Source organism: Gordonia sp. UBA7860 (genome assembly GCF_002500165.1).
GTDB lineage: Bacteria > Actinomycetota > Actinomycetes > Mycobacteriales > Mycobacteriaceae > Gordonia > Gordonia sputi.
Window position 1 is genome coordinate 25,182 of record NZ_DLSO01000003.1, and the last position, 44,682, is coordinate 69,863.

Genomic DNA, 44,682 nt, shown 5'->3' on the forward strand with positions numbered 1-44,682 from the left:
CGCTGGGCACTTCTCGCGGCGTGTGTCGCGACCATCGGCGCCACGCTGGCGTACTACCTGCACATCACGTCGACCGGCACGAGCGTCGCGCGCGCCACTAACGTGTTCCTGCCGCACAACGTCTACGCATTCATCGCGATCATCATGATGTTGTACTGCCTGGGCACCATCTGGCAGCGGCGTCGAACACCGGGGTCGGTCCCCGACAAGATCCTCCGCACGGCGTCGGACAGATCGTTCGGTATCTACCTCGCGCATCCCCTCGCGCTGAGCGCACTGCTGCCCACCATCGCACCGGCGTCGTGGCCCGGTGTTCCGCGCGTGGTCTTTGCCTACGCTGCCACCGTTGCGGCAACCATCTTCGTGGTCGAGGTGCTTCGACGCAGCCCCATCAGTCTGATCACCACCGGTCGTAATCGCCTCGATTGGCGATCGCAGAATGTCGGCCGATCGCTGGCCGTCGCGGCGGTGGCGATCGTCGGCGGAGTGATCGCCTCAGAGGTGTTCAACGTCTGGGCCGGCTACCTCTTCGCCGCGATCGGAGCGCTGCTCGCCCTCTCGGAGTTGATCGTCGCGTGGCATCAGTGGCGCGACCGCGACGACGAGTTCACCGAACAGCCGGTCTGAAAAAACCAGCGTGCACGAAAAAGCCCCGACGACATCGTCGGGGCTTTTTTACCGGTGTCTGATGTAGATCAGAGAGCGGTCACGTTGGTGGCCTGAAGTCCTTTGGCGCCCTGTTCGACGTCGAACTCGACGCGCTGCTGCTCCTCGAGGCTGCGGAAGCCGCTGCCCGTGATGGCGGAGTAGTGAACGAACACGTCCTGGCTCTGGTCATCGGGAGCAATGAAGCCGAAGCCCTTCTCGCCGTTGAACCATTTGACGGTGCCCTGAGTCATGCAATTTCTCTTCCTGTTTTGCTGAGCCGTCAGTTCGACGACCCGACTTCTAGTGTGTCACACATTGGGGCCTGTCCACGATCCGATGTCCACAAGGACACGAATCCCTCCAAGCGAATGACATTCCGCCGGGTGAATCGGCACATCACACCGAGACCGATAGGGCGTTGATCGTGACCGTCTGCGACGCAACGCCGCCGTGGCCGTCGTCGACCGTGATGACGAAGCTGTCGGGGGTGCTCGCGCCCGGAACGCCGGGTGCGTAGGTCCACGCGCCAGTCATCGGATCGATGACCACCGCGCCGTGGGCCGGCTGGCCACTGACCGAATAGGCCAGTGTGTCTCCGTCAGCGTCCGAGCCGCGCGCTGTTCCGGTCACGACGCCCGTCGGGATCACACTCACGGTGTCATCGGAGTTGGCGGTGTACAGACGCGTGCCGTCCGGGGTGAGCGCGACGTCGTACGGCTTCGCGCTCACCGCGTACGTCCCGAGGACCTGCTTGTAGGTCGGGCTCTGCGGATCGACGTCGATGGCAACGACGTCGTCGAGGGTGGTCGCATACAACGTGTTGCCGTCGGGGCTCATCGTCAGGCCGCCGGGCTCACCTGGAACGGCGATACTCGCAACGACGGCGCCCTTGGTGGGACTCGCCGGATCGAGGTCGATCACGTTCACCACCTTGTTCGCAAGCGTCTCGCCGACGTAGGCATATTTGCCGTCGGAGTTCACCGTGCCACCGAAGCGATCGCCGCCTGCCCTCCCCACCACAACACAGCACCGATCCCCGCACCCGCCACCGCCGCCGTTACCCTGCGAGTCGAACCGCTAGATCTCGTCTGGGTCATCGTGTTGCCAGACGATTCCAACTACTGCGAACACTGGAAAGCCCCATCATTTGGGGACACAATTGCCGTATCGGAGGCGGCTATTTCGGCGGATTCCGACGCGGCATAGGAAGCCAGCCGTCCTCGACAGCTCTTTTGTAGAGGTCCGTCTTCGTCGGAGCGTCGCGATGTACCTCGCGGTATTTGCTACGAATGCGCTCGATGTATTTGTTGACAGTGTCCGGAGAGAGCCCCATGACACGAGCGACGTGAGCCCCGGAGCCGCCCGATGCGTACAGTTCCAACACTTCTCTCAGTCGCGTGGGAAGGTCGACGAATTGCGGGTCCGAGTCGAGCGCCGCAGCCCAATCCATCGATACGACGGTAGACCCCGACGCTGCCGTACGGACAGCCGCGCACACCTCGGTCTTCGTTGCGTTCTTGCGGACGACGCCGAGAGTCCCTGCACCAGCCGCATCCCGGACCAGATACGGTTCGTCTCCCGAGGTGTAGACGAGTGTCGATACCCCCGCTTCCGACAGCTCGGCGATATTGCCCGCGGGCGTCGACCCGTCACCGAGCCTGAGATCGAGGACGACCAGGTCGAGTGGAAGGCCCATGTCAGGAGAGTCGGATGTGAGCTGAGCCAGGAGGTCTCCGACGGTGTGCGCGCCGACCACCAAGCGCAGGTCATCGGTGTCCGCGAAGAAGCCCCGTAGGCCTTCGATCACCGAATCGTGATCGTCGATGACGCCAATTCGCCGCAACACGATGCGGCTCTCGGATTCTTCCGAATTCACCATGGGATAGTCCTTCTTCCAGAAAGTGGTCGGAATACTCTCTCTACAAGACAGCATGAGCGCTGAGGGGAATAATGCGGGCGGTGAACGCGCGGCGATTCCCCCGACCATATCGGTCGGTGTCCGAGTCCCGTCGGATTGATGCGGGGCGGCTGCCGAAGAATGCTGCGCTCCGATCGCCTACCCCGGAGTCCGCTGTCTCTCGAACAGCCGTCTCTCGAACCCTCCGCTACTACGGGTTGTTTGCGGGTGCGGCCTACTGCGTGTTCATTCCGTTCCTGATTCCCGCAATAGCGCAAGCACACTCGATATCGGCGTGGTGGTGGACTCCGACGGCGTTGATCTGTGCGGCACTTCCAGGCGTCCTCGTCGGAGTTCATTGTTTGGTTTCGTCCAATCCACTCCGGCTCCGACGGTGGGCCGCTCTCGGAGCGCTCGGTGTGCTCGTGGCGGAACTCCTCTGGTGGCCTGCGTGGAACGGCACGCCGCTCGACGATGCCACCGTCTACTGGCTCGGGCCCTTCGTGGTGTTGGGCACGATCTGCGCGATGATCGCGTGGAAGCCCGCTCCGGCAGCTCTGTATCTGATCGTGTGCGCGGTCACCATCAAGGTCACCGGCAATGTGACCCAAGGGGTTTCGTCGCCGGCGACGATGATCACCGACGCCGCGTGCAGTGCGGCATTCGCCATCGTGCCGTTCGCACTCGGCGTGTCCGGGCTGAGCATTGCGGCCACACTCGACCGCAACTCCGCCGCCGAAATCGCCCTCGCCGAGCAGACCGCTGCGACCCGTGCGCGGTTGGCCGAACGCGCGCTCGCGCGGGCGATCACCCACGACGAGATCATGTCCACTCTGCTCGAGGCCTCGCGAGACCCGGAGTCGCCCGAACTCCCCTCTCGTGCAACCGCAACGCTGGTCGCACTGGATGACGCTCTGCGTGAGACAACATCGGGCCTCAACCCCGAACCCGCCGGGGTCGTTGGCAGGCTCAGCGAGGCCGCACAGCACAACGATCCGGGCATGACCGTGAGCAGCGACGTGCGCACATCCGCCGGATCGACGTATCCACAATCGGCCGTGGACGCGCTGGTGGGCGCGACCGCGGAGGCCGCTCGCAACTGCTTTCGGCACGTTCCGCCCGAGTGCACCCGGTTCTGCCGAATACTCGTGGAGGATCATGGGATCGAGGTCACCATCGGCGATGACGGACCCGGCTTCGACCGCTTGACGGTACCGCGTGAGCGACTCGGACTCGCGATGTCCGTCGAGGAACGGTTGCGTCGGGTCGGCGGTGAGGCGGCTGTCGATTCGGTTCCCGGCAGGGGCACCACCTTGGCACTCGGCTGGCACAGACCGGCCGAGCCTGTCCGTGTCGACGACCCCGACCCCCTCCGCCTGCGCTCATCCACCGCTCGGGTGCTCGCTGCGACGATCATCGTCGTACTCGCTGTGGCTGCTGCCCTCAATCCAGGTTCCGTCACCTGGTGGGCCCCGGTGGCGAACATCGCCATGATGGCGGTCGCGGTAGCGTTTCTGGTCGGTGGCGCAACAGACCTCCTGCGGCCACTGCCGGGACTCTTCGTCGCCGCGGTGCCCGCGCTCATGTGCACCACCTACCTGTTCACACTCGCCGACACCACGCAAACGATCCCGCTGTGGGTCACCGGCCCTCCGGCACTGATGGCGGCGTTGCTCGCGATGAGGGGACGCCCGGCCGCTGCGATTCTCGGCTTCGCCGTCGCCTTGGCCGTTTCGGGTCTGTGGTCGTACACCGCGACGGGCAACGCACTTCCCGGGATACTGCTGATCGGCCCGTCCGGCGGCTTCGTCGCGATCGGCATCGTGTTTGCGCGGGTCAATCGGACGCTGGCGCGAGATCTGACAGACAGTCGACGACGCACCGCGGATGCTGCGGGCACTGTCGCCGCGACACGCGCGGCCGCCCAGGAACGCGCTCGACAACTCGAACCGGTGACCGCGCTCGCCCGGCCTCTCCTGCTGCGACTCTGCAGCGGCGGGTACATCGACGACGCGACCCGAACCGAATGCGGTCTCACTGAGGCGCGACTACGAGATCTGTTGCGTTCGAGGGCATTGTGCACTCCGGACATCAACGACGCGGTCGACGCTGCCCGACGTCGGGGTATCACGGTCAGCCTGCTCGACGACCGCGGACTCGACCGCCCCGACAGTGACGCCCCGGATCCCCTCGACAAGTCAACGCGTGAACTGATCATCGACACGCTCCGCCGAGCCGCGGACGGTGCGGTCCGGATACGTGCGCTGCCGCAGCACCGAACATTTGCTGTCAGCGTGGTCGCCGAGGCCGACGACCGATGCGAGTGGATCGGGGTCGGCACCGACGGCCGCGTCCGCACTACGGTCACCGAGATGGGGGTTACCGACCGGGGATTCATGGAATCACCGAGGTGACGGAAAGTCCTTCTCGGTGACCGTCGTGGGCGGTGGCGTCCACCGTCGTCGAGATGTCCCCTGTCGTCGGAATGTCCCCTGTCGTCGGAATGTGACAGTCGGATGCAGACGCTGCCCCGATCGCGGCCCCCTCCCCAGAGCACCCGAGCTCGGCAGACAACAGCGCCGGCAACAGTCACACGAACCTGCACCCACGAGATCTCCATCCACGATGACATCGCACGACGATGACGGTTTGGCCCCGACCTGACCCCGGCGACCGAGGCCATGAAGAAACCTTAGGGCGACCCCGTCATCTGCACATGCCCCAACTTTCTGGGCCATCGGCTCTCTGGGCAATCGGCTCTCTGGGCAATCGGCTTTCAGGGGAAGGGACGTAGGTCAGGCGACCGGACCGCCGAGAGATGCGACGACGAGGTCGGCGACGCCCGCCTTGCCACGCGTCGTCGGGTGATACGGAATCGGTGGAGCGAACCCCCGCAGCCACGGCTCCGCAGAACACACGGTGTGGTCGGCTCCGGCGACGGACGCCTGGACCAGGTCGACGCCGGTCTCGTGTGCCGCCAGCGCCGTGGCGCCCGCGAGCCTGTCGAAGATCCGCACCGTCTGCGCGACCTGTTCAGGCGTGAGTGGCAGCAGATCGCACGCCGCCTCGCCTGCGACGGTGAGTGGCGGATAGTCGACGATGACCACTCGCGCACGTGGGGCACGCAGCTTGATCTCGAGAACCGTCTGGATCAGCTTGCGCTGAACCTTCGCGTAGTCGGCGTCCGTGGGTTCCGCGGCAATCCGATGCCCGGTGTGACAACTCCTGGCGGCCGGCCCCAACGCTTTGTCGACGCCGCTCGCGACGTTGTTGCAGCTCATCGCGAGTAGTCGGCCGATGTAGTCGATGTCGTTTCCGCCGCTGGTGATGGTCACGAGTGCGGTGTTGCGGGTCACGGCGTCGATCTGCTTGTGCTCGAGGAATCGTTGCGGCTTGTCGACGATGTTCTCTGTCGTCGCGCCCGAACACGTCACGTCAACCAACCGCAGGCGCATCGCCCTGGCCACCCGATTGGGGTAATTGTCCGGGCTGCGGAAGCAGACGTTCAGTCGCGTCGGTACGGCGTCGGGGCCTGCGGCATAGGAACTTCCGAGTGCCACGTACGCGGGTGGCGTCTCAGCGGAGGCGCGGACGGCAGGCTTGATCGTCGGTCCCTGGGACATGCTGTCTCCGCCACCGACACCTGGCACGACCACTGCGGCAGCAGCGAGAAGCGCACCCGCGGCAATACCCACACGGCGGAACAGGCGTCGAGACACGACTGCGATCTTCCCATACTCCTCGCGCAGACCACCGCGACCACACCCGTCGACCGTCATGACGGAGGGCACAACTCGACGCGGCGGGCCCCTTGTCAGCTGTTACGGAACTCCGGCGTGCGCTTGGCCACGAATGCCGCCATGCCCTCGGTCTGGTCGTCGGTGGCGAACGTCGAGTAGAACAAGCCGCGTTCGGCGCGCACGCCCTCGGTCAGCGTGGTCTCGAAGGCACGGTTCACCGCATCCTTGGCGAGTCCCGCAGCGATCGACGACGTGCCCGCGATCGTCGCGGCGACCTCTTTCGCGGTCGCAAGGCATTCAGCGGCGGGCACGACGCGGGAGACGAGTCCGGCGCGCTCGGCCTCGTCGACCTTCATCTGGCGACCCGTGAGGATCAGATCCATCGCCTTGGCCTTGCCGACGGCGCGCGTCAGGCGTTGCGAACCGCCGATACCGGGGATGACCCCCAGGGTGATCTCCGGTTGCCCGAACACCGCGTTGTCGCCTGCAATGAGAATGTCGCAGAGCATTGCGAGTTCGCAGCCACCGCCGAGTGCATAGCCGGTCACCGCGGCGATGGTCGGGGTGCGCAGCCGCGACAGGTTGTCCCAGGCACCGAAGAACGACTCGCTGACCACTTCACTGAAGGTCTTGTCGGCCATCTCCTTGATGTCGGCGCCTGCCGCGAAAGCGCGCTCGGAACCGGTGATGACAATGGCGCCGATCTCCGGATCAGCGTCGAATTGCTCTGCTGCAGAGACGACTTCGTTCATCAGCGTGGTGTTCAGCGCGTTGAGCGCTTTCGGTCGGTTCAGTGTGATCACACCGACTCCGTCGGCACTGGTGACGATGATCGTCTCGTGGTCAGACATTCGATTCCTCCTGGACCGTTGTGGTGTCGAGCGAAAGTTCATACCGTGCGGGCAGCGGGGCGAACACGGCGTCGAGCGACGCGGCCGCCGACGCATGATCGGAGGTCCACGCCGGGGTGCGATCCTTGTCGATCACCTGGGCGCGAATCCCCTCAGCCATGTCGGGGTGCTGCAGGAAGCGCAGCGAGACACGGTACTCACGACGCAGCGTCGCCGCGAGGTCAGAGTCCCTGTGGCGCAGCGCGTACAGGGTTGCGGCCAGAGACGCCGGACTCTTCGATGCGATCCGATCCGCGGCGCGATCGGCCGACTCGAGGCCGACTGCCCGGCACCTCTCGATGATCTCCGACACGGTGTCGGCCGCGAAAGCCTCGCGTATCCAGTCTCTTTCGGAGTCGAGCACCGATGCCGGCGGAGTTGCCGCGTACCGAGCCACCGCGGCGTCGACGCCGTCGGAGACGATCACGTCGCGGAAGGCGTCGAGATTCTCGGCCGGGACGTAGTGATCGGCGAGGCCCATGACGATCGCGTCGGCACCGGACAGCGTTTCGCCGGTCAGCGCCGCGAAGGTGCCGAGTTCGTCTGGCACACCGGAAAGGAGAAAAGTCCCGCCGACGTCGGGAACGAAGCCGATACCGACCTCCGGCATGCCCAGACGAGTCCTATCGGTCACGACGCGGGTGTTGCCATGCGCGGAAATCCCGACACCGCCGCCCATCACGATCCCATCCATGATCGCGACATACGGCTTGGGATAGGTCGAGATGTCGAGGTTGAGGCGGTATTCGTCGGCCCAGAAGCGACCCGACGGGCTTTCCGCGGCTGCGGCATCATCTCCCCCACCCGCCGAGAGTTTCGACGCGTCGCGATGGATGGCCGCGATGTCGCCTCCCGCACAGAGCCCGCGTTCACCCGCGCCTGCGACGACGATGGCGTCGATGGCAGGGTTGTCGGCCCACTCGCGCAGCGCACCGTGGAGCGCGCGGGCCATGTGGTGATCGAGCGCGTTGATCGCCTTGGGCCTGTTGAGCGTCACGCTCCCGATCCGTCCGACCACCTCGACGAGAACCGTCGACTCATCCGTCATGTGTGCCACTCCTCCACTGCCGTCCGTCGAGCGTCCACATCAGATACTTGCACATCCTAGTATCGTCGGCGTCGGGAGGGTGATCTCGACAAGCTCGATCAGCGGACGCGGACTCGACCAGCCGGTGTGGCAGCAGAGACTGTCACGGCACGCGGTGTCCGGCAGCGCGGAACAGTTCATACCACTCCCGACGGGTGAGCGGAATGTCGGAACCCTCCGACGCGGCGACGACGCGGGCGGGGGTGGTGGTGGTGCCGAGTATCACCTGCATCTGGGCGGGATGTCGAATGATCCAGGCCGTGGCGATCGCGATCGGTGCGACGTCGTATTTGTCTGCGAGCGCATGGATCACGGCATTGAGTTCCGGGTAGCGGTCGGATCCGAGGAAGACGCCGTCGAAGAATGTCGCCTGGAACGGCGACCATGCCTGGAGGGTGATGTCGTTGAGTCGGCAGTAGTCGAGGACGCCTCCGCCGTCGAGAGTCTGCGCCTGCTCCTCGCCCGCCATATTCGCTGCAACGCCCTGCGCAATGATCGGCGCGTGGGTGATCGACAGTTGTAGCTGATTGGCGACAATCGGTTGTGTCACAGACCTTTTCAGCAGTTCGATCTGGCGTGGCGTGTGATTGGAGACCCCGAAGTGGCGGACCTTGCCCGCCTGCGCAAGGTCGTCGAAGGCGCGCGCCACCTCGTCGGGGTCGACGAGGGCATCGGGTCGGTGCAGGAGCAGGATGTCGAGGTGGTCGGTGTCGAGTGCCCGCAGCGACCCGTCGACGGCCCCGACGATGTGGTCGTACGAGAAGTCGTAATAGGGACCGTCTTTGACGATGCCTGCCTTCGACTGGATCGTGATCTGCTCACGCTCCGACGGCGAGAACCGCAGTGCCTCCGCGAACCGTTGTTCACATCCGTGCGCGGGAGCTGTTCCGTAGATGTCGGCGTGGTCGAAGAAGTCGATGCCTGCGTCGCGGGCTGCCGCGACGAGCTCGCGGATCTCGTCGTCGGAGCGATCCTGGATACGCATCATCCCGAGGACGACGTTGGGCACGGTGACATCGGTGGCGCCGAGCGCGATTCGTTTCATCCCGCCGATGGTAGGCGCCACCGAGTCAGCGGCTGCGTGTGCGCACTAGGCGCCGTAGCTGGCGTCGACGTATCCGTCGCCGTTGGTGTCGTAGTTGGCGGTATCGAGGTAGCCGTCGCCGGTCGTGTCGGTGTACTGCGTGTCGACGTACCCATCGCCATTGGTGTCGTAGTTCTCGACATCGGCGTAACCGTCACCGGTCGTGTCGGCGTACTGCGTGTCGACGTACCCATCGCCATTGGTGTCGGTGTCCTGCACGTCTGCGTAGCCGTCGCCATTGGTGTCGGTGTACCGCACGTCTGCGTAGCCGTCGCCATTGGTGTCCTGGAGTTCGACGTCGGCGTAACCGTCACCGTCGGTGTCGGTGAGCTGAACGTCCACGTAGCCGTCGCCGTTGGTGTCGTAGCTTGCAGTCGCCATGATCATGGTCCTTTCGAGGAGTGGATCTCCGGTGGTCGTCAACGCTTTCTGCGTTGTCATTACATTGGATGCGGCCACGGCACTGACATGTTCCCCCGCATCGAGATTTTTTTCGACGACTCACCCACAGACACGCAAAGAGCCCGGCACCAGGTGCGGTGCCGGGCTCTTTGCTACCGACTATCTGATCGGATCGCGGGATCAGCTCGCGTCGCTCTTGCCCTCGCCTGCCTTTGTCAGCTCGACGGGAGCGTCGGGCAGCTCGCGAGGCTTCTCCGAGCCGACGAAGGTGAACTTCGCGTCCTCGCCTTCGCCTTCACCATCCCAGTTCTCGACGTCGATCAGCACGATCTGGCCCGGCTCGACCTCGCCGAACAGGATCTTCTCCGAAAGCTGATCCTCGATCTCACGCTGAATGGTGCGACGCAGCGGGCGCGCACCGAGCACCGGATCGAACCCACGCTTGGCCAGCAGCGACTTGGCCTTGTCCGTGACCTCGATGGCCATGTCCTTGTTGCGCAGTGCGGTCTCGACGCGTGCCAGCATCAGGTCGACCATCTGGATGATCTCGTCCTGGGTGAGCTGGTGGAACACGACGATGTCGTCGATGCGGTTGAGGAACTCCGGCCGGAAGTGCTTCTTGAGCTCGTCGTTGACCTTCTGCTTCATCCGCTCGTACTGCGAGCCGTCGGAGCCGGTCTTCGAGAACCCCAGGCCGACTGCCTTCGAGATGTCGGAGGTACCGAGGTTCGAGGTGAAGATCAGCACCGTGTTCTTGAAGTCGACGGTGCGACCCTGGCCGTCGGTGAGACGCCCGTCCTCGAGGACCTGCAACAGGGTGTTGTAGATCTCCGAGTGGGCCTTCTCGATCTCGTCGAACAGAACCACCGAGAACGGCTTGCGGCGCACCTTCTCGGTGAGCTGGCCGCCCTCTTCGTAGCCGACGTATCCGGGAGGCGCACCGAACAGGCGCGACGCGGTGAAGCGGTCGTGGAACTCGCCCATGTCGATCTGGATCAGTGCGTCGTCCTCGCCGAACAAGAAGTTGGCGAGCGCCTTGGAGAGCTCGGTCTTACCGACACCGGACGGGCCGGCGAAGATGAACGAGCCCGACGGGCGCTTCGGGTCCTTCAACCCGGCGCGGGTACGACGGATCGCCTTCGACACGGCCTTGACCGCGTCTTCCTGGCCGATGATGCGCTTGTGCAGCTCCTCCTCCATGCGGAGCAGACGCGTGGTCTCCTCCTCGGTGAGCTTGAACACCGGGATGCCGGTCCAGTTACCGAGAACCTCGGCGATCTGCTCGTCGTCGACCTCGGCCACGACGTCCATATCGCCACTGCGCCACTGCTTTTCACGCTCGGCGCGCTCGTTGACGAGTTGCTTCTCCTTGTCGCGCAGGCTCGCGGCCTTCTCGAAGTCCTGCGCGTCGATCGCGCTTTCCTTCTCCTTGCGCGCGTCGGCGATGCGCTCGTCGAACTCGCGCAGATCTGGCGGTGCGGTCATCCGGCGGATGCGCATGCGCGCGCCCGCCTCGTCGATGAGGTCGATCGCCTTGTCGGGCAGGAAGCGGTCGTTGATGTACCGATCAGCCAGGGTTGCCGCAGCGACGAGAGCTCCGTCGGTGATGGACACGCGGTGGTGCGTCTCGTAGCGGTCGCGCAGACCCTTCAGGATCTCGATGGTGTGCTCCACCGACGGCTCGCCGACCTGCACCGGCTGGAAGCGACGCTCGAGTGCAGCGTCCTTCTCGATGTACTTGCGGTACTCGTCGAGCGTGGTGGCACCGATGGTCTGCAGCTCGCCACGGGCCAGCTTCGGCTTGAGGATGCTCGCCGCGTCGATCGCGCCCTCTGCGGCACCCGCACCGACCAGCGTGTGCAGCTCGTCGATGAACAGGATGATGTCGCCGCGGGTGTTGATCTCCTTGAGCACCTTCTTGAGGCGCTCCTCGAAGTCGCCGCGGTAACGGCTGCCTGCGACAAGCGAACCGAGGTCGAGCGTGTAGAGCTGCTTGTCCTTGAGCGTCTCGGGTACCTGGCCGTTGACGATGGCCTGCGCGAGACCCTCGACGACGGCGGTCTTGCCGACGCCGGGCTCGCCGATCAGAACGGGGTTGTTCTTGGTGCGGCGGCTCAGCACCTGCATGACCCGCTCGATCTCTTTCTCGCGCCCGATGACGGGGTCGAGTTTGCCCTCGGCGGCGGCCGCGGTCAGGTTTCTGCCGAACTGGTCGAGGACGAGCGAGGTCGACGGTGTGCCTGCCTCGCTGGAACGACCGCCGGTGCCCGCCTCCTGCGGCTCCTTGCCCTGGTAGCCGGACAGGAGCTGGATGACCTGCTGGCGGACCCGGTTGAGGTCGGCGCCGAGCTTCACCAGGACCTGCGCGGCAACGCCCTCGCCCTCGCGGATGAGGCCGAGCAGGATGTGCTCGGTGCCGATGTAGTTGTGGCCGAGCTGCAGCGCTTCACGCAGCGACAACTCCAGGACCTTCTTGGCACGCGGCGTGAACGGGATGTGACCCGACGGTGCCTGCTGACCCTGGCCGATGATCTCCTCGACCTGGCTGCGGACGCCCTCGAGAGAGATCCCCAGAGACTCCAGTGCCTTGGCGGCGACGCCCTCACCCTCGTGGATCAGACCCAGGAGGATGTGCTCGGTGCCGATGTAGTTGTGGTTGAGCATCCGCGCCTCTTCTTGGGCCAGAACCACAACCCGGCGTGCGCGGTCGGTGAACCGTTCGAACATTGTTCTCCCTCACATTGCTAGCGCCCCGGCCGTCGATGTCTTCAAGCCTCTTGGCGACAACTGCGGTGGTGTCGATATACGACGACCAGCCTGGCTTCCACTGTAGTGGTCAACTGGAGTGCACCTGCACTTAACGTCTGCACAGGTCACAACGAAAACAGGTGTCGGCGGGGATCTGACAGCTACAACTCCGCAGGACACGGGCATGTTCCGGCAAATGGTGACGTGGGCTACGCCGAGAGCGAACGAGGTTGTCGTGGATTACCGGACCGGCTCATAACGGAGCACGACGATGTCGGTGTCGAGCTCGGAGCGCTCGACGAGACGCAGGTCGACGTGCTGCGAGATCCCTTCGAAGATCCGTGGGCCGTGGCCGACGATCCTCGGATGGACGATGAACTCGTAGGAGTCGATGAGGTCGAGCTCGGCGAGGGCGAGCGGAAGCGTGACGCCGCCGGTCGCCAGCCCGTTGCCCGGTTGGGCCTTGAGCTCGCGGACCGTGGACTCGAGGTCGTCGCGACGGATCAGTTCGGCATTCCAGTCGACGCTGGTGAGCGAGTCGGAGACGACATACTTCGGCGCGCGGTCGATGACGTGCGCGAAGGGCACCATCCACTCGGGCCTGCCGTCGGTGATCTCGTCGTTTCTGGCAACCTCTCGCCAACCGGCTTCCATCATTTCGTAGATCACCCGACCGAAGAGCAGCGCGTCGGCGTCGGCCAGCAGCTTCGCCGAGTACCGATGCATCGCCTCGGTCGGGGTGACGGACGTGTGGTCGACACAGCCGTCGATCGTGATGTTGATGGAATACCGCAGTGGGCGCATGGGGGAAGGGTACGAGTCCGCCGACGTCGAGCCCGACATCATTGCTCGCCTCGTTGCGCAAGTGCAATCACGTTGCCCGAGGGGTCGGTGAACCAGGCGATGTCGGGTCCGACACCGTTGCCGTGCACGATGCCGCGCTCGTCATGCGCGAAGCCGTCGTACCGCAGGAATTCGACGCCGCGCGCGGTCAGGTCGTCGATGCTCTTGGCCAGGTCGGACACCGGGATGTTGAGCACGGTGAAGGTCGCGGGTTGGTGATCGGGCTTCGGATAGGCGAGGACAGTGGTGCCGCGGTTGATGCGGATACCCAGAATGTCGTTGTCCCCCATAGGGAATCGCAAGACACGCATACCGAGTACGTCACGATAGAACTGCTCGGTCGTTGCGATGTCGCGAACCGCGAAGCCGGAGTACGGCGACGTCGGATGACTCATCTGCGCCTCGTGCTCGTCGGAGAGCGATACGAGTTGCAGCCAGTTGCCGTCGGGGTCCTCGACCGTCGCGAACTGGTTGCCGTCGCGGTTTTCGAGCGGGCTGATCCAGGTGGCGCCGAGGGCGTCGAGGCGCGCGGCCGTCGCTGCTGCATCGTCGACCTCCACGTTGAGCAGCGTGCGCGCTCCCTGCGAGTTGCGCCCCGAGACGTCGTCGCGCTTGTCGAACATCAGGTAGAAGCCGTCGAGCTCGACGATCGTGTAGCCGGGTCCGTCAGGACCGCCCGGTGCCGACATCGGTTCGGCTTCGAATGCGGTCGCGTACCAGCGCGCGAGCTGCTGGGGATGGTCGGAGGACAGGAGCATGGAGGAAATCGTTGCGGTTGCCATGTAGGTGCTGACCGGCCCGCAGCCGAAGACTCATCGGAGGCAACCTGGCCGAGGTGGCGTCCCATCGATGAATGACTCCCGCTAACGACTGTCCCGACGCCGACCGATCACCTCAACAGCGGGCCGATCGCACGGCCGGCGGCCAGCGTCGGCTGGTTCCTCGATCGAAAGGCACCACCATGCACTCGCTCGCCACACAGATCTCCCATCAAACCCGACGCCTCGTCGTCCTCGCATTGACCCTCGCCGGTCTCATCGCAGGAACGCTCGGCGCAACCACACTCGGCTCGGGCTCCGCGTCGGCCGCGCCACCCTACGGCAGCGGGCACGGACTCTGCTTCGACATCAATTCCGCGCTGGCGCAGTCGTCGCTGTCCAAAATCGGACGCGACGCCAACGGCGGCACCTGGTCGCCCCACAGCGCACGCGACAACCCTCTCAAGAATGGCTGCAACCTCGACTGGATGTTGGTGACCGGCAACGGAATCGGCGACGCCACCTATCAGTCACGCGTCCTGCTGTTCAAGCACGGCCGATTCATCGGCACGGTTGACCCCGAGCCGTACTCGTACACCAGCGTCGCGGGGTACACCAAGAACTCGGTGACGGTCCGCTACCGCTGGCTCGAGTCATCCGACCCGTTTTGCTGCACGAGCGGCGGCCCGACGTTCGTCACGGCGTACACCGTCGGCACCCACATCGTCCGCGTCGGACACTTCCCGCCGCACCACTGATCCCCCGACCACCCGGCTCGACCACCGCCCCGCTGCGTTCGCGCTGCGGGGCGGTGTGCTGTGCGGAGAAAGTTCCCCCAACGGCCGTCGGGTTTCGGCTGTCGCCGACGATGATGGTGGTGTGAGCGGTGAACACACCGGCCCCGAGGCCATTCTCGAGGTCTACGACGAGGCGCTACCCGCTGTCTACGGGTACGTCTTTCGACGCTGCTCGGATCGGCGGATCGCCGAAGACGTGACCTCGGAGACGTTCCTGGCCGCGATGGACACGATGCGCCGCAATCCCGCCAGCTCACCGAGTGTCGGCTGGTTGATCGGAGTCGCGCGGCACAAGCTCGCCGATCACTGGCGGCGGGCGCAGCGCACACCCGAACCCGTCGACGACCTCCCCGAACTCGTCGACGACGAATGGGATGCACACCTCGACCGCATGGTCGCGCACGCGACGCTGACGCAACTCTCACCGATCAACCGCGCGGTGTTGACGTTGCGCTACGTCGACGACCTACCGGTCGCCGACTGTGCGCACATCCTCGGTCGTACGGTCGGCGCCACTGAGGCGCTGCTCACCAGGGCCAAGCGAGCATTCCGCGAGGCCTATCCGCTCAACCAGTCCGCGAAGGGGTGATCGCATGAACGCCGACAACGCGAACACGACGTCGCATGACCCACTCAGCGTCCTGAGCGCCGCCACGACGCCGGGCTGGAACGAACCACTCGCTCCCGCACCCGATTTCGCCGAAGCACTGCGCAGGCGACTCGAGCGCGGAGTGTCTCTACCCGAAGGAGTCGACATGGACACCGCCCAACTCGAACACGAACTGACCGCCACCGAGGTCGACGCGGCCGCACCGCAGGTGCTCGTCGAACGCCCGGGTGCGCTGCCCTATCTCACCGTGCGCGACGCGCGCTCTGCGCTCGACTGGTACGTCGAACGCCTCGGCGCCACCGTGCGTGGTGAGCCGATCCTCATGGACGACAACACGATCGGACATGCCGAACTCGAGGTCGGGGGTGGAGTGATCTACCTGGCCGAGGAGTTCCCCGACATGGGGTTGCGTGGACCGCAGCCCGGAGCGGTATCGGTCAGCCTCATGCTGGCCGTCGACGACACCGACGAGGCTCTGCGTCGTACCGCGACGGGCGGAGCCGCAGTGACCCGAGAACCCTACGAGGCGCACGGAACTCGCACCGCGACCATCGTCGACCCCTTCGGGCACCGATGGATGCTGACCGGTCCGACGCTCGCGGCGCAGGCGTCGACGAGCGAGCCGCCTGCCGCGCGAATCCGCCACGGCGACATCGGTTTCATCTCTGTCAACACCCACGACGCCGCCCGCGCCCGCGCGTTCTACGGCGCGGTCCTCGGTTGGGAGTTCGACGACGAGGGACGCATGGTGACCACCACGAGCCACCCCACCGCGGTGGTGGAAACGTCTGGGCCGCAGACGATCTTCTGCGCCTATGCGGTCGACGACCTCGACGCCGCGCGGCGTCGAATCGAAGCGGCGGGCGGGACGACACGCGACGACCGGCACGGCCTCGACTGCGTCGACGATCAGGGCGTCGAGTTCGCGGTGTATGTCGCGGCGCCCGACGAACCGCGCGCGGCTCAGCATCCGCGCGGCGTCGGCGAGATGTCGTATCTGACGGTGCACACCCGCGACAGCGCACGGTTGCGCGAGTTCTACGGGACCGCGCTGGGCTGGACGTTCACGCCAGGACGCATCGACGACGGCTGGGAGGTCGACAACGCACACCCGCAGATCGGGATCGCGGGCGGAGCGGATTCCGACGTTGCAGTCCCGATGTGGAACGTCGACGACGTCGACGCCGCAGTCGAGCGGGTCCGCGCGGCGGGGGGTTCGGTGATCTCCGAGCCCGACCGCGCGGCGTACGGAGTCGTGGCACTATGCGCCGACGACCAGGGAGCGCAGTTCTACCTCGGGCAGTTGTTCTGAGGCGAGCCACCGAACAGTTGCGTGGGACATACGGGTACAAAAATGCCCCCGTAGGTCCCACGCAACTTCGTCGTCAGCGGCTGTCGTAGCGCTCGCGCGCCTGCTCGACGTCGGGTAGATGTCCCTCGACCAGTTCGATGACACCCACCAGGCGAGTGGCCACCTCGCGCCCCAGATCGGTCAGGGAGTACTCCACCTTCGGCGGGATCGATTGCAGCACAGTGCGGTTGACGAATCCGTCGCGCTCGAGTGTCTGCAGCGTCACCGAGAGCATCCGCTCGCTGACACCCTGCACCCGACGCCGCAGCGCACTGAACCGCAGGTCGCCGTCGTAGAGGGCCCCGAGCGCGAGCAGGCCCCAGCGACTCGTCACGTTCTGCAGCACTTCGCGCGATCCGCAATCCCGCGCGAACACGTCGGCTTCGAGCGCCGGATCTTCTAGCGCCGGATCGATGTCGGAGTCACGCGCCGAGCGGTCTTCTGCCCTGGTCATGGTCTCAGTGTACTGCACATTACAGCCAGCGCTTCTAGAAACTGTTGCACTATACGAAAAGTAAGTGCACGATGAGATGGACAGCTTGATCATCAGAACACCAGGAGATCACATGACCACCTACGCAATCACCGGAGCAACGGGCCAGCTCGGCGGACTTGCCGCCGAGAGCCTGCGCGCCGCAGGCGTCGACGTCGCCGACATCGTCGCGATCGTGCGCGATGAGGAGAAGGCGAGCACGCTGTCGAACGCGGGAGTGAACGTCCGCGTCGCCGACTACGAATCCCCCGAGACACTACGCGCGGCACTGGCGGGCGTCGACCGCCTGCTCCTGGTGTCCGGCAGCGAGGTGGGTCGTCGAATCCCGCAGCACCGCAACGTGATCGACGCAGCAAAGGAAGCCGGGGTGGGACTGATCGCCTACACCTCCATCCTGCGCGCCGACACCAGCACCTTGGCGCTCGCCGAGGAACATCAGGCCACCGAGCAACTGCTCACCGAGAGCGGAATCCCCACCGTGCTCCTGCGCAACGGTTGGTACTGGGAGAACTACCTCGCGGGCGCGTCGGCCGCGATCGACTCGGGAAACCTCTACGGCAGCGCGGGCGACGGCAAGGTGGCGGGCGCCTCGCGTTCCGACTACGCAGACGCAGCGGCGTCGGCCCTGATCAACGCCAAGGGTGGCGAAATCTACGAGCTCGCGGGTTCGGAGCATCTGACGCTCAGCGACATCGCCGCCACGCTGGCGAAGGTGAGCGGCCGTCATGTGCACTACCAGGACCTCCCCGAGTCCGACTTCGCAGCAGCCCTGACCAGCAACGGTGTCCCCGAGGCGTTTGCGAAGGTCCTCGCCGACTCGGACGCAGGCATCGCGCGCGGTGAGCTCGACTCCGATTCCACCGACCTCGAGACCCTCGCAGGCCATTCCTCGACGCCGCTCGCCGACGTGATCAGCGGCGCGCTTTCCACGACTGGCGCCTGACTCGGGAGAGCGTGGCCTCACGCGGGGCCGGTCGACCGGAGGGCGCACAACGCGGCCGTGATTGACTGTTGCCCATGTCTGCCCGCTCCGCTGTGAGGCACGTTGCGCAACGCATGCCGTTTGGAATCGGCACGGTCACCCTGGTGTTGATCGCACTGCTCGTCGCGACCGTCGGGATCGTGTTGTCCATCAGAACCCCTTCGGTCGCACAGACGTACGAGAATGCCCAGCTCCGCGGATACACGCATCAGCCAGAGGTCGCGTGGACGGCGTCGGCGGAGACGCTGCCCGGCTACAACCAGACCGGCAGCGTCGAGGTCGCCGACACCAGCGGTGATCAGTGGTTGCTCTCGTATCCGCGCGGCATCGGACGCGCTTATGAACTCGTCGATCGCCACAGCGGGCGCGCACTGTGGTCGCAGCCTGTCGTCGCGGGGCTCGGTTCGTGTGCGTTGGACGCCACGGGGAATGTCGGCTGCGCCATCAAGCTCGGTGATCAACCGGACGGCTTCTATCTTGTCGACGATTCGGGCAGCGTCGGTGCGCAGTCCGCACTCGACGACACCGCGCAGGTGGTCGGGGTCGGCGCGAACTTCGTGCGCATCGATCAGGCGGGTTACGAAGTCTCGATGCATACCGCGACGGGCAAGCGGGTCTGGGGTCGCACCTTCGCGTCTGCGGCGCACGCGACCTATGACCACGACATGCTCATCATCTCGACCGCCGACGGCAGCCGATTCGTCGTCGATTCGCGCGGCAAGGACTCGCTGCGCTGCCGTCAGTGCGACATTCTGACCTACTCGACGGGCCTAGCCGTCATTCGCCGCGACGGAGATGAGCAGTCCGTCGACACGTACGCCATGGTCCGTGGCACCCCGAGCCGCCGCCCGACGTCGGAGTCCGCGGAAGCCGACGTGGTCGAGGGACCGTCGACCCTTCCGGTGCTGACGACCGTCGGCGACGCCTCCATGCAGGCGACGCAGGGCTTCTACCAGGTACGTGACCCAGCGCGTGGGGATGCTCTCTGGCAGATCACCGACCCGAACCTCTCGAAATCCAACACCCGCCCGTGCGGATCGATGGTCGCCTTCGCGCGAATGGACCGCTCTCGAGTGATCTACCGACTCGACGACGGCGAGCGCCTGGGAACCATTCCCGTGCCGAGTATCGACGACCCCGACACCAATCTCGACCTGTTGAGCTGTGTCGGGTCGTCCGGCGATCATCTGGTGTTCGGCAGCAGCGGCCAACTGACCGCATTCGACGTCCCCGCGGGCAAGGTCGCCTGGACCCGTCCGATCCTCGGGCGAGCAGCCGACGTCGACGGTTACATCGTGCTCACCGAGGGCACCTCGCTGTCGGTGTTGCGACCCAACTGAGGGCTCCCACGCACTGCCAAAATCCTTGCATCAACAAGGGCCTAAAGCCCTTGTATGCCAGACATCACACTCGACGAAACATTCCCGTAACGACCAGCGACGTCGCAGCCGCCATTCAGTGACAACTCAGTTTTCGATAACGCTGCGATAACGGTAAGGACACGTCCGCATGTACGGTCTCTTTCGGCACATCCACCGACGTACGTGCGAGGTTCAGTTTTGGGTAAGCATTCGAAGCCGCGGCAGACCATTCTGCCGCACGCGCTCACCAAGTCGCGGGCACCGCTGATCGGGGCCGCGTTGATCCCTGTCGTCGGAGCCCTTACTGTTGCCGCGGGCGCCAATGCCGACCAGGGAGCTCTGGGCGCCCCCACATCGAGCCAGACCCACACCCACTCTGCTGCCGCTCCCAGCGCGCAGAAGGACGCTGAGGCGTCGAAGAAGGCGCCCGCACCCGCGCAGCCGGTCGTCGCGACCCAGAAGGTGACCGCGACGCCGCCGCCTCCCCCACCGCTTCCTGCCAGCGTCACCGACGGCGCCGTCCCGCAGGTCGCCTTCGAGGCATACCGCCACGCCGCCGACACCATGACCCACGACCAGCCGACCTGCGGTATCCCGTGGACACTCATCGCCGGGATCGGCAAGGTCGAATCCCACCATGCCAAAGAGGGCGACGCCACGCCCGACGGCACGTTGAAGAATCCGATCTTCGGACCTGTGCTCGACGGTTCGCTCGCGGGCAATCAGGTCATCACCGACACCGACGGTGGACGCCTCGACGGCGACTCCGTGCACGACCGCGCCGTCGGACCGATGCAGTTCATCCCCGCCACGTGGGAGAAGTATGGCGCAGACGGAAACGGCGACGGCAAGATCGACCCGCAGAACCTCTTCGACGCCGCGCTGACGACCGCGCGGTACCTGTGCGACGGACACCTCGACCTGCGCAACCAGGCGTCCGAGGCGACAGCCGTTCTGCGGTACAACAACTCGATGGACTACGTGAACGACGTCCTCGGCTTCGCGCGTAGTTACTGAACGCGCACACCGACCGTCCGCCGGGGCGTGAGGGGTGGCCCCGGCGGGTTGGATCCAGCCGACGGGATCAGGCCGGTGAACTCAGAAACGCCTGCAGCGCAGCAGAATACATCGGAACGTCGGCTGCGCCCATAAGTTCACGTGCGCTGTGCATGGCCAGTTGCGGAGCGCCGACGTCGATGGTGAGCAGTCCCGTCCGCGTTGCCGTGATCGGTCCGATCGTCGAGCCGCACGGCAGGTCGGCGCGGTGGATGTAGCGCTGCATCGGCACGCCGGCGGTGTTGCAGGCGAGAGCGAATATGGCCTCCCCCAACGCATCCGACGCATACCGCAGACTCTGATTGACCTTGAGGACCGGTCCACCGTTGATCGCGATCCGGTGCGTCGGCTCGTGCCGGTCCGGGTAGTTCGGGTGGGTGGCGTGCGCCATGTCGCCCGAGACGCATACGCTCGATGCCATGGACCTCAGATAATCGTCGCGAGAACCACCCTGCGACAACACGATTCGCTCCAGCGTCGTCGCCAAGAAGTCCGATGCCGCGCCCCGCTCCGAGCCGCTGCCCACCTCTTCGTGGTCGAACAGCGCGAGAACTCTCGTGTGGATCGTCGGCTCACCGTCGAGCAGCGCATGCAGTCCCGCGTAGCAGGTGCCCTGGTTGTCGAGCCTTGGGGCGCTGAGCAATTCGTCCTCGGGTCCGATGAGCCTCGACGGCGTGACATCGTGGGTCATCAACTCCCACCCGAGCAGGGCGTCGGCGTCGATGCCCGCGTACTCGGCTACCCACTGCAGGATCGGGGTCGCGGCGTCGACGCCCCAGATCGCGTCGACGTGTCGCTGGGGGTTCAGCGTGACGCCCTTGCGGTCTTCGGAGAGGTGAATTGCCAACTGGGGCACGCGAAGTACCGGCTCGGTGACGTTGACCAGTACACTGCTGACACCACTGTCCGCACGATAGGCGAGCCGACCCGAGAGTCCGAGGTCGCGATCGAGCCACGAGTTGAGCCACGCACCGCCGTAGGGTTCGAGCGCAACCGTTGCCAGCCCGGCTGATTCACGGTCGGGGTTCTGCTTGAGCCGCAGATTGGGGCTGTCGGTGTGTCCGCCGACGATCCGGAACCCGTCGCCGTCACCGAGATCCCACGCGATGATCGACCCACCACGAATGACATAGAACCGACGGCCCGCGTCGTCGACAAAGCCCTCGAAGGCATCGCTCTCCTCCGTCGACCAGTCCTGATCCTCGAAAAGGCGTTGGAATCCCGCGGATTCAAGTTCGGCGGCGACCGTCGCGCACACATGGAAGGGTGACGGTGAGGCGTCGATGAACTCACCGAGTCCCTCGGCTGTGGCGGACGTTGCCAGCGACGGGGTGGGCATCGGGATCAGGCGTTGGCGAGTACGGCGTCGATCGCAGAGTAGAACAGTCCGAGACCGTCGTCACTGGGGCCCGTCAGCGCTTCGGTCGCGTGCTCGGGGTGCGGCATGAGTCCGACGATGCGTCCATTGGGGCTGGAGATGCCCGCGATGTCGAGGACCGATCCGTTGGGATTGCTTCCGGCGTAGGTGAATACGACGAGGCCCTCACCCTTGAGTTCTTCGAGCTTGCGCTCCGGCGCGACGTAGCGACCCTCGCCCGACTTCAGCGGGATGAGAATCTCGGCGCCTGCGTCGAACCGCGACGTCCATGCCGTCGTGTTGTTCTCGACCTTGAGCCACTGGTCCTGGCAGATGAAGTGCAGACCCTCGTTGCGGGTGAGTGCACCGGGCAGCAATCCCGCCTCGCACAGGATCTGAAAACCGTTGCAGATTCCCAGAACCGGCATTCCGCGCTCGGCCGCCTCGATCACCGCGCCCATCACTGGCGCGAACTTGGCGATCGCGCCTGCACGCAGATAGTCGCCGTAGGAGAAGCCGCCGGGAACGATCACGGCGTCGACCCCTTTGAGGTCGGCGTCGCCGTGCCAGAGTTCGACGGCCTCGGCGCCCGCGATCCGCACCGCACGCGATGCGTCGACATCGTCGAGGGTTCCGGGGAAGGTGATGACACCGATACGTGCAGTCATGTGGTCCTACTCGACTCGATCTCGTGCCGTCAGTCGGCGATGCGGGAGACGGTGAAGTTCTCGATCACCGTGTTGGTGAGCAGTTCTTCTGCGATGCGGCCGAGAGTCACGTCGTCGACCGAGTCGTCGACCTCGAGCTCGAACCGCTTGCCCTGCCGTACCTCGGAGACGCCGTCGAATCCGAGCCGACCGAGGGCTCCGACGATGGCCTGCCCCTGCGGATCGAGGATTTCGGCCTTGGGCATCACGTCGACCACCACTCGTGCCATCGGCTAGCGCTCCTCTTCTCACGTGACATCCGCTCGACGAGACGCCGACGGATTTTCGACGGCTCTCACCTTACCGTTCAACCCGCAACCTGCACTCTCCGGTCGCGGTTTGCCGATTCTGGGTTGACCTGGCGTGAAGTTGGCCCGGTCGTGGAGTCGACCCGGTCAGAGCACCGCTTCGATGGCCTCGATCACGACGGGGTCGGTCGGCTCGGTGCGCGGGCGGATGCGAGTGGTCACATGGCCATCGGCGTCGACGACGAACTTCTCGAAGTTCCACTGCACGTCGCCTGCCTCTCCGCTGGCGTCTTCGGTCTTGGTGAGCTCGGCGTACAGCGGATGCCGGTCGTCGCCGTTGACATCGGTCTTCTCGAGCATCGGGAAGGTCACGCCGTAGGTGGTCGAGCAGAAGGTGGCGATCTCCTCGGCACTGCCCGGCTCCTGGCCCATGAACTGGTTGCAGGGCACGCCGACGACGGTCAGTCCGCGGTCTGCGTACTTCTCGGCGACCTCCTCGAGGCCCGCGTACTGCGGCGTGAGGCCGCACTTGCTCGCGACGTTGACCACGAGCAACGGCCCGGAGAAGTCCGCGAGGCTCAGCGCCGATCCGTCGAGCGCGGTGACCGGGATGTTCTTGATGTTGGTTTCCGACATGGATTCGAGCGTAGTCACGCAGGCCCGCACACGGGCGTATGCCACAGATCACAGTGAGTGCGGATCGAGGTTACATCTCACATACATTTGCGTTGGTGAGATAGTTGCAGAGGCGTTAGTGTTTTCCGGTGTCCGCTCCCGCTCCGCTCCAGAACGACGCCGCATGTGATGCGCTCAGCAGTTTTCTGGAGCGTCTCTCGTGTCTCGGCACAGCCGAGGCAATGGACACCCTCGCGGCGTCAGAGCTGACGTTCACGCAGTTCCGCGCCCTTTTCGTCGTGTCGATGCACGACGCACCGATGCCCGTCCACGAGATCGCCGAGTGCGTCGACCTCTCGATTGCGACCGCGGGTCGCAGCGTCGACAGGCTCGTGCAGGCGGGGTTGGTCGATCGTCGCGAGGATCCGGGCGATCGTCGGGTCAAGCTCGTGACGCTGACCGACCAGGGCCGCGAGACAGTCGAAAAACAGTTGGACATCAAGCGAGACCTCGTCGGACGATTCATCGATGGACTGCCCGATGAATTCCGGGCCGCGCTGACGTCTGCACTACGGAACATCGTCGACGCCGACGTCGACTACTTCACTCTCGACCGCGAGTCCTCGAGGACCCGCACTGCGACACCGTCCACCTCCGAACCGAAAGATCCCTCATGACGAGTTCATCCGCCGGGGCGCCAACGCACGCCCCGGACACCAAGCTCGATCGCCACGTGCTGGTCATCGCCGGCGTGGTCGTGCTCGGCGCGATCATGTCGATCCTCGACGTCACCGTGGTGTCGGTCGCGCAGAACACCTTCCAGAACGAGTTCAACACAGACGCCGCAGGTGCCGCGTGGACCATGACCGGCTACACGCTCGCGTTGGCCGCGGTGATCCCGTTATCGAGTTGGGCCGCAGCGCGTTTCGGCACCAAGAACGTCTACATGATGTCGTTGATCCTGTTCACCATCGGATCTGCGCTCTGTGCGCTGGCGTGGAACATCGGTTCGCTCGTGGCTTTCCGTGTCATCCAGGGCCTCGGCGGTGGTCTGCTGATGCCGATCGGCATGATGATCCTGACCAAGGCTGCCGGACCTGAGCGTGTCGGTTCGGTGATGGCTGTCCTCGGTATTCCGATGCTGCTCGGCCCCATCGCGGGTCCGATTCTCGGTGGCCTACTCATCGAGAAGGCCAGCTGGCACTGGGTGTTCCTCATCAACGTGCCGATCGGTGTTGTCGCGCTTGTCTATTCGTGGTTCGCGCTGGGCAACGACGACGAGAAGTCGAAGCCGAAGATCGACATCGTGGGCCTGTTGCTGTTGTCCCCTGGCCTCGCGTTGTTCCTCTACGGGATCTCGTCGAGTACCGAGGCGGGCACGTTCATCGACACCAAGGTCTTGACCACGTCGATCATCGGGCTGATCCTGATCATCGGATTCGTCTGGCACGCACTGCACACGAACCACCCGCTGCTCGATCTGCGTCTGTTCAAGAACAAGACACTCGCCATCGCCGTCATCACGATGACGTTCTTCATGATCGCCTTCTTCGGCGCGGCGCTGCTGTACCCGCAGTACTTCATCGGCATCCGCGGTGAAAGCACCCTCGCGGCAGGCTTGCTGTTGGCCCCGCAGGGTATCGGCGCGATGATCACCATGCCGGTGGCGGGCAAGATGACCGACAAGATCGGACCCGGCAAATTCGTGCTCGTCGGCATCGTTCTGATGGCCGTCGGCATGGGCACGTTCATGTTCCTCGGAGCCGACACCCCGTATTGGCTGCTGTGTGGCGCGCTATTCGTCCAGGGTCTCGGCATGGGCATGACCATGATGCCGATCATGTCGGCCGCGCTGGCGACCCTGAGCAACAAGCAGGTTCCCGACGGTTCGACGCTGATGAACGTCGTCCAGCAGACGGCCTCGTCGATCGGTACCGCGGTGATCTCGGTGATCCTGGCGACCAACCTCAAGGCGCACGCGGAATCGCAACTGGCGATCGCGTCGAATGCCGCGCCGGAGAAGTACGACCTCCTGGTCAAGGCCGGGCAGGCCCCGCAGAACCCGCCGGGCCAGTGGTTCAGTTGGGCAGCCGAGGCGTTCGGTGCCACGTTCATCGTGGCGGTCGCGCTGATCGCGGTGACGATCATCCCGGCGTTCTTCCTGCCGCGCAAGAAGATCGCCTCGCCGCTCGTCGAAGAGGACGTGGATCGCGCACCGATCGTCATGCACTGACCGGAGACCCTTGATACAGGTTGCCCCTGGTTGCGATATCCGCAGCCAGGGGCAACCTTGCGTTGTGGGAACCGCTAGTCGGTCAGCGCACCGGTCTGCTGCAGGATCCACGCCAGCTCGAAAGCGACTTCCTCCCACTGCTTGTAGCGCCCGCTGACGCCACCGTGGCCCGCCGACATCTCCGTCTTGAGCAGGATCGGAGCGCCTGAGGTGCTTAATGCCTGAAGCTTGGCAACCCATTTCGCGGCCTCGGTATACATCACCCGGGTGTCGTTGAGCGACGTCTCCGCGAGGATCGACGGGTACGGCTGCGCGGTAACGTTCTCGTAGGGTGAGTACGACTTCATGTACTCATAGACCTCGGGATCGTGCAGCGGATCGCCCCACTCGTCCCACTCGATCACCGTCAGCGGTAACGACGGATCGAGGATCGAGTTCAGCGCGTCGACAAACGGTACCGACGCCAGGATGCCGTTGAACAACTCGGGCGCGAGATTCGCCACCGCACCCATCAACAGACCGCCGGCCGAGCCCCCCTCTGCCACCATCTGTTGCGGAGTCGTCCAACCCTTCTCGACCAGATACCGCGCCGAGTCGACGAAGTCGGTGAAGGTGTTCTTCTTGGTGAGCGTCTTGCCGTTCTCGTACCAGTGGCGCCCCATCTCGCCGCCGCCGCGCACGTGCGCGAGCACGAACACGACGCCGCGGTCGAGCATCGACAACCGCGACACGGAGAAGCCCGGGTCGAAACTGGCCTCGTACGAGCCGTAGCCGTAGAGCAACAACGGTGCGGGCGACGGACTCCCACTGTCGTCCACGCCGACGCCCTTGCGTCGGACGATCGACAGCGGGATCCGCGTTCCGTCTGCGGCCGTTGCCCATTCGCGCGACTGCTCGTACTCGTCGGGGTTGTAGCCGCCGAGCACCGGCTGCCGCTTGAGCAGCGTGCGTTCACCGGTTTCGACGTCGAGCTCGAACAGTTCGGCGGGCTCAATGAAGCTGCCGTACCCGAAACGCAGACGGGGCGTTGCCCATTCGCGATTGCCCGCAAGCCCCAGCGAGAACAGCTCCTGCGCGACTGCGACTTCGATGAAGTCCTCGGCCACCGGCATCCCGTCGATCCGACGGAGATCCGCGATCGAGACCCGCGGCAGCGCGTCGGCGCGATACGACAGGACGAGGTAGTCACGGAAGGCGTCGATGTCCTCGATGCGGACGCCGCGGCGGTGGCCGATGAATTCGGTTCGGGCAGAGGGGTCGTCGACGGGCGCGATATCGATCGCGAAGTCCTCGGCCTTCTCGCCGTCGCGAATGTCGTTGTGCACGATCAAGAAGTAGTCGCGACCGGAGATCTCGGCGTGCTCCACCGAGTATTCGACGCCCTCGACGCGTGGTGCGACACTGCGGAATTCACCCGTCGGATCGGCGGCGTCGAGCACGAAGCACTCGGACGTGATCTTCGATCCCGTCACGATCATCAGGTACTTGTCGCTGCGCGTGGAACCCATGCCAACCCAGTACCGCTCGTCGGGCTCGTGGAATACCTTGACGTCGTCGGTGCCCGCCCCGATGTCGTGGCGCCACACCGTATCCGGACGCCATGCGGCGTCGACCGTCTGATAGAACACGTGCTTGGCGTCGAGCGACCACGACGCCCCGCCCGCGGTGTCGGTGATGACGTCGGGAAGCAGGTCGCCGGTCTCGAGGTTCTTGAACCGCAACGTGTATCGCTCGTCACCGACGACGTCGGTGCTGTATGCGAGCCACTTGCCGTCGTGACTGATGGCTAGCGCCCCGAGGCTGAAGAACTCATGCCCCTCGGCTTCGACGTTGGCGTCGAGGAGAATCTCTTCGCCGGGCAGCGGGGCGTCGTCGGAGACCTCGGGTGGCGTCCAGCTGTCGACATCGACTATGGGACAACGACATTGGATGCCGTACTGCTTGCCCTCCTGCGTGCGGCCGTAGTACCAGTAGCCGCCGCGTCGGCCCGGCACCGACATGTCGGTTTCCTTGGTGCGCGACTTGATCTCGCCGAAGATGGTGGCGCGCAGGTCTGCGAGATGGGCCGTATTCGCCTCCGTGTAGGCGTTCTCGGCTTCGAGGAAGGCGATCACCTCGGCGTCGTCCTTGTCGCGCAGCCACTCGTACTCGTCGACGAAGGTGTCGCCGTGGTGGGTGCGCTCGGTACGAACCTTCTTCGCTACCGGCGGCACCGCCGTGTCGGATGCGATCGGGGTGGCAGCGTTGCCGGGTTGTGCGTCGGTCACAGGTCTCCTATGCGTGGTCGGGCCAGTCGTCGAACGACTTCTGCGAAATCAGTTCGTAGGCTTCGATATAACGTGCGCGGGTCCGCTCGACGACGTCGGCGGGCAAGCTGGGTGGTGGATTGTCGGACGATCGGTCCCAACCCGACGCCGCCGAGGTCAGCCAGTTGCGGACGATCTGCTTGTCGAAGCTGGGTTGTACATGTCCCGGCGTGTACGAGGTGGCGTCCCAGTACCGGGACGAGTCGGGGGTCAACACCTCGTCGGCAAGGACGAGCGAGCCGTCGGGGGTTTGCCCGAATTCGAACTTGGTGTCGGCAAGGATGATTCCGCGATCCGCGGCGAGATCGGCTCCCCTGCCGTAGATGTCGAGCGTCGCGGTACGGAGGGAGTCGGCGAGCTCGGCACCGACGACGTCTGCCGCCTGCTCGAACGTGATGTTCTCGTCGTGATCACCCTGCTCCGCCTTGGTCGCGGGAGTGAAGATCGGCTGCGGCAGTTTGTCGGCCTCGCGCAGACCCGACGGCAGTACGACGCCGCACACCGCGCCGGTCTTGTTGTAGTCGATGAGACCGGACCCGGTGAGATACCCGCGGGCGACACATTCGACGGGCACCATCGGCAGCTTGTGGACCACCATCGAACGACCGACGAGCTCGGCGGGTATGCGCTCGTCGTCGGGACCACCGGCAAGGTGGTTGGGCACGCCGAGCGCGTCGAACCAGAAGAAGCTCATCGCGGTGAGGATGCGGCCCTTGTCGGGTATCTCGGGTGAGAGCACGAAGTCGTACGCCGAGATGCGGTCGCTGGCGACCATGAGGAGGGTGTCGGAATCGATCTGATAGATCTCGCGCACCTTGCCCGAGGCCACAAAGGTGTACGAATCGAGAGCTGGACGCATGCTTCGACCTTAGATGCTGCGCCGGCGCGGAGACATGTTCGGGTTGGTGGCCGAGACCTCGGACCCCCGGCCCACTCTGTGGGACCGTAGGCACATGACCTCTCCCGCGATCACCATCACCTACTGCACGCAGTGCAACTGGCTGCTGCGCGCGAGCTGGATGGCGTCCGAGCTGCTGAGCACCTTCGGCACCGACCTCGGCTCGGTGACCCTGGTGCCCGGCACCGGCGGCATCTTCCGCATCGACGTCGACGGGACGCAGCTCTGGGAACGCAAGGCCGACGGCGGGTTCCCCGACGCCGCCGAACTCAAGCGCCGCCTGCGCGACACCGCGCTGCCCGACTGGCAACTCGGACACTCCGAAAAGAAGTGAGTGGTTTCGACAAGCTCAACCAGCGGCGGCACAGCTCAACCAGCGGCGACACGGCTCAAGCGGCTGGATGCGGCGCCTAGAGGATGGGTGCGGGCACGTAGTTGGCGGCCTCGGGGTTGTCGGCGATGAGCTTCTCGGCGGCGGCGATGACGTCGGCGACCTGGCGGCCTGCGGCTCCGACGAACGCCTCCTTGTCGTCGAGTAGCGCGTCGAGCTGGGCGCGGTCGAGGGGGATACGGTCGTCGGCGGCGAGGCGATCGAGCAGGTCGGGCTCGCGACCTTCCTCCCGCATCGCAAGCGCAACCGCGACGGCGTTCTCCTTGATCGCCTCGTGCGCGGTCTCGCGCCCCACGCCCGCCCGCACCGACGCCATCAGCACCTTGGTGGTCGCGAGGAACGGCAGGTAACGGGCCAATTCCTTCTCGATGACCGCGGGGTATGCGCCGAACTCAGCGAGCACGGTCAGGAAGGTCTCCAGCATGCCGTCGATCGCGAAGAAGGCGTCCGGCAGCGCGACGCGTCGAACGACCGAGCAGAACACGTCGCCCTCGTTCCACTGCGCGCCGGCGAGTTCGGCAGCCATCGAGCCGTAGCCGCGCAGCACCACCTGCAGGCCGTTGACACGCTCACAGCTGCGCGTGTTCATCTTGTGCGGCATCGCCGACGACCCGACCTGGCCCGGCTGAAAGCCCTCGGTGACCAGCTCGTGGCCCGCCATCAGCCGGATCGTGTGCGCCAACGACGACGGCCCCGCACCCACCTGCACCAGGGCAGACACGACGTCGTGATCGAGCGAGCGCGGGTAGATCTGGCCGACAGATGTGAGCGATCGCGCGAATCCGAGATGCCCGGCGACACGCGATTCGAGTTCGGCGAGCTTCGACGCGTCGCCGCCCAACAGGTCGAGCATGTCCTGGCTGGTACCCATCGGCCCCTTGACGCCACGCAGCGGATAGCGGTCGATGGTTTCGTCGACGCGCTGCAACGCGATCATGAGCTCGTCGGCAGCGGAGGCAAACCTCTTGCCCAACGTCGTGGCCTGCGCGGCGACGTTGTGACTGCGTCCGGCCATCACCGTCGAGCTGTACTGCGCAGCATGCTCGACGAGTCGTGCGAGCACCGTGATGCCGTGCGCGTACACGTGACGCAACGACTGCAGGACCTGCAACTGCTCGACGTTCTCGGTGAGGTCGCGGCTCGTCATGCCCTTGTGGATCTGCTCGTGCCCGGCGAGCGCGTTGAACTCTTCGATGCGCGCTTTCACGTCGTGGCGGGTGACGCGCTCACGCTCGGCGATCGACGCGAGGTCGATCTGGTCGATGACGGCCTCGTAGTCGGCGACCGCACCGGCGGGGACGTCGATCCCCAGATCCTGCTGCGCCTTCAGAACGGCCAGCCACAGGCGGCGTTCGAGCGCGATCTTGTTGGTCGCCGACCAGATCTCGGCGAGGTCGGCAGACGCATATCGACTGGCCAGAACATTGGTGATGGCAGGTTTCGACACGTCAACAGTCTAGTCGTGCGGTCGGCAGTCGCCCTCCACGGGCGTATGGCCGCGCACCGGCAACGGGCGCCGGCTCAGATCGCGATGCACGTCCCGCCGGAGCCGTAGCCCTGATGCACCCGTGCCAGCGTCAGCTTCGACCGCACATTGTTCTGTTTCGTGTAGAGGTATCTGTCGCCGATCCGCCGCGGAATCCACTTCACCGTGGCCTGTCCGCCCGCGGGTTCGGCGCTCCCGATGAGCCGTGGCGTGTAGCCCTTCCTGCCCTCCCAGAACGTGACCGTCCCGCGCGAGTTCACCAGTCCCGTCAGCCAATACGTGCATCCGGTTCCGTAGACCACCGATGAGAACGGAACTCCCGGATCGGGCGCCTGAACCGGTTCGGCCGACGCCGCACCCTGCGCCGACAAGGCTCCGAGGAGCACGCCGACCACTACGACGACGGTCGCCACAGCCCGACCGATCACACGGCGCCACGCCACGGCGGTCCTCCGATCCGTCACTGTGAATCCTCCAATCGCGGGGCCAGTACGTCGACGACCTCACCGAGCGCATCGCGCGTCGCGGCGACCGGCGACGATCCATTACCGAGTGCACCGAGAACGGCCCCGTCTTCGATGGCGATGAGGTTCTCGATGTGCGCCGCCCGCGCCAACCGTCCCGATCTGTCGAGCACGACGAGGTGTGTCGAGGCGAGTGTCGCACGTCGCGCGGCCACGACGTCGTAGAGCCGTGGGTATCTCGGTGTGAGCGCGATCATCTCGTAGCGGGCCGCCAGCTCGTCGTAGGGGGTGTCCTCACCGACGAAGACGTCGGCGAGGATCTCCGCGGTCGCGTGCCCTCCTCGACGACGCCGCGCAACCGCTTCGCCCCGATCGACGATCGCCTGCTCATCGGCCCGCGAGACGAACGCCGCGGCCTCGGCCATCAGGTCTTCGAGCGAGCCGAAGTAGTACGTGGTCGACGCGAGTGGCAATTGCGCACGATCGGCAACTGCTCGGTGACGCACGGCGTCGAAGCCGCCTTCCAGCAACAACTCTCCGGCAGCCGCGATGAGACGCGACCGCCTGCGCTCTCCCTTGGGAGTGGTCGCCGCCGTCATGGCCCCCATGCTGCCAAGCGATCTCACTACGCGGTTGGCTTTCGCAAATCTCGACCTCGTGATCACACGCGTTGAAACTCGTGCCTGAGTCGGCTTCGCCGTGGATCACGAGGCATGGGTTCCCTCCGCGCTTCTCGACGGAGGTTCACGTTCGACAAATACCCCTAGGGGTATAGTGGATGGCAGTACGTACCCATTTCCAGGAGGCGCAACATGGTCGGCGACGACGAAGCGATCACCGTCGTACTCAACAGATTGCGCCGTGCGCACGGTCAGCTCGCAGGCGTCATCTCCATGATCGAGCGGGGTCGCGACTGCAAGGACGTCGTCACGCAGCTCGCCGCGGTCTCGCGTGCACTCGATCGCGCCGGGTTCAAGATCGTCGCCATGGGCCTGCGTGAATGCCTCACGGGCGACGAGGCGACGACGGAACCCATGACAGAAGAACAGCTCGAGAAGCTCTTCCTCGCCCTGGCCTGACATCGGCCCGAGATCCGGCCGTACAGAATCACCGGCCACGCCGTACAGAATCACCGGCCACACAGAAAGGAAGCGCCATGCAACTCGGCTACTCCACCACCCTCACCACCGACTTCGACGACGCCGTCGCCCGCACCCGCGCGGCGCTGGGCGAGCAGGGATTCGGCGTGCTGACCGAGATCGACGTCACCGCGACGTTGAAGAAGAAGCTCGACGAAGACATCGAGCCCTATCTGATCCTCGGTGCGTGTAATCCGGGTCTCGCGCATCGCGCGCTCGGCGTCGAACGGCAGATCGGTCTGCTGCTGCCCTGCAACGTGGTCGTCCGGGCGAATCCCGAGGTCACGGGCGAGGTGATCGTCGAAGCGATGAACCCCGACATCATGGTCGCGGTCACCGATGCACCGGGGCTACCCGACGTGGCCGCCGAGGCATCGACCAAGCTGAAGGCGGCGATCGCCGCAATCTAGCCGGTGCCCACTATCCTGTGAACTCGATGAGCACCGATCACCCAGCCACCGAGCGAACCTCGCGCGCCGGCACCGCCTCCGACGCACCGTCTGCGCAGCCCAACCGCCGGGCTGTTCTCGCGTCCGCACTGGGCGTCTCAGCTATCGGAGCCCTGTCTGCGTTGTCGCTGTCGGCGTGCTCGCGGTCGGATGCGGTGACGGTCGACGAGCGTCGAGCGGCGGCCCCTCGTTCGGCCGACGACGAGCTGCCCGTCGAGACCTCGCCCGCGCCGATCGCCGAGGGCCCGAAGCTGATCACCGGGAGCTTCGTCTCCGCCAAGATGGGTGGTCGGCCGACGCGTTGGGCGGTCGCACGTCCCTCGGGTGTGACCGGGACGCTTCCCGTCGTGGTGGTCCTGCACGCGTTGAACACCAACGAGCAGTCGATCTTCACCAGCAAGCTCAGCATCCAGACCGTGCTGCAGGAGTACGTCGACGCGGGCAATGCACCGTTTGCGATTGCCGCTGTCGACGGCGCGCGCAACTACTGGCATGCGCGCGTCGACGGAACCGATGGCGGCGCAATGGTTCTCGACGAGTTCATCCCGATGCTGGCGAGCAACCCCGAACTCGACCTGTCCACCGAGCGACTCGGACTTTTCGGCTGGTCGATGGGCGGTTACGGGGCGCTGCGCCTCGGAGCGCTGCTCGGCGCACCTCGCGTGGCCGCGATCGCGGTGAGTTCGCCTGCGCTGTGGGCAGATCCGAACAATTTTCCGCAGCGGGCCTTCGACAGCTTCGACGACTATCAGCGCAACTCGCTGTTCGGCCAGCAGCGCGCGTTCGACAAGATCCCCCTACTGATCACCATCGGGTCGAGCGATCAGTTCTTCACCTACACACGCCAGTGGGCGGCGGGCCTGCACCCACCCGCAGCATTCGGCACGGCGGCGGGTGGACACACAAATCGCTACTGGCGCAGCGTTCTTCCCGATCAGGTGGCGTTCCTCGGGCGCGAACTGGCCCGTTAGAGCACCGGTGAGATCAGATACTGATCTCACCTTCGAGCGCGGCCCTGCCGATGTCGGTGCGATGATGCGAGCCCGGCAGCTTGATCGCGTCGATTCGCTCGTACGCCTGGGCGCGCGCCTCGGCGAGGTCGGCACCCACACCGAGCACCCCGAGTACCCGACCTCCCGCCGAGACCACTGCACCCGAAGCGTCGATTGCCGTCCCCGCGTGCAGCACGCCCTCGCCGCCTGCGCCGATGATCACGTCGCCCGTGCGTGGCTTGCCGGGATAGTTCTCCGCTGCGACCACCACAATGACCGCCGCGCCGTCTTCCCACTCCAGTGGGGGCAGATCGGCCAGGGTGCCGGTTGCCGTCGCGTTGAGCGCTTGTCCCAGAGGCGATTTCAGCAGTGCGAGCACCGCCTGGGTCTCGGGATCGCCGAAGCGGCAATTGAATTCGACGACGGCCGGTCCGTCGTTGCCGATCGCGAGTCCGGCATAGAGCAATCCGGAGAACGGCGTGCCGCGTCGAACCAACTCTGCGGCAACAGGTTTGACCACGTCGTCGACGATCTGCGTGGTCATCTCGTCGGGTAGCCACGGCAGCGGCGTGTAGGCACCCATGCCACCGGTGTTGGGTCCGGTGTCGTTGTCGCCGACGCGCTTATGGTCCTGTGCGGGGATCAGCGGTACCACGGTCTCGCCGTCGACCAGGCAGAACAGCGAGACCTCCGGCCCGTCGAGGAAGCTCTCGAGCAGGACCGGGTGGCCGATCTCGAGGCATTCGGCCGCGTGGCTGCGCGCGGCCGCGCGGTCGGTGGTCACGACGACGCCCTTGCCCGCGGCCAAACCGTCGTCCTTGACCACCCAGGTCGGGCCGAAGCGATCAAGAGCGGCATCGAGTTTGGCAGGGTTGTCGACGACCTCGCTGTGCGCGGTGCGGACCCCGGCCGCGGCCATGACGTCTTTGGCGAAGGCCTTCGATCCCTCGATCTGTGCCGCTTGTGCTCCGGGGCCGAACGTCGCGAACCCGGCGTCACGCAGCACGTCGGCCACACCGAGAACCAGCGGCACCTCGGGGCCGATGACGACGAGATCGGCGTCGAGCTGACGCGCGAGGGCCAGCACACCGTCGGACGACACGACGTCGACGGCGTGATTGGTGGCGATCGACGCAGTCCCCGCGTTACCGGGCGCGACGTGCAGTTCGGTGACCGACGGATCGCGGGACAGGCCGAGGAGCAGGGCGTGTTCACGGCCGCCCGAGCCGATGACTAGTACGCGCACGCCCACGACTCTAGTGGTTGGAGTGCACGCGAAGCAGCACAGGTGGGGCGGCGTCGACGCGGCCGAGCGATGTCACGACACCACGACGTCGAGTCCCATGTCGACGAGCGCTTGCGCGCGCCGCGGCACGCGGAAGGCCTCGTCGACTATCACGATGAAGACCGGCGCCAACGCGACCACCACGACGGAGATCGTCAGCGAGACCCCGGCAAAGGCCATCCACACCCCGGCGACGAGTAGCGCAACGGCCCCGACCGCGCACAGCAGCGAGACCGGGTCGAATTTCACCAGGTAGTCGTACATGCCGAGAACAGACAGACAGTAGATACCCAACGGCACCGCGACACATGCCACGACGGCACCCGCGCTGATCTTCGCCTCGTGCTCGGTCCAGAGTGCTGCCACCTCGAGGCCTGCTCCGGTTGCCGCGGCCGACATGAAGATCACGGTGTGTCCATAGCCCCAGACGACAGGACCGCCTCGGCAGATTGACCCCCATTGAATTCGAGACCATCATCAACCACGAGGCCCCTCAGGCCGCGTGACTAACCCTGTCACCTATCCGTGCACCAGGCCCGACCTCCTTCGCGCTTCCACGGGTTCTTCCGGAGTATCGCTCACCTCCTGTGACATGACTTGTTCGCACCTACACGGCCATCTCGCCGTCATCGGCAAGCCTCGTTTGCGCTTCGCTGCACTCCTCGCCCACGAAGGACATGTCTGCCCGCACATCGCGCAGGGCGAGAGCGAGACCTGGGGTCAAGATCAACCGCCATAGATACCGCCCGGTCTTTCGCAGCTCGCGCCGCCACCGCGAACGCGAACGTCTTTGCAGGCTCTCTCGCAGCTCACGTATCCCTTTACTGTTTCTCAAAGCTACGTCTCTAGTGACCGCGAACATCGAGAACAAGAAAAAGAATGTTGCTACGCCGAAACTCACCGCTGCGGCGCTCCAGACGGACGTCGGGAGCGACTTAGCTACCGCCAGCATTGCCGCTGCCGCTCCTAAGCCCATCACCACTGCGGCGTACATGCTGAAGAAGCATTCGAATCGTCGAGACGATGACAAGGAACAAGCCCGGACAACCCAGTTCACGGCCAACCCCCATACCGCCGGGATGGCCGCTACACCGACCCAGGCATACCACGGCGACGCCGCCGACTGACCGTCCCAAAGCCGCGACGCCAACCAGGCCACGAAGGTGCCCAGTACCGCTAGGACTGCCAGCTCGCTTAGACAACGCGCTGCCAGCCAACGGCCCCATTGGCCGCTCTTGTCTCTGACACGACTGGCAGCCATGAATGACGGGCCCAGTGCGTAAATCCAGCGGCGCTTACTCACAGTGAGCTTCTCTAGACGCACTGTGGACCACTCGACGTAGCGGCGATCAGACAAGTGAGGCTCACGAGGTGCAATCACCGCCAAGAAGACCATCAGCACAGCAGTCGTCGAACCAAAGACCGCCCCACCGGCATCTTCTGTATTCCTAATGTCCGACCACTGCATAGTCGCGGCAATAACCCCCACGAGGGCGGTCAGCTTCATCGACGCGGTCACCATCCGCCGCCAGTACGACATTTCGTAGACGTCAGATCGTCGCGCCAGACCACTCGTACGCACAACAAGAGCAACGTTCAGTGTCGCTAGAACTGCGACAGCTGGATACAAATAGCTCTGCGCCACCGACGGAGTCACTAAACGATTCCAATTTGTCGTCGCCAGCAACGACGCGACCAACGCGCCCGCGAAAACGCCGATGATTCCCACTGCCGCAGCTTCTTGTCGAGCCTGCCGAGCACGTCGATCCTCATGCCGCCGCCACGGCGGTGGGTCAGTCGCAAGATTGCTGGACCTCACCGGGCCCTCCAGTCTGGGTCGTCAAGTTCGAACAATGTTGGCTGTCCGGGCATCCCGACGACGAGCGCTTCACGCACCCGAACGTCGTCCCACCCATCGATCATCGCATCACGCAACGCAACTGCCCGCGCTCGTCGTGCTTCACGATCGAGGCCCGTAGAGCCACGCGCCCAGCCGCTACAACCGCTACAACCGCCGCGGCGCTTACGTCCCATGTCGGCAAGACTGTGTGACTGAGTTCCCTCGACCAGGTGCCCAACTCCTACAGCCACGCACAGCGGGTTGTCGCACTCGTGCACCGCGACCACGCCACCGTGGATCACACCGAAAGTCGCCGCGATCGCGAAGCGCTGAGCGCGTACCACCCGCGGCCCTCCCGGCCGGTTCACCCAGAATCGTCCATACCCGTCACCGATAGCGCTGGCGAAAACCGTGCATGCACCAGAGGGACCCGCCACACAGAATCGCCGAAACCGTTTGATCTCAGCGAGCCGAAGAAGGCGGTGCGCCAGTGACCTTCCGCGAGGTAGTGGGCCACCTGCGTACCCGCCACCGAGAAGATCACCACGAAAACGAGGTCGAAGAACAACTCGAGGTTGGTCGCCGAGCGTCGTTCCTCGTGCGGGTCCCGGCCCGTCATCCGACTCAGTCGATGTCCGATCGTCAATGCCACGATCAGAACCTTAACGTCGAGGGGCGTCGACGTCAGGTCACTCAAACCAGACCGGAGCAATCGCAACGCGCGGTTGTCTATTCACTCCTGCCCTGCGAGTTCCCGACGTCGACGTCGGGCGACTACTTGGGAGCGGTCAGGTCGTAGGTGGTCACACCGTCGACCGTCTTCGCGGTGAAGTTCTGCTCCACCCACGTGGCGATCTGACTCGACGGCCTGCTGTCCGAACCCCCACCGAATCCACCGCCACCGATGAAGTAGTGAATCTTCTTCTGCTCCACCAGCTTCTGGAACTCTGCGAGCGTCGGCGACGGATCGGTGCCGTTGAAGCCGCCGATCGGCATCACGGAGTAACCGGACTCGAGTTGGTAGCCCGACGCCGTGTTCGAGCCGACGGCCGCTGCGACCCAGGTGAAGTCCTGGGCGTCTGCCTTCAGCAGAGACAGCATCTGCGCGCTGGGCTTCGACCCGTTGAGCAGGCCGCCACCGGGGCCACCCATTCCGCCGCGTCCTCCTGCAGATCGCGAGCCCGTACCGTTCTGCGATTGCCCGGGCCGCCACATCTGACCCTGCTGGCCCGGTTGTCCCGGTTGCTGACCTGCCTGACCCGGTTGACCTGCCTGACCGGCGCCGCCCGCCATCGGCGGCATGCCGCCGGTTCCACCGAAGCCTGCGCGGCCCATGCGCATTCCGCCGCCCGGGCCGAATCCGCCCTCGACGCGCGGTCCGGCGCTGATGATCGAGCCCTGCTTGGCCGTGGTGATGGTGTCGACCGTGTACGCCAACGGGCCTGCGAGTGCGGCGATCACCGACATCGCGATCGCGAGCGCACCGACGTAGGCGCGTTGCGCGAACAACATCGCGGCACCCCCGACGATCCCGAGGAACAGCACCACGTAGCGCAGCCATGGCACGAAGTCCGACGACCGTGCGAGGAGCGCGAAACCCCAGATCGCCGCAATCCACACCGCGGCGGCAAGCACACATCGGACCCACACCTTGTCGCGTGCACGCCAGGCCACCGCGGCACCACCGGCGAGTACGGCGGCGACGGCCGGCGCGAGGGCAGCGGTGTAGTAGCTGTGGAAGATGCCCGCCATGAAGCTGAACACGGCCATCGTCACGAGCAGCCAGAGCCCCCACACGACGAGGTAGGCGCGTCGCGTGTCGGTGCGCTTGGCCCTACCGATGATGATCAGCGCAGCGATACCGAGCACCAGTGCCGACGGGATCAGCCAGGCGATCTGACCACCCTGCTCGGGCTGGAACATTCGCAGCAGTCCGGGCTGTCCCCACATGCCACCGCGACCACCGGGCGCGCCCGGTCCCGCGAAGTCGGCACCCATTCCGCCGGGCCCCGCTGCCGAACCGCCGTAGGTACTGCGCCCCATACCCGGTCCGACGCTACCGGTCTCGTTGCCACTGAGGCGACCGAAACCGTTGTAGCCCAACGTCAATTCCATCACGGAGTTGTTCTGCGATCCGCCGATCCACGGCCGCGACGACACCGGCCACAGCGCGACGGCGAGCAGCCACCAACCCGCGCTGACGATCATCGCACCGAGGGCGGCGAAGCAGTGCGTGAGGCGCCTGCCCCACCCGCCGGGACCGAACGCGAAGTAGGTGATCGCAAGTCCCGGCACGATCAGCATCACCTGCAACTGCTTGGTGAGGAAGCCGAACCCGACGAACACGCCGACGAGGATCATCCACCGAAGCCGCCCTGTCTCAACGGCTTTCAGGCACGCCCAGACCGCGGCGATCATCAACAGGATGAGCAGCGCCTCGGGATTGTTGAAGCGGAACATCATCGCGGCGACCGGGGTGAGCGCCAACGTCGCACCGGCGAGAATACCCGCCCAGTGTCCGAAGTACCTGCGGGTCATCCAGTAGAGCAACGCCACCGATGCCACACCCATCAGGGCGTTGGGCACCAGGATCGCCCACGAGTTCAACCCGAAGATCCGCACCGACAGCGCCGGAATCCACAGCGACGCAGGCGGCTTGTCGACAGTGATCGAGTTCGCCATGTCCGACGACCCGAAGAACCATGCCTTCCACGACTGCGACCCCGCCTGGATCGCCGCGGAGTAGAACGAGTTGGCCCAACCGTTCGCCGAGAGGTTCCAGAGGTTGATGATCGTCGTCGCGATCACTAGTGCGGCAAGCGATCCGCGCTCCCAGAGTCTCGTGCGTGCCATCGAACCGGCCGAGGTGTCGACAGGCGCACGGCCCCGGGAGTCCGGGGCCGTCGCCGATTCTGCTGTGGTGGTCATCGTCTCGATTCTTGCTCGGTGGGGCGGCTGGCAGCAGTGTGACCGGCCTCGTGAATGCGGTGCGACGTCATTCCGTTGCCTCTGCGGTGCGTCGCAGGTGAGCACGGAACACCCACCGCAATCCGACGAAGCGAGTCGCAGTGGCCACCAGATTGGCGACGATCAGCACGACGAGCTCGGCATGCTTCGACGCTCCCGGCGCGTAGGCGTGTAGCCCTGCGAGTGCCCCCGCGGTGACCGCCCAGCCGAACAAGAACACGCCGAACCCGAAGAGCTGATGTTTGAGAGCATCCTCGCGGCCGTGCACACCGAAGCTGAACTTGCGGTTGGCCGCGGTGTTGAGCACCGCGGTCACCGCGAGTGCAACGAAGTTGGAGACCTGCGCACCGAGGATCGAGTGCAGCAACAGGTAGAGCACCGCATACGCGGCCGTCGACGCCACCCCGACGACGCAGAACCGGACGAGCTGACCGACCATGCCCGGTGGCACACCCGCGATGTCGGGACCGGCCGCGCGCTCACGGCCGACCGTCGAACGCAGTTCAGCGATGGGCAGTCGACCCCGCGCCAGCGCGTAACCCACGCGGGCGCAGCCCTTGAGATCGTCGACCGCGGTGGACACGATGTCGACGGTGCTGTTCGGGTCGTCGACCCAATCGACAGGAACCTCGGCGATCCGCAGCCCGATGCGCTCACCGAGCACGAGCAGTTCGGTATCGAAGAACCAGCCTGTGTCCTCGACGTAGGGCAACACCTGACGGGCGATGTCGGTGCGCATCGCCTTGAAGCCGCACTGGGCGTCGGAGAACTTGGCGCGCATCGTCGTACGAAGAATGAGATTGTATGAGCGCGAGATGAATTCGCGCTTGGTGCCACGTACCACGCGTGAACCGCGGGACAGTCGGGAGCCGATCGAGATGTCGGAGTGCCCGGACTCCAGCGGTGCGATGAGCGGCATCAGCGCGTTGAGGTCGGTGGACAGATCCACATCGCAGTAGGCGACGATCCGTGCGTCGCTGCGTGTCCACACCGCCTTGAGTGCCCTACCGCGCCCCTTCTCGTCGAGGTGTGCCACTCGGATGTCGCCGAGTTCACCCGCGAGTTCCGCTGCGATCGCGACGGTCGCGTCGGTGCTCGCGTTGTCGGCGACGGTGATGCGCGCAGTGAACGGGACGTGTGCGCGCAGATGGTCGTGGAGGCGGCGCAGGCACCGCGAGATGTCGTTCTCTTCGTTGTAGACCGGCACGACGATGTCGAGTACCGGAGCGGTGACCGATGTGTCGGCGACGATCGTCACGGGTGCCGCGGCCTGCGGGAGGGCTTCTGTCGTCATGAGTACAGATTCGGGTGCCAAACTGCAGCAACTCTGCGTCGAACCTGCCAGCTTCCTGTGAGCGTCTGGCCTGCGAAAAGAACCTCGTCGGTGGACGTCACTAGATTGGCGGGCATGACGGGAACATCGGTAGGACTGTCCGACGACGACCAAGCCGTCGCCGACGCTGTCATCACCAGCCTCGCGGGCGACGGCGCGCGCCTGCGCGACGACCAGCTCAGCGCGGTGGTCGGGTTGGTGGGGAGTTCGGGGAGCTCAGGGCCGCGTGTACTCGTGGTGCAGGCGACGGGGTGGGGGAAGTCGGCGGTCTATTGGACTGCGACGGCGATCCTGCGGTCTCATCGGCGGGGTCCGACATTGATCGTGTCGCCACTGTTGTCGCTGATGCGCGATCAGGTGTCAGCGGCAGAGCGCGCCGGACTGCGGGCGGCGACACTCAATTCGTCGAACGTCGACGACTGGTCGGCGATCGAGGCGTCGTTGCGCTCCGGCGAGCTCGACGTTCTGCTCGTCTCGCCAGAGCGCCTCGCCAATCCCGGATTCGGCAGGCGTGTGCTCGACGCGCTGTCGGGCGAACTGGGCCTGCTCGTCATCGACGAGGCGCACGCGATCTCCGATTGGGGTCACGATTTTCGGCCCGACTACCGCCGGGTCTCCGACGTCCTGCAGTCGCTCAATCCGCAGACTCCTGTTCTCGCGACCACGGCCACGGCGAACAGTCGGGTCACCGACGACGTCGCCGCGCAACTCAGCGCAGGCGGCCAGCAGTCCGAGACCCTGGTGCTGCGCGGCCCGCTCGCACGAAAGTCGTTGCACCTGAACGTGATCGATGGACTGTCGCCGATCGGGCGATACGGATGGGTCGCACAGCACCTGCCGGAACTCCCCGGTTCGGGCATCGTGTACGTACTCACCGTCGCCGACGCCGAGCGTCTCGTCGACGCGATTCGCGCGATACACGGCGATTCGGTGGCCGTCGAGGCATACACCGGGCAGCTCGATGCCGACCGCAGGCACCATCTCGAAGACGCCCTGCTGCGCAACGAGGTCAAGGCGCTCGTTGCGACGTCTGCGCTCGGAATGGGTTACGACAAGCCAGATCTCGGGTTCGTGGTGCATGTCGGATCGCCGCCGTCGCCGGTGTCGTACTACCAGCAGGTCGGGCGCGCGGGCCGGGCACTCGACGACGCCGTCGTGATGCTGTTGGCGTCGGCCACCGACAACTCGGTGTGGGACTACTTCGCGACCGCCACCATCCCTGATCCGGTGAAGATGGAGTCGGTGCTCTCGGCGTTGCGCGAGGCCGACGAGCCGATGTCAGTGCCCGCACTGGAGGCGGCGACCGGGCAGCGTCGAGGTCGAATCGAGTTGATGCTCAAGCAACTTGCGGTCGACGGCGCTACCGAACGCGGGCCCGACGGGTGGTCGGCGACGGGTACGCCATGGACGTTCGACACAGCCCACTACGACGGCGTCGTCGCGGTGCGGCGTCGCGAAGCCGACATCATGCGCAGCTACATCGCAGGCCGACAATGTCTGATGCAGTTGCTCACCGAGTCGCTCGACGACCCGCAGGCACAGCCGTGCGGGCGCTGTTCGGTGTGCACGGGAGCTCTGACCCCGCCGCTGACCGCCGACGTCGATCCCGCCGTCGTGCGCACGATCACCGGCGACCTTCGACGTTCCGCACAGATCCTCGAACCGCGAAAGATGTGGCCAGGTGGCGATTTCGGGCGTCGCGGACGCATCGCAGCCGACCTCGCCGCCGAACCGGGAAGAGTGCTGGCACACGCCGACGCTCCGGAGTGGACCGACCTCCTCGCCGCCGCTCGCGCCGACGATCCGCAGGCGCTTGCCGACCTCGGCGATGCCGCCGTGGCGACACTGTCGTCATGGGTGCGGCAGTCGGGAGTGCGCCCCGACATCATCATGTCGCTGCGGCTGACCGGCACCAACCTGGCCGATCAGCTCGCCGAACATCTACGCGTCGTCGGCAAGCGGCCGGGCGGACATCTGCCGGTGCGACAGGGCAACCCGCCCGATCGCGATGCACCCGGCGCCGTCGAGGCCGCGTACTGGCGCGACCATCTCGGCGAACCGCCCCCGGAGGTCGCGGGTCAGAACGTGCTGCTCGTCGTCGACGAGTCGCGGTCGGGGTGGGCGATCACGCTCGCCGCCGCCATACTGCGTGAGGCTGGCGCCACCGCGGTCATGCCGCTGCTGATCCATCGGAGCGTCTGAACCGCTCCTTTGGCCGCGGGAGTTCGCGGGTACCGCGCCGTAGCACTGCGCCTCGGTGGCGCCGACGGTGTCAGTACGTGCGCCTGGGGCGCTGTCACGAGCGCCCCACTATCGTTGCCGCACAGGCGGTCAACGCCGCCTCGACATACGTGTCAATTGAAGGCGATCCGGAGTGGTCGACGCTATCGCGACGTGATCGAGCCGCACAGCGCCGACGCCGCGTGTGGATAACCGAATTCGACGCTCCGAAAGTGTCATAGGCGGTCGCTAGAATTGATAGCGGGGACAGTGCGCCAACTCGAATCATGTTGCTGCGCAGTTTGTTTCGCCGATATATAGTGATCGAATCCCTTGACTCGAACGTCTGTTCTCCCCATAATGGACATATGCCCCCACTCCCCCACCTTCTCGACCAGCTGCGCGATATCCGTATCAAAGACGACGCCAACGCACGCGAACTACAGGCCGCGACAACAACACTCATGATGATGCGCAACGTCGTCGACCATCTCCTCGCCGTGCACGCCGCCGCGATGGACCGCCTCGGCGTTGCCGGGCCGGGCGGCAAAACCCGGGCACTACTCATCGCCATGGGCGCCGCACCCGCAGCAGCATCCCGGTGGTTGCAGATCGGCGCAGCCCTACCGAGACTGCAGCGACTACCCGGCTACAGCGAAGACGGCGCATTCCCCAGCGAACACGTCAGCGCGATCGTTTCCGGACTGGCCCACATCGAGAAGCGTTCAGCCAAAGCCACTTCCGATGAGGAACGCCTCAACCATGAGCGCACACTGATCGCACAGGCCTCCTCCGGTGCCACACCCCGCGAGATCGCACTCACCGCACGCGCCCGAGCCAACGACGCCGCAGACGACCACGGAGGCATCCCCGCGGCAGAAGACCGCACCATCAACACACTCTCGCTCACCCAAACCAGCGACGGACGCACCGAGATCCGCGGCGACGTCGACGTGGTGACAGCCGAAAAACTGCACAGCGCAATCGAGTCGCTGTCAGAAGAAC

The 44,682-nt window shown here is 65.4% G+C and carries 41 protein-coding genes and 2 pseudogenes; 16 read left to right on the forward strand and 27 right to left on the reverse strand.

Annotated features, from left to right (window positions below; all coding sequences use genetic code 11):
• Positions 1–627, forward strand: a 627-nt coding sequence (locus B3T59_RS00225; protein WP_287001205.1) for an acyltransferase family protein, incomplete at its 5' end; no start/stop codon positions are given.
• Positions 628–695: 68 nt separating this feature from the next.
• Here the strand turns inward: B3T59_RS00225 and B3T59_RS00230 are convergent.
• The 3 genes from B3T59_RS00230 to B3T59_RS00240 form a co-directional block, all read right to left on the reverse strand.
• On the reverse strand, positions 696–899 hold the full coding sequence (locus B3T59_RS00230) for a cold-shock protein (RefSeq protein WP_005207466.1): 204 nt from the start codon (positions 897–899) through the stop codon (positions 696–698).
• 145 nt (positions 900–1,044) lie between these two features.
• Positions 1,045–1,665: an Ig-like domain-containing protein gene (locus B3T59_RS00235; RefSeq protein WP_287001206.1), complete on the reverse strand. Its 621-nt coding sequence runs from the start codon at positions 1,663–1,665 to the stop codon at positions 1,045–1,047.
• 160 nt (positions 1,666–1,825) lie between these two features.
• Complete coding sequence (locus B3T59_RS00240) at positions 1,826–2,527, reverse strand: response regulator transcription factor (RefSeq protein WP_287001207.1); 702 nt, start codon at positions 2,525–2,527, stop codon at positions 1,826–1,828.
• Between the two features lie 260 nt (positions 2,528–2,787).
• Between B3T59_RS00240 and B3T59_RS00245 the strand changes: the two genes are divergently transcribed.
• A complete protein-coding gene (locus tag B3T59_RS00245; protein ID WP_251721831.1) occupies positions 2,788–4,959 on the forward strand; it encodes a sensor histidine kinase in 2,172 nt (723 codons plus the stop codon).
• A gap of 381 nt (positions 4,960–5,340) precedes the next feature.
• On the opposite strand, the gene B3T59_RS00250 is transcribed toward B3T59_RS00245, so the two are convergent.
• The 8 genes from B3T59_RS00250 to B3T59_RS00285 all read right to left on the reverse strand — a co-directional run bounded on the left by B3T59_RS00250 (position 5,341) and on the right by B3T59_RS00285 (position 14,121).
• On the reverse strand, positions 5,341–6,264 hold the full coding sequence (locus B3T59_RS00250) for an SGNH/GDSL hydrolase family protein (protein ID WP_376782607.1): 924 nt from the start codon (positions 6,262–6,264) through the stop codon (positions 5,341–5,343).
• 95 nt (positions 6,265–6,359) lie between these two features.
• The gene (locus tag B3T59_RS00255; RefSeq protein ID WP_287001209.1) at positions 6,360–7,136 is read right to left on the reverse strand and encodes an enoyl-CoA hydratase; all 777 of its coding nucleotides are present in this window, start codon (positions 7,134–7,136) and stop codon (positions 6,360–6,362) included.
• Complete coding sequence (locus tag B3T59_RS00260; RefSeq protein ID WP_287001210.1) at positions 7,129–8,223, reverse strand: enoyl-CoA hydratase/isomerase family protein; 1,095 nt, start codon at positions 8,221–8,223, stop codon at positions 7,129–7,131. Before B3T59_RS00260 ends, B3T59_RS00255 begins: the two co-directional genes overlap by 8 nt.
• Positions 8,224–8,365: 142 nt before the next feature.
• The gene (locus B3T59_RS00265) at positions 8,366–9,307 is read right to left on the reverse strand and encodes an aldo/keto reductase (RefSeq protein ID WP_287001211.1); all 942 of its coding nucleotides are present in this window, start codon (positions 9,305–9,307) and stop codon (positions 8,366–8,368) included.
• 45 nt (positions 9,308–9,352) lie between these two features.
• Positions 9,353–9,727 (reverse strand): hypothetical protein, encoded by a 375-nt coding sequence (locus B3T59_RS00270; RefSeq protein ID WP_251721826.1) that lies wholly within the window; start codon positions 9,725–9,727, stop codon positions 9,353–9,355.
• A gap of 201 nt (positions 9,728–9,928) precedes the next feature.
• The gene (locus B3T59_RS00275) at positions 9,929–12,475 is read right to left on the reverse strand and encodes an ATP-dependent Clp protease ATP-binding subunit (protein WP_251721825.1); all 2,547 of its coding nucleotides are present in this window, start codon (positions 12,473–12,475) and stop codon (positions 9,929–9,931) included.
• 261 nt (positions 12,476–12,736) lie between these two features.
• Positions 12,737–13,300, reverse strand: coding sequence for a dihydrofolate reductase family protein (locus tag B3T59_RS00280; protein WP_251721824.1), 564 nt, complete (start codon positions 13,298–13,300; stop codon positions 12,737–12,739).
• Between the two features lie 38 nt (positions 13,301–13,338).
• Positions 13,339–14,121 (reverse strand): VOC family protein, encoded by a 783-nt coding sequence (locus B3T59_RS00285; protein ID WP_287001212.1) that lies wholly within the window; start codon positions 14,119–14,121, stop codon positions 13,339–13,341.
• 71 nt (positions 14,122–14,192) lie between these two features.
• On the opposite strand from B3T59_RS00285, the gene B3T59_RS00290 reads away from it, so the two are divergent.
• The 3 genes from B3T59_RS00290 (at position 14,193) to B3T59_RS00300 (ending at position 16,816) form a co-directional block, all read left to right on the forward strand.
• Entirely contained in the window at positions 14,193–14,855 is a 663-nt protein-coding gene (locus B3T59_RS00290; protein ID WP_376782606.1) for an LppP/LprE family lipoprotein, read from the forward strand.
• Positions 14,856–14,976: 121 nt separating this feature from the next.
• Positions 14,977–15,483: an RNA polymerase sigma factor gene (locus tag B3T59_RS00295; protein WP_064862577.1), complete on the forward strand. Its 507-nt coding sequence runs from the start codon at positions 14,977–14,979 to the stop codon at positions 15,481–15,483.
• A 4-nt stretch (positions 15,484–15,487) separates the two neighbouring features.
• Entirely contained in the window at positions 15,488–16,816 is a 1,329-nt protein-coding gene (locus tag B3T59_RS00300; protein WP_064862578.1) for a VOC family protein, read from the forward strand.
• Between the two features lie 73 nt (positions 16,817–16,889).
• On the opposite strand, the gene B3T59_RS00305 is transcribed toward B3T59_RS00300, so the two are convergent.
• Positions 16,890–17,309: a winged helix-turn-helix transcriptional regulator gene (locus B3T59_RS00305; protein WP_064862589.1), complete on the reverse strand. Its 420-nt coding sequence runs from the start codon at positions 17,307–17,309 to the stop codon at positions 16,890–16,892.
• Between the two features lie 112 nt (positions 17,310–17,421).
• Here B3T59_RS00305 and B3T59_RS00310 point away from each other — a divergent pair, with 112 nt between their 5' ends.
• The 3 genes from B3T59_RS00310 (at position 17,422) to B3T59_RS00320 (ending at position 20,708) form a co-directional block, all read left to right on the forward strand.
• Positions 17,422–18,291: an SDR family oxidoreductase gene (locus B3T59_RS00310; RefSeq protein WP_064862590.1), complete on the forward strand. Its 870-nt coding sequence runs from the start codon at positions 17,422–17,424 to the stop codon at positions 18,289–18,291.
• Positions 18,292–18,404: 113 nt separating this feature from the next.
• Positions 18,405–19,670: a hypothetical protein gene (locus B3T59_RS00315; protein ID WP_287001213.1), complete on the forward strand. Its 1,266-nt coding sequence runs from the start codon at positions 18,405–18,407 to the stop codon at positions 19,668–19,670.
• A 219-nt stretch (positions 19,671–19,889) separates the two neighbouring features.
• Positions 19,890–20,708 carry a lytic transglycosylase domain-containing protein gene (locus tag B3T59_RS00320; RefSeq protein WP_287001214.1) on the forward strand — a complete coding sequence of 273 codons (819 nt, stop codon included), beginning with the start codon at positions 19,890–19,892 and terminating at the stop codon, positions 20,706–20,708.
• A 67-nt stretch (positions 20,709–20,775) separates the two neighbouring features.
• Here B3T59_RS00320 and B3T59_RS00325 read toward each other — a convergent pair whose 3' ends face one another.
• The 4 genes from B3T59_RS00325 to B3T59_RS00340 all read right to left on the reverse strand — a co-directional run bounded on the left by B3T59_RS00325 (position 20,776) and on the right by B3T59_RS00340 (position 23,695).
• Positions 20,776–22,086, reverse strand: coding sequence for a M18 family aminopeptidase (locus B3T59_RS00325; RefSeq protein WP_064862581.1), 1,311 nt, complete (start codon positions 22,084–22,086; stop codon positions 20,776–20,778).
• A gap of 5 nt (positions 22,087–22,091) precedes the next feature.
• Positions 22,092–22,772 (reverse strand): phosphoribosylformylglycinamidine synthase subunit PurQ, encoded by a 681-nt coding sequence (purQ, locus tag B3T59_RS00330; protein WP_005207444.1) that lies wholly within the window; start codon positions 22,770–22,772, stop codon positions 22,092–22,094.
• A 29-nt stretch (positions 22,773–22,801) separates the two neighbouring features.
• Positions 22,802–23,041 carry a phosphoribosylformylglycinamidine synthase subunit PurS gene (purS, locus tag B3T59_RS00335; RefSeq protein ID WP_005207443.1) on the reverse strand — a complete coding sequence of 80 codons (240 nt, stop codon included), beginning with the start codon at positions 23,039–23,041 and terminating at the stop codon, positions 22,802–22,804.
• 165 nt (positions 23,042–23,206) lie between these two features.
• Positions 23,207–23,695, reverse strand: coding sequence for a glutathione peroxidase (locus tag B3T59_RS00340; RefSeq protein WP_251721815.1), 489 nt, complete (start codon positions 23,693–23,695; stop codon positions 23,207–23,209).
• A gap of 128 nt (positions 23,696–23,823) precedes the next feature.
• Here B3T59_RS00340 and B3T59_RS00345 point away from each other — a divergent pair, with 128 nt between their 5' ends.
• Together B3T59_RS00345 and B3T59_RS00350 are read left to right on the forward strand one after the other, a co-directional pair.
• Complete coding sequence (locus B3T59_RS00345) at positions 23,824–24,351, forward strand: MarR family winged helix-turn-helix transcriptional regulator (protein ID WP_064862137.1); 528 nt, start codon at positions 23,824–23,826, stop codon at positions 24,349–24,351.
• Positions 24,348–25,907, forward strand: a complete 1,560-nt coding sequence (locus B3T59_RS00350) for a DHA2 family efflux MFS transporter permease subunit (protein WP_064862136.1) — start codon at positions 24,348–24,350, stop codon at positions 25,905–25,907. The genes B3T59_RS00345 and B3T59_RS00350 overlap by 4 nt, the downstream gene beginning before the upstream one ends.
• 74 nt (positions 25,908–25,981) lie before the next feature.
• On the opposite strand, the gene B3T59_RS00355 is transcribed toward B3T59_RS00350, so the two are convergent.
• Positions 25,982–28,174 (reverse strand): S9 family peptidase, encoded by a 2,193-nt coding sequence (locus tag B3T59_RS00355; RefSeq protein ID WP_287001215.1) that lies wholly within the window; start codon positions 28,172–28,174, stop codon positions 25,982–25,984.
• A gap of 7 nt (positions 28,175–28,181) precedes the next feature.
• Positions 28,182–29,072, reverse strand: coding sequence for a phosphoribosylaminoimidazolesuccinocarboxamide synthase (locus tag B3T59_RS00360; protein ID WP_064862134.1), 891 nt, complete (start codon positions 29,070–29,072; stop codon positions 28,182–28,184).
• A 94-nt stretch (positions 29,073–29,166) separates the two neighbouring features.
• Between B3T59_RS00360 and B3T59_RS00365 the strand changes: the two genes are divergently transcribed.
• Positions 29,167–29,445 (forward strand): SelT/SelW/SelH family protein, encoded by a 279-nt coding sequence (locus tag B3T59_RS00365; RefSeq protein ID WP_039856296.1) that lies wholly within the window; start codon positions 29,167–29,169, stop codon positions 29,443–29,445.
• A gap of 76 nt (positions 29,446–29,521) precedes the next feature.
• Here B3T59_RS00365 and purB read toward each other — a convergent pair whose 3' ends face one another.
• The 3 genes from purB to B3T59_RS00380 form a co-directional block, all read right to left on the reverse strand.
• Positions 29,522–30,949, reverse strand: a complete 1,428-nt coding sequence (gene purB, locus B3T59_RS00370; protein ID WP_287001216.1) for an adenylosuccinate lyase — start codon at positions 30,947–30,949, stop codon at positions 29,522–29,524.
• A 74-nt stretch (positions 30,950–31,023) separates the two neighbouring features.
• Positions 31,024–31,452 carry a hypothetical protein gene (locus tag B3T59_RS00375; RefSeq protein ID WP_287001217.1) on the reverse strand — a complete coding sequence of 143 codons (429 nt, stop codon included), beginning with the start codon at positions 31,450–31,452 and terminating at the stop codon, positions 31,024–31,026.
• The gene (locus B3T59_RS00380) at positions 31,449–32,060 is read right to left on the reverse strand and encodes a TetR/AcrR family transcriptional regulator (protein ID WP_064903221.1); all 612 of its coding nucleotides are present in this window, start codon (positions 32,058–32,060) and stop codon (positions 31,449–31,451) included. The genes B3T59_RS00375 and B3T59_RS00380 overlap by 4 nt, the downstream gene beginning before the upstream one ends.
• Before the next feature lie 204 nt (positions 32,061–32,264).
• Here B3T59_RS00380 and B3T59_RS00385 point away from each other — a divergent pair, with 204 nt between their 5' ends.
• The 3 genes from B3T59_RS00385 to B3T59_RS00395 all read left to right on the forward strand — a co-directional run bounded on the left by B3T59_RS00385 (position 32,265) and on the right by B3T59_RS00395 (position 34,011).
• Positions 32,265–32,531: a metal-sensitive transcriptional regulator gene (locus B3T59_RS00385; protein ID WP_064903223.1), complete on the forward strand. Its 267-nt coding sequence runs from the start codon at positions 32,265–32,267 to the stop codon at positions 32,529–32,531.
• Positions 32,532–32,608: 77 nt separating this feature from the next.
• Positions 32,609–33,001, forward strand: a complete 393-nt coding sequence (locus B3T59_RS00390) for a DUF302 domain-containing protein (RefSeq protein WP_064903225.1) — start codon at positions 32,609–32,611, stop codon at positions 32,999–33,001.
• A gap of 26 nt (positions 33,002–33,027) precedes the next feature.
• Positions 33,028–34,011, forward strand: coding sequence for an alpha/beta hydrolase (locus B3T59_RS00395; protein WP_064903275.1), 984 nt, complete (start codon positions 33,028–33,030; stop codon positions 34,009–34,011).
• 13 nt (positions 34,012–34,024) lie between these two features.
• Here the strand turns inward: B3T59_RS00395 and purD are convergent, their stop codons facing one another.
• The 6 genes and pseudogenes from purD to B3T59_RS00425 all read right to left on the reverse strand — a co-directional run bounded on the left by purD (position 34,025) and on the right by B3T59_RS00425 (position 41,418).
• Positions 34,025–35,278, reverse strand: coding sequence for a phosphoribosylamine--glycine ligase (gene purD / locus B3T59_RS00400; RefSeq protein ID WP_287001218.1), 1,254 nt, complete (start codon positions 35,276–35,278; stop codon positions 34,025–34,027).
• Positions 35,279–35,350: 72 nt separating this feature from the next.
• Positions 35,351–35,716 (reverse strand): hypothetical protein, encoded by a 366-nt coding sequence (locus B3T59_RS00405; RefSeq protein WP_376782608.1) that lies wholly within the window; start codon positions 35,714–35,716, stop codon positions 35,351–35,353.
• A 208-nt stretch (positions 35,717–35,924) separates the two neighbouring features.
• Positions 35,925–37,046, reverse strand: coding sequence for a hypothetical protein (locus B3T59_RS00410; protein ID WP_287001219.1), 1,122 nt, complete (start codon positions 37,044–37,046; stop codon positions 35,925–35,927).
• A 580-nt stretch (positions 37,047–37,626) separates the two neighbouring features.
• A pseudogene (locus tag B3T59_RS00415) lies at positions 37,627–37,776 on the reverse strand (low temperature requirement protein A); the annotation flags it as partial.
• Positions 37,777–37,931: 155 nt separating this feature from the next.
• Positions 37,932–40,085 (reverse strand): ArnT family glycosyltransferase, encoded by a 2,154-nt coding sequence (locus B3T59_RS00420; protein ID WP_287001220.1) that lies wholly within the window; start codon positions 40,083–40,085, stop codon positions 37,932–37,934.
• A 67-nt stretch (positions 40,086–40,152) separates the two neighbouring features.
• Positions 40,153–41,418, reverse strand: coding sequence for a bifunctional glycosyltransferase family 2/GtrA family protein (locus B3T59_RS00425; RefSeq protein WP_287001221.1), 1,266 nt, complete (start codon positions 41,416–41,418; stop codon positions 40,153–40,155).
• Between the two features lie 114 nt (positions 41,419–41,532).
• On the opposite strand from B3T59_RS00425, the gene B3T59_RS00430 reads away from it, so the two are divergent.
• Together B3T59_RS00430 and B3T59_RS00435 are read left to right on the forward strand one after the other, a co-directional pair.
• Positions 41,533–43,659, forward strand: a complete 2,127-nt coding sequence (locus B3T59_RS00430; protein WP_287001222.1) for a RecQ family ATP-dependent DNA helicase — start codon at positions 41,533–41,535, stop codon at positions 43,657–43,659.
• A 386-nt stretch (positions 43,660–44,045) separates the two neighbouring features.
• Positions 44,046–44,682 (forward strand): annotated as a pseudogene (locus B3T59_RS00435) (HNH endonuclease); the annotation flags it as partial.

What these genes read in the sequence shown, in the direction of transcription:
- B3T59_RS00230 (WP_005207466.1), bottom strand. Translation starts at nt 899, where the DNA reads ATGACTCAGGGCACCGTCAAATGGTTCAACGGCGAGAAGGGCTTCGGC.
- B3T59_RS00240 (WP_287001207.1), bottom strand. Translation starts at nt 2,527, where the DNA reads ATGGTGAATTCGGAAGAATCCGAGAGCCGCATCGTGTTGCGGCGAATT.
- B3T59_RS00255 (WP_287001209.1), bottom strand. Translation starts at nt 7,136, where the DNA reads ATGTCTGACCACGAGACGATCATCGTCACCAGTGCCGACGGAGTCGGT.
- B3T59_RS00260 (WP_287001210.1), bottom strand. Translation starts at nt 8,223, where the DNA reads ATGACGGATGAGTCGACGGTTCTCGTCGAGGTGGTCGGACGGATCGGG.
- B3T59_RS00265 (WP_287001211.1), bottom strand. Translation starts at nt 9,307, where the DNA reads ATGAAACGAATCGCGCTCGGCGCCACCGATGTCACCGTGCCCAACGTC.
- B3T59_RS00270 (WP_251721826.1), bottom strand. Translation starts at nt 9,727, where the DNA reads ATGGCGACTGCAAGCTACGACACCAACGGCGACGGCTACGTGGACGTT.
- B3T59_RS00275 (WP_251721825.1), bottom strand. Translation starts at nt 12,475, where the DNA reads ATGTTCGAACGGTTCACCGACCGCGCACGCCGGGTTGTGGTTCTGGCC.
- B3T59_RS00280 (WP_251721824.1), bottom strand. Translation starts at nt 13,300, where the DNA reads ATGCGCCCACTGCGGTATTCCATCAACATCACGATCGACGGCTGTGTC.
- B3T59_RS00285 (WP_287001212.1), bottom strand. Translation starts at nt 14,121, where the DNA reads ATGGCAACCGCAACGATTTCCTCCATGCTCCTGTCCTCCGACCATCCC.
- B3T59_RS00290 (WP_376782606.1), top strand. Translation starts at nt 14,193, where the DNA reads ATGACTCCCGCTAACGACTGTCCCGACGCCGACCGATCACCTCAACAG.
- B3T59_RS00300 (WP_064862578.1), top strand. Translation starts at nt 15,488, where the DNA reads ATGAACGCCGACAACGCGAACACGACGTCGCATGACCCACTCAGCGTC.
- B3T59_RS00305 (WP_064862589.1), bottom strand. Translation starts at nt 17,309, where the DNA reads ATGACCAGGGCAGAAGACCGCTCGGCGCGTGACTCCGACATCGATCCG.
- B3T59_RS00310 (WP_064862590.1), top strand. Translation starts at nt 17,422, where the DNA reads ATGACCACCTACGCAATCACCGGAGCAACGGGCCAGCTCGGCGGACTT.
- B3T59_RS00315 (WP_287001213.1), top strand. Translation starts at nt 18,405, where the DNA reads ATGCCGTTTGGAATCGGCACGGTCACCCTGGTGTTGATCGCACTGCTC.
- B3T59_RS00325 (WP_064862581.1), bottom strand. Translation starts at nt 22,086, where the DNA reads ATGCCCACCCCGTCGCTGGCAACGTCCGCCACAGCCGAGGGACTCGGT.
- purQ (WP_005207444.1), bottom strand. Translation starts at nt 22,772, where the DNA reads ATGACTGCACGTATCGGTGTCATCACCTTCCCCGGAACCCTCGACGAT.
- purS (WP_005207443.1), bottom strand. Translation starts at nt 23,041, where the DNA reads ATGGCACGAGTGGTGGTCGACGTGATGCCCAAGGCCGAAATCCTCGAT.
- B3T59_RS00340 (WP_251721815.1), bottom strand. Translation starts at nt 23,695, where the DNA reads ATGTCGGAAACCAACATCAAGAACATCCCGGTCACCGCGCTCGACGGA.
- B3T59_RS00350 (WP_064862136.1), top strand. Translation starts at nt 24,348, where the DNA reads ATGACGAGTTCATCCGCCGGGGCGCCAACGCACGCCCCGGACACCAAG.
- B3T59_RS00360 (WP_064862134.1), bottom strand. Translation starts at nt 29,072, where the DNA reads ATGCGTCCAGCTCTCGATTCGTACACCTTTGTGGCCTCGGGCAAGGTG.
- B3T59_RS00365 (WP_039856296.1), top strand. Translation starts at nt 29,167, where the DNA reads ATGACCTCTCCCGCGATCACCATCACCTACTGCACGCAGTGCAACTGG.
- B3T59_RS00380 (WP_064903221.1), bottom strand. Translation starts at nt 32,060, where the DNA reads ATGGGGGCCATGACGGCGGCGACCACTCCCAAGGGAGAGCGCAGGCGG.
- B3T59_RS00385 (WP_064903223.1), top strand. Translation starts at nt 32,265, where the DNA reads ATGGTCGGCGACGACGAAGCGATCACCGTCGTACTCAACAGATTGCGC.
- B3T59_RS00390 (WP_064903225.1), top strand. Translation starts at nt 32,609, where the DNA reads ATGCAACTCGGCTACTCCACCACCCTCACCACCGACTTCGACGACGCC.
- B3T59_RS00395 (WP_064903275.1), top strand. Translation starts at nt 33,028, where the DNA reads ATGAGCACCGATCACCCAGCCACCGAGCGAACCTCGCGCGCCGGCACC.
- B3T59_RS00405 (WP_376782608.1), bottom strand. Translation starts at nt 35,716, where the DNA reads ATGTCGGCCGCGGCAACCGGAGCAGGCCTCGAGGTGGCAGCACTCTGG.
- B3T59_RS00420 (WP_287001220.1), bottom strand. Translation starts at nt 40,085, where the DNA reads ATGACCACCACAGCAGAATCGGCGACGGCCCCGGACTCCCGGGGCCGT.
- B3T59_RS00425 (WP_287001221.1), bottom strand. Translation starts at nt 41,418, where the DNA reads ATGACGACAGAAGCCCTCCCGCAGGCCGCGGCACCCGTGACGATCGTC.
- B3T59_RS00430 (WP_287001222.1), top strand. Translation starts at nt 41,533, where the DNA reads ATGACGGGAACATCGGTAGGACTGTCCGACGACGACCAAGCCGTCGCC.